The sequence below is a fragment of the Streptomyces sp. UNOB3_S3 genome (assembly GCF_020740895.1).
GTDB lineage: Bacteria > Actinomycetota > Actinomycetes > Streptomycetales > Streptomycetaceae > Streptomyces.
In genome coordinates, this window is the sequence record NZ_JAILXP010000008.1 from 1 (window position 1) to 44,070 (window position 44,070).

Annotated in this window: 33 protein-coding genes, 1 tRNA gene and 1 pseudogene; 26 read left to right on the top strand and 9 right to left on the bottom strand. The window is 71.1% G+C overall.

The window, feature by feature from the left end; all coding sequences use genetic code 11:
- On the top strand, positions 1-976 hold a 976-nt coding region (locus K6I33_RS01930; RefSeq protein WP_229347891.1), incomplete at its 5' end, for a glycosyltransferase family 4 protein.
- 83 nt (positions 977-1,059) lie between these two features.
- Positions 1,060-2,103 (top strand): serine hydrolase, encoded by a 1,044-nt coding sequence (locus K6I33_RS01935; protein WP_229347892.1) that lies wholly within the window; start codon positions 1,060-1,062, stop codon positions 2,101-2,103.
- 115 nt (positions 2,104-2,218) lie between these two features.
- Here K6I33_RS01935 and K6I33_RS01940 read toward each other — a convergent pair whose 3' ends face one another.
- The 3 genes from K6I33_RS01940 to K6I33_RS01945 form a co-directional block, all read right to left on the bottom strand.
- The gene (locus tag K6I33_RS01940) at positions 2,219-4,030 is read right to left on the bottom strand and encodes a carboxypeptidase-like regulatory domain-containing protein (RefSeq protein WP_229347893.1); all 1,812 of its coding nucleotides are present in this window, start codon (positions 4,028-4,030) and stop codon (positions 2,219-2,221) included.
- Positions 4,031-4,347: 317 nt separating this feature from the next.
- Positions 4,348-5,271: a hypothetical protein gene (locus K6I33_RS36525; RefSeq protein WP_374282972.1), complete on the bottom strand. Its 924-nt coding sequence runs from the start codon at positions 5,269-5,271 to the stop codon at positions 4,348-4,350.
- Positions 5,272-5,525: 254 nt separating this feature from the next.
- Positions 5,526-5,759: a helix-turn-helix domain-containing protein gene (locus K6I33_RS01945; RefSeq protein WP_229347894.1), complete on the bottom strand. Its 234-nt coding sequence runs from the start codon at positions 5,757-5,759 to the stop codon at positions 5,526-5,528.
- 94 nt (positions 5,760-5,853) lie between these two features.
- On the opposite strand from K6I33_RS01945, the gene K6I33_RS01950 reads away from it, so the two are divergent.
- The 10 genes and pseudogenes from K6I33_RS01950 to K6I33_RS01995 all read left to right on the top strand — a co-directional run bounded on the left by K6I33_RS01950 (position 5,854) and on the right by K6I33_RS01995 (position 14,806).
- Positions 5,854-7,629 carry a TniQ family protein gene (locus tag K6I33_RS01950; protein WP_229347895.1) on the top strand — a complete coding sequence of 592 codons (1,776 nt, stop codon included), beginning with the start codon at positions 5,854-5,856 and terminating at the stop codon, positions 7,627-7,629.
- Positions 7,626-8,393 carry a TnsA-like heteromeric transposase endonuclease subunit gene (locus K6I33_RS01955; protein WP_229347896.1) on the top strand — a complete coding sequence of 256 codons (768 nt, stop codon included), beginning with the start codon at positions 7,626-7,628 and terminating at the stop codon, positions 8,391-8,393. The genes K6I33_RS01950 and K6I33_RS01955 overlap by 4 nt, the downstream gene beginning before the upstream one ends.
- Entirely contained in the window at positions 8,390-10,486 is a 2,097-nt protein-coding gene (locus tag K6I33_RS01960) for a Mu transposase C-terminal domain-containing protein (protein WP_229347897.1), read from the top strand. The genes K6I33_RS01955 and K6I33_RS01960 overlap by 4 nt, the downstream gene beginning before the upstream one ends.
- A complete protein-coding gene (locus K6I33_RS01965) occupies positions 10,486-11,604 on the top strand; it encodes a TniB family NTP-binding protein (RefSeq protein ID WP_229347898.1) in 1,119 nt (372 codons plus the stop codon). The genes K6I33_RS01960 and K6I33_RS01965 overlap by 1 nt, the downstream gene beginning before the upstream one ends.
- Before the next feature lie 121 nt (positions 11,605-11,725).
- A pseudogene (locus tag K6I33_RS01970) lies at positions 11,726-12,025 on the top strand (pilus assembly protein CpaF); the annotation flags it as partial.
- Positions 12,022-12,951: a type II secretion system F family protein gene (locus K6I33_RS01975; protein ID WP_229347899.1), complete on the top strand. Its 930-nt coding sequence runs from the start codon at positions 12,022-12,024 to the stop codon at positions 12,949-12,951. The pseudogene K6I33_RS01970 and the gene K6I33_RS01975, both read left to right, overlap by 4 nt.
- Entirely contained in the window at positions 12,948-13,745 is a 798-nt protein-coding gene (locus K6I33_RS01980; RefSeq protein WP_229347900.1) for a type II secretion system F family protein, read from the top strand. The genes K6I33_RS01975 and K6I33_RS01980 overlap by 4 nt, the downstream gene beginning before the upstream one ends.
- Before the next feature lie 156 nt (positions 13,746-13,901).
- Positions 13,902-14,117 carry a DUF4244 domain-containing protein gene (locus tag K6I33_RS01985; RefSeq protein ID WP_229347901.1) on the top strand — a complete coding sequence of 72 codons (216 nt, stop codon included), beginning with the start codon at positions 13,902-13,904 and terminating at the stop codon, positions 14,115-14,117.
- On the top strand, positions 14,104-14,472 hold the full coding sequence (locus K6I33_RS01990) for a TadE family type IV pilus minor pilin (protein WP_229347902.1): 369 nt from the start codon (positions 14,104-14,106) through the stop codon (positions 14,470-14,472). Before K6I33_RS01985 ends, K6I33_RS01990 begins: the two co-directional genes overlap by 14 nt.
- Complete coding sequence (locus K6I33_RS01995) at positions 14,450-14,806, top strand: Rv3654c family TadE-like protein (protein WP_374282982.1); 357 nt, start codon at positions 14,450-14,452, stop codon at positions 14,804-14,806. The genes K6I33_RS01990 and K6I33_RS01995 overlap by 23 nt, the downstream gene beginning before the upstream one ends.
- Positions 14,807-14,922: 116 nt before the next feature.
- On the opposite strand, the gene K6I33_RS02000 is transcribed toward K6I33_RS01995, so the two are convergent.
- Positions 14,923-17,379, bottom strand: coding sequence for a DEAD/DEAH box helicase (locus tag K6I33_RS02000; protein WP_229347904.1), 2,457 nt, complete (start codon positions 17,377-17,379; stop codon positions 14,923-14,925).
- Positions 17,380-17,433: 54 nt separating this feature from the next.
- On the opposite strand from K6I33_RS02000, the gene bldG reads away from it, so the two are divergent.
- The 10 genes from bldG to K6I33_RS02050 all read left to right on the top strand — a co-directional run bounded on the left by bldG (position 17,434) and on the right by K6I33_RS02050 (position 34,027).
- Positions 17,434-17,775, top strand: coding sequence for an anti-sigma factor antagonist BldG (gene bldG / locus K6I33_RS02005; protein ID WP_030367299.1), 342 nt, complete (start codon positions 17,434-17,436; stop codon positions 17,773-17,775).
- 191 nt (positions 17,776-17,966) lie between these two features.
- A complete protein-coding gene (locus tag K6I33_RS02010) occupies positions 17,967-18,452 on the top strand; it encodes an ATP-binding protein (protein ID WP_229347905.1) in 486 nt (161 codons plus the stop codon).
- 465 nt (positions 18,453-18,917) lie between these two features.
- A complete protein-coding gene (locus K6I33_RS02015; RefSeq protein ID WP_229347906.1) occupies positions 18,918-21,308 on the top strand; it encodes a sodium-translocating pyrophosphatase in 2,391 nt (796 codons plus the stop codon).
- 198 nt (positions 21,309-21,506) lie between these two features.
- Entirely contained in the window at positions 21,507-22,088 is a 582-nt protein-coding gene (locus K6I33_RS02020) for a small secreted protein (RefSeq protein ID WP_229347907.1), read from the top strand.
- Positions 22,089-22,191: 103 nt separating this feature from the next.
- The gene (locus K6I33_RS02025) at positions 22,192-23,718 is read left to right on the top strand and encodes a methyltransferase (protein ID WP_229347908.1); all 1,527 of its coding nucleotides are present in this window, start codon (positions 22,192-22,194) and stop codon (positions 23,716-23,718) included.
- Positions 23,719-24,068: 350 nt separating this feature from the next.
- A complete protein-coding gene (gene topA / locus K6I33_RS02030; RefSeq protein WP_229347909.1) occupies positions 24,069-26,921 on the top strand; it encodes a type I DNA topoisomerase in 2,853 nt (950 codons plus the stop codon).
- Positions 26,922-27,091: 170 nt separating this feature from the next.
- Complete coding sequence (gene tmk / locus K6I33_RS02035; RefSeq protein ID WP_229347910.1) at positions 27,092-30,475, top strand: dTMP kinase; 3,384 nt, start codon at positions 27,092-27,094, stop codon at positions 30,473-30,475.
- Positions 30,476-30,649: 174 nt separating this feature from the next.
- Complete coding sequence (locus K6I33_RS02040) at positions 30,650-31,876, top strand: DNA polymerase III subunit delta' (protein WP_229347911.1); 1,227 nt, start codon at positions 30,650-30,652, stop codon at positions 31,874-31,876.
- A gap of 345 nt (positions 31,877-32,221) precedes the next feature.
- Positions 32,222-33,856, top strand: coding sequence for an alpha/beta hydrolase (locus tag K6I33_RS02045; RefSeq protein ID WP_229347912.1), 1,635 nt, complete (start codon positions 32,222-32,224; stop codon positions 33,854-33,856).
- A 97-nt stretch (positions 33,857-33,953) separates the two neighbouring features.
- Positions 33,954-34,027, top strand: a tRNA-Thr gene (locus K6I33_RS02050).
- 134 nt (positions 34,028-34,161) lie between these two features.
- Here K6I33_RS02050 and K6I33_RS02055 read toward each other — a convergent pair.
- Positions 34,162-35,337 carry an acyl-CoA dehydrogenase family protein gene (locus tag K6I33_RS02055; protein WP_229347913.1) on the bottom strand — a complete coding sequence of 392 codons (1,176 nt, stop codon included), beginning with the start codon at positions 35,335-35,337 and terminating at the stop codon, positions 34,162-34,164.
- Positions 35,338-35,599: 262 nt separating this feature from the next.
- Here K6I33_RS02055 and K6I33_RS02060 point away from each other — a divergent pair, with 262 nt between their 5' ends.
- Positions 35,600-36,490 carry an NAD(P)-dependent oxidoreductase gene (locus K6I33_RS02060; protein ID WP_229347914.1) on the top strand — a complete coding sequence of 297 codons (891 nt, stop codon included), beginning with the start codon at positions 35,600-35,602 and terminating at the stop codon, positions 36,488-36,490.
- Between the two features lie 191 nt (positions 36,491-36,681).
- Positions 36,682-37,260, top strand: a complete 579-nt coding sequence (locus K6I33_RS02065; RefSeq protein WP_229347915.1) for a maleylpyruvate isomerase N-terminal domain-containing protein — start codon at positions 36,682-36,684, stop codon at positions 37,258-37,260.
- Positions 37,261-37,364: 104 nt separating this feature from the next.
- Here K6I33_RS02065 and K6I33_RS02070 read toward each other — a convergent pair whose 3' ends face one another.
- Positions 37,365-38,207: an AfsR/SARP family transcriptional regulator gene (locus K6I33_RS02070; RefSeq protein ID WP_229347916.1), complete on the bottom strand. Its 843-nt coding sequence runs from the start codon at positions 38,205-38,207 to the stop codon at positions 37,365-37,367.
- A 270-nt stretch (positions 38,208-38,477) separates the two neighbouring features.
- A complete protein-coding gene (locus K6I33_RS02075; protein ID WP_229347920.1) occupies positions 38,478-40,022 on the bottom strand; it encodes an acyl-CoA carboxylase subunit beta in 1,545 nt (514 codons plus the stop codon).
- Between the two features lie 315 nt (positions 40,023-40,337).
- Here K6I33_RS02075 and K6I33_RS02080 point away from each other — a divergent pair, with 315 nt between their 5' ends.
- Complete coding sequence (locus K6I33_RS02080; protein ID WP_229347917.1) at positions 40,338-40,841, top strand: flavin reductase family protein; 504 nt, start codon at positions 40,338-40,340, stop codon at positions 40,839-40,841.
- A 26-nt stretch (positions 40,842-40,867) separates the two neighbouring features.
- On the opposite strand, the gene K6I33_RS02085 is transcribed toward K6I33_RS02080, so the two are convergent.
- Complete coding sequence (locus K6I33_RS02085; protein WP_229347918.1) at positions 40,868-42,097, bottom strand: transposase; 1,230 nt, start codon at positions 42,095-42,097, stop codon at positions 40,868-40,870.
- A 255-nt stretch (positions 42,098-42,352) separates the two neighbouring features.
- Positions 42,353-43,024 carry a ScbR family autoregulator-binding transcription factor gene (locus K6I33_RS02090; RefSeq protein WP_229347919.1) on the bottom strand — a complete coding sequence of 224 codons (672 nt, stop codon included), beginning with the start codon at positions 43,022-43,024 and terminating at the stop codon, positions 42,353-42,355.
- Between the two features lie 118 nt (positions 43,025-43,142).
- On the opposite strand from K6I33_RS02090, the gene K6I33_RS35915 reads away from it, so the two are divergent.
- The coding region (locus tag K6I33_RS35915) for a ScbA/BarX family gamma-butyrolactone biosynthesis protein (RefSeq protein ID WP_275126610.1) at positions 43,143-44,070 on the top strand (928 nt) is incomplete at its 3' end.

Consider the following 44,070-nt stretch of genomic DNA (forward strand, 5'->3'; position numbering starts at 1 on the left):
GGCCCCCCTCGGCCGCCGCCCCCGTCGGCCCACCGGCCTCGGCCTGCTGCCGGTCGTCGGCAAATGCCTGGACGGCCCCGCCTTCCACCGCTACGTCGCCGCCCTCCAGCGGGCCCTGACCGAAGCCATCGACCCGGACCAGGTCGGCGTCCTGCACCTCCAGCACCTTGCCTTCGGCGCCACCCCCGCACTCATCCGGGCCCTGCCCGAGCATCCGCGGATCGCCCTCGTTCACGGCACCGACCTGCTGTTCGCCGAAGCCCACCGCGACCAGCACCAGGTCCTGAGCGACACCGTCCGGTTCGCCGACGCCATCGTCGTGCCGACACCGGCCATGGCCGACCGGCTCCTGCGCATCGCGCCCACCGCCGACCGCACGAAGATCACCCACATCCCCTGGGGCATCCCCGACCGGCTCATCCACCGTCCGCCACGCAGATCGCCCCGGCCGGCCGGCGGCCCGTTCCGGCTGCTGTACGCCGGGCGGCTCACCCCGGAGAAGGGGGCGGAGAACCTGCTGCGGGCCCTGGCGGCCGTCACCGGCGTCGAGCTGAGCATCGCCGCCCCGCAGGACCAGTTCCACACCCTCACCCGCGCCATACGGCAGTCCGCAGTCAAGGTCCGCTACCTCGGCTGGCTCCGCCGCCCGCAGCTGTGGCGAGCCTTCGCCGACCACGACCTGCTCGTCATGCCCTCCACCACCCTCGAAGCCATGGGCCTGGTCGCCCTCGAAGCCCAAGCCTGCGGCCTTCCCGTGCTCTACCAACCCGTCCCCGGCCTGGTGGAGACGCTCGCCGCCTCCGGCACCAGCACCGACTTCACCCGCCCCGCAGCTCTCGCCCGCGACATCGACCGGCTCCGCACCGCCCCGGGGCTGCTGGCGGCCCTGCGGCAGGCCGGGCGGGCCAACGCGGCCCGCTACCCGCTCAGCGCCACCGCCAAGGCCCTGTCCGAACTCGGCCACCAGATCAGCTGACGCTCCCGCCATGTTCCCCAGCCGGGCCCGGCGACGTCACTACGCTGGCGAGCCGGGCCCGCACCGCGACATCGGAGATGTTCATGGAAGACAGCACCGACCGGATCAAGCAGCTCGTGGTGGACGGCGTCCGCGACCAGGTCTACCCCGGTGCGGTGTGGGCCATTGGCGACGCCGCAGGCATGAAGGCCGGAGGGACAGCCGGTGTCCTCGCCCCCGCCGACCCGGGCACCCCGATGCGGCCGGACACGGTCTTCGACGTCGCCAGCCTCACCAAGATCCTTGCCGTCTGGTCCACCATCGGCGCCCTCTGGGAAGACGGCGCTCTGCCCCTCGACGAGCCCCTTGAAGGCTTCTGGACCGAGGTTGCCGACCACCCGCTCAGCCAGGTCACCGCCCGGCAGTTGCTGACCCACACCGCCGGTGTCCCGCTGCGGGCCCAGCTGAAGAACCTCTACGGCACCGACCCCGTCGCCATCCGCGCGGGCGTTCTGCACGAGGCCCTGCACCGCACGCCCGGCGAAGCCGTCGAGTACACCGACCGGGCCGCCCTCATCCTCGGCTACCTCGCCGAACACCTCTCCGGTCAGGGGCTCGACCAGCTCGCCCACACTCGCATCTGGCAGCCGCTCGGCATGGCCAACACCCGCTTCGGCCCGCTCCCGGCCGACCTGGCTGCCCGCTGTGCCCCCACCGAGCTCGACGAGGACACCGGCCGCCACCTCAAGGGAGTTGCCCACGACTTCTCCGCCCGCCTCCTCGGCGGCGTCTGCGGCATCGCCGGCACCTTCTCCGTCCTTGACGACCTCACCCGCTTCCTGCGGTACATGCTCGACCCCGCAACCGCCCCGGCGGCGGCCGGCTTCGGCCCGAACTGGGTAGAGGAGTCCCTGAGCGTCCAGACCGGCACCCTGGAGCCCGTACGCGGCCTGTTCTGGCACCCCGCCCCCGGCACCGACCCCGCCGACCGCACCTACGTCCACTACGGCTTCACCGGCACCGGCATGTGGATCTCACCCAAACAGGGTGCCTGGGCGGCCTTGCTGACAAACAAGCTCTACTACACCCGCGACCGGCAGCCGCTCACTGAGCTCCGTAACGCGTTCCGCGAGTTGGTGTTCGCATAAGACAGGTTGTCGGAAAGTTGTTTGGGATCTGGCACGCATTCGCTGAATGCGTGCCAGATCCCAAACAACCTGTCGAAGACAACAGGTCATTTTGTCAATCAGTCATGCACGTCAGCTAGAACACATCTGAGGCAGAACCGGGCCTCAGAATGCCATCCGGGGCTGGCTGTCCTCCCAGCTGTAGGCGGCTGATGGTTACGGTTCCATCCGCCGCGATCGAGAAGTCGAAAACACGCCAGATGCGAGCACTTTGGTCGCCCAATGCGCCTGAGACGTAGAACTGCGCCCGCTGTTGGCCGTCGATAGATACCGTAACCCTGGCATCTGACTGGTCAAATGGCTTCTCGCCGCTGAAGTTGTGGACCCAGTAGTGGTAGTCACCTGGAACTGGCACGCTTTGGCCGGCAACTTGCCTTGGGCTAACCACGATGTGCTCGGGGCCTGCCCAATCGACGTCGTCACGGTCGAGGGCGACAAAATCGACTGGGGCTCGCTGTGAGTAGTAGCAGTGGAAAGGAGCGGATCCGGAGGGGTCGGGGCCCGACAAGTGGGAGTCGAGATCCCGCGGGACCGGGACGTTGCCCCCAGGCTGGGATGGGCCTGCTCCCCACGCCAAAGTGCAATCGATCACGTGCGGTACAGGTGATCCGTCAGGGTTTACGACCTGCGGCTGCAATTGAAAGTCGACAGTCACTGTTCCTGTCACTGGGAGCTCTCCTGTGGGTTTCACCGCAGAGCGGTAGCCCTCCTTGCTCGCCTTGAGGCTCTGTCGGCCCGTTAGGCAGACTCCGGTAATTGTGTAGTTGCCCGACTCGTCGGTTGTCGCGGTGAGGACGCCAGCTGGGGAGGTGTTCTGGACTGTTACTTTTGCCCCGGAGATCCTTGTGTTGTTGGTGGCGTCTGTGACGGTTCCGCTGATCGTCACGCATCGGCGCGAGACTACGATGAGGACGTTTCGTACGCCGACATCGGGGATTGGATCTGCCACCTGTTGTGGTGATGTGAAGTCTGTAGAAACGGTCGCTCGCACATGACGCACGCACTCGAACCGGAACACGCCGTCGATCGGATCGGTCGTCGTCACGATTCCGTCCCCGGTTTCCGGGTAAGTGAGGTTGACTTCAACCCCCGGCAGTGGCAGCTGACTGTTGCCGACGACCTCCACCACCTTCCCCTCAACGATGGTGCATACAAGTTGGACAGTACCTACGTCGATCCTGCCTTGTCCGGGCACATCGACCGCGATGTCCCTGCTGACGTAGGTGTCCGCCTCTACCTTGATGGAGAGCGGACCTGGTGGAATGCAATCGCGGGATTGCCCGTCTTCAAGCTTGAAGCGCCCGTTGGCGTCAGTTGTCGCAAGGAAAGGGTGACTGCGGACTGAGTCACCTTCCGATGTCACCCGCGCGCCCTCAACGGCAACACCTTGGCGCCCAACTACCGTTCCCGTGACTTGGGCACAGGACTGGCAGATAACCGTGGTGGGACGCAGGCCAAGACCAGGGCGGACTTCGGTGAACTCGGCAAGGAAGGATGTCTCGCCCTGAAATGGAATTGTGCCGTCCCCGCCGATGTATGCACCGTCCTCCGGACCTGTGACCCGGAACCAATATGGGCCTACACCGGTCCTAGACGGGTCGATCCGAATGGAGACCTCGTCTCCTTGCGAGATCGGGCCCCCGCCGGCCTTCTCGACGTAGAATTCCCACTCATTAGGGTCATCGCCGCTGTAGCCGGGGTAGCCTGACGGGAAGGCGGTGTAGGCCCAGACGAGCGTACCTGGCCCACCCATAACATACGTGACAAGTGTGGTCCCTCCTTGTGGATTGGGACGTACAAGTGTGCTGTGCTCTACGCGCATCAGATTGTTTGACGGTCCCCAGCCGGCGTCGCATGCCATCAGCGAGATCTTGTCTCCGCTCGTCATTGGCCACCTGGTTTGAGGGCGGACGAACAGGAATGTCCCCGCCCAGTCGGGAACCATGTTGCGGGTGGCTTCCAGGACGCCAGCGCCAAAACGAGCTTTAATGAGTCGTCCATCTCCCGTGCGAAGGCGCACTGCGTTCACGTCTACCGTGACCGGCTGACACCCTCCGTCGACGCACTCACACCACTGATTGCATGGCGGCCAGCACTCCATTGTCTCCCCTAGCGGGTAGCGACCGATCGGCGAATAGTGGGCTTCCCTCGCCCTGATCTAGATGTGAAAGGAAAGTTCCGCGAAGCCACGGCTCATAGGAAAGATCACGAATAGCGGCAGTGGAATAGTCGGAGATTTAGACCGTAAGCTAGGAGGTCGATGGTTTCTGACGAAGAGGTAGCGGCCGGAGCTCCTTCCATCGCTCCTCCTAGGCGAGTCCATCCCTGCCACGTGTTGCCGATGCGAGAATATTGCCAGACGGCGTTGTCCATGGAGAGTGCAAAGACATCGATGCGCCCCGATCCCCCGGAAGATGCGGCCGGGTCGCTGGCCAGGAGGCCTCCCAATTCTTGCCAGTCTCCCCAGGCTGAGCCATTCCATGTCCTGTGAAACAGCCGACTCAGTCGTCCACGAGCGAAGCAGTCAAGTCGACCTGGTTCGGGCGCCACTGCCGCTGGAGCTCCAACGAATGGGCCCCCGATATCACTCCACGTTCCCCAACTAGCAGTACTCCACATGCGGTGAGCCAGGCGATTTGCTGTGCTCTTGGCAAAGACATCGATTCGATCGACTCCCCATGAAACTGCGACAGGACTTGACGTAAGTGTTCCCCCCAAGTCCGTCCAGGAAGTCCACGACGAGCCGTTCCATGTCGCCTGCCAGAGGCGGTTGTCAGCACCCCGGGCGAAGCAGTCGACCAGGTTGGATCCCCGTGCTACCGCTGTCGGGGCTCCATCGATCTGACCGCCCAGATCCGTCCAGCCGCTCCAAGTAGCCCCATCCCAAAGGCGCCACAGCACGTGTGCTTCCCAGCTGCGAGCGAACACATGGAGGCGGTCTGCCCAGGAGCAACATCCAACCCCTGGGGCTGTAGTTGGGCCGTCCAGAGACCTCCATGGCCCCCATCGATCCACGTCAAGGCCTGTTGCTGGGGCGGATACTGGACCAGCCGCAAGGATTGGCTTCGCCGCTCGGCCGGCGATCTCAGTGGGCTGGGAGAATCCTTGCTGGCTGTCCTTGCTATCCATGGCGGGGCGAGACCTTAGCGGCGCCTGGAATCCCAGCCGCAGCAAGCGTGGTGCGCCTCATGGTGTGCCCCGGTATGCCGCATGCAATGCGCCCTCCATGCTGTGGCGCTACGTTCTTGGCCGAGTTCAAGAATTGCTACAGCTGCCCGCTCCGGCTAGAGGCGCACGGCAGCGCGCGGGACAGCGGGCGAAGCGCGCAGATGGCGCCAACCGGCATGACTTCCCTGGCGCCGGTTTGCGAAGGCGTCCCCTGGTCAGTCGTCTGTGAAGAGCTGGTGGACTGCGACTCCCAGCACATGGGCCAACGGCTGGAGCCGGTCCACCGAGATGCTGTGGCGGCCTGCCTCGACCCCGGCGTAGAACGAACGGTTCAGCCCCGCCCGCTCGGCAGTAGCGCTCTGCGACAGCCCTGCTCGTTCGCGCAGGCTCCGCAGGCGCCGCGCGAAGACAGCCCGGCTGGCCGGGCCGCTCGTGCCGTTCTCATCCACAACCAGAAACGTAGCGCCCCTCCTCGATCTGTATGATATTTCATACAGATCGAGGAGGTGGGCCGTGAGAGCAAGGTCATCTGGATACGTTTGCATGGTCCCGTCGTCCCTCTCGTCGAAGCGGCTCCTGCCGGTCCCCGGCTTCCGCCGACTGCCGGCCGTCCCCGTTCCCGCCGACGGCGAGTCGTTCGCATCGTGGGTTGACCGGGTGGGCGTCCTGTTGGGCATCAGCCCGGGTCAGGCTGCGCGTGTCCTCGGGCTGGAATGCCGTGCATCAGCACCGTCCACCCGGCCGACCTACTTCGGTGTCGTCCTGACCCCACGGAGTCGGCGCGGTCTCACGGAGGCCACTGGGATCCCGATGCGCCTCCTCCGCGCGATGCAGCTGGCCAGGTACGACGGCACGGTCCTCAGCCTGGCTGGGCTGGATCTCAACGACGAGACGACGCTGACGCCCGTGGCGGCCCGGGAATGGATGATGGTCGCCACAAGCCGGGCCTGCCCGCACTGCCTCGCAGAAAGCGCTGTGTGGCCGTTGTGGTGGCGACTGGGCGTCGCGGCGGTATGCCCTGTGCACCGGTGCCTCCTGATCGACGAATGCCCCGCGTGCGGGGTGCGGCTGCGACGCGGCAGCGGCGGCCTCCGTCCGCGGGGCCTGCCAACCCGCCCCCCTTTCCCGGAGCCGGGCACCTGCGGCACCCGCCTGCCGGGACGCGAAGGGCTGTGCCCGCAGGTGCTGGCTGAGATCCCCGCCGTCGCGGTCCCGCAGTCCCTGGCGGAACTTCAGAGAAAGGTGCTTGCCGTCGCCGAAGGCGGTACGGCCTGGGTGGCGGGTGAACGGGCCGCCGGCTCTGACTGGTTCACCGCTCTTCGGTTCTTGACTGCGCTGGCTCGGATAGCGGTCGAGGACAACGACCTTCGCGACATCCCCTGCTTGCTGAGCGAAGCTTTCGAGGACGACGTGCGTCGGCGGCGAGCGCATCGTCAGGGCGGAGGCGCCACCCGCCTTGGCGCGATGCCTGCGAACGCCGCTGTCGCTGCCGCCTTCCTGTCTCTCTCCGCCCCCATCCTGGACGCGCCGACGACGGAGGACGCGCGGTCCCGGCTGACGCCGTGGGCGGAACGCTTGGCCACCGTGCGCCGCAAGAGCGGTGGCACGGACCCGCTGCGGTCCACTCCCCGCCCTGCCTTCCTGGGCCAGCTGCTGACCTCCGTAAGCCCGCGTCCCTCGCGCGTGGCCGGAGCCATCCCCCGTGGCGTGCGGCACCGACTCGGAGCTCAGCACATACCGCACCTCGCCGACGTCGACGACTACCGCAGTGTCATCGCCATCCACCTGCCCGGCACCGCCGATGTGTCGGGACGGCGGCTGACCTCGCTCGCCCTTGCCCGCCTGGGCGGGACGGCGAGCTGGGCGGAGGCCGCCGCCGCACTGGGCATGGACCCGGTCAAGGCCGGACGTGCTGCGAACACCCTTGTCCAGCGCATCACGGACCCCGACGCCTTCTGGGCAGCTGTGACCTGCGTCGCGGACCGGATGCACGAGCGCGGACTGGTCAACTATGCCGACCGTCGGGAAGCTTTCGCCGTCCTGCGCGAAGTTCCACACCACGTACTGTTTCCGGTCTTCCGTCCCCTTGGGTGGGACGTGACCTGGCAGCGGCTACGACACGCTGCCGCCTGGGTCTGGCAGCACTTTACCGGTGGTGATGTCCACGACGCCCCCGCCTACGAGCACCCCTGGGACGGCACAAGCCGGGAGTCGGTCCGGGAGGGATGGCGACGCTTCCGTGACCGCCTCCCAGTCGAGGCCGCCGACGCGCTGGCCGCCTGGGGTGCTGCCCGGCTCGCCGAGAAAGGAACCGAATGAACCCTCCCAGAACACGCACCCTGCGCCCCATCCGCCTCGCCATGGAGCGGGAAGTCCTTCACTACCTCGACGCAGACGGCACCGAGCGCCTCATCGGGACTGACAAAGCAGCGGACGTCATGTTCGAGGATGCGCTGCCTGCCCGAACGATCCCCTCGTATGCCGGGCAGCGGCACACTCCGGGCCGGTACTGGTCCGCGACCACGGACCGAATGATCGAATACGAAAGCTACTTGGAGCTTCAGCGCATGAAGCTCCTGGACTACGACACCGACGTGACCGCCTTCGCTGCCCAGCCCTTCATGATCGAGGGCCGTGATGCCCAGGGCGGATGGAAGCACACGCCGGACCTGTTCGCACGACGCCGGGATGGCTCAGCCCTTCTGGTGGATGTCAAACCCCGCGCATTCGTGGATCGTCCGGCAGTTCTCCGGCAGAGCCGTCGCACGGCGGAGATGTGCGCACGGATCGGCTGGGACTACCAACTGGTAAGCGAACCTGACTCGCTGATGTGGGCAACGGTGTCGTGGCTCGCCGGATACCGCCGGCCGCTGCACGCGGGTCACGGCCTCGCCGATCGTCTCCTGCTGCTGGCCTGCAAGCCTGTCCCCATCGGCGAACTGATCAGCTTCCAGCCTGCACCTGAGCTGGCCCGGCCCATGGTGTTTCACCTGATGTGGCACCACCAGTTGAACTTCGACCAGTCCCTGCCGCTGCGAGACCACACCCGGGTGTGGTCTGCCGATGCCCCGAGGAATGCATGACCAGCCACCGCCTCGCTGTCACCGAGTGGATCGAATTCGAGGACGAGCGGCACCAGGTAGCCGGGCTCGACGGCGCCACTGTCCGGCTCCGCTCGGAGACCGGCCGCGTTCAGACCATCATGATCTCGGCCGTCCTCACCGACCCGACCTTCCGGGCCTCCGTAGAGCCGCCGCCAGGCTCGCTGGAAGAAGACGGGAGTGGCCTGGACCCCGCCGGGGTCCTCGCCTCTGTAGACAAGGCGGTCCGGGACGACGCCTTGGCACTGGAAGCACACCTGATGGAAGCGACCACGGGCTATCGCTCCGGAGACCTCCTCAACCCAGCACCGGGCGAACCGCGCCCGCAATACGACCCGGTACTTCCCCAGACCCAGCGCATCATCGCCAAGGCAGAAGAGCTGGGCATGTCGAAGCGCCGTATCCACCAACTGCGCGAACAGTACCGGGAACAGGGCCTGTGGGGGCTTGTGGACAAACGCAAGACCCGCATCAGCAACCCCCTCAAGAACATCGACCCGCGCATCATCCAGGCCATCCGCGAGCAGGCCCTCGCACAGCAGAACGCTAGCTCAACCACCATCGGCAACCTCTTCTACCGCCGAACCCAGAACCGACTCGATGACCAGTACGGCCCCGGCGCCGTCCCCCTGCCGAGCCGGGACCGGTTCAGGCGCGCAGTGGCCCTGATCCTCGACCAGAGCCCGTCCGCCCCCGCCTACCAGCGAGCCTCCGCCGGAAATCAGCCCGACCGGCCCTTCGGCAATGTCATCGCCACCCGCCCCGGCGAAGTGGTCATGCTCGACAGCACCCCGCTCGACGTCATGGCCTACGACCCGGCGACCTCAGCCACCATGCGGGTCGAACTCACCGTCGCACTCGACGTCGCCACCCGCTCGATCCTGGCCTGGCGACTCACCCCCGAAGGCACCAAGGCCATCGACATCGGCCTGCTGCTGGCCGACGTGATGACCCCCGAGATCATGCGGCCAGCCTGGGCGGACGCCCTTCGCTACCAGATGCTCCGCGTCCCCTACGAGCGCCTGCTCAGCGTGGACGAGCGGCTGGCCGAGGCCGCCGCCCGGCCCGTGATCTACCCGGAGACACTGCTCTACGACCACGGCAAGCCCTACAAGTCCGACGTTGTGCACCGTGCCTGCATGCGGTGGAAGATCGACCTTCAAGACGCGCGGAAACTCAAACCTACCGACAAACCGCACGTCGAGCGGCTCTTCAAGACCATCCGCGAACAGTTCTCCGAGCACGTCGCCGGGTACAAGGGCTTCAATGTCGCCCACCGAGGCCGCACCGTCGAAGAGCAGGCACGCTGGACCATCGACGAGCTCACCGAGTTCTTCGCCGAGTACGTCGTTGCCGTCTACCAACGTAAGCATCACCGCGGCCTGATCCTCCACGGCTTCCCAGACATGCGAATCTCGCCCAACGAGGCATACACCATGGCCCTGGGAACTGCCGGCTACGTCGTCTGCCCGACCGACCCGGACATGTACTTCGAACTGCTGCCGATCGCCGACCGCGTCATCCACCCCTACGGCATCGAGCTCAGCCACCTCACCTACAACGCCGACATCCTGTACCGCTACCGCAAGGCAAAGTCCCCTTACCCGAGCAGCCTCTGGCCCATCCGATACGACCCCAGGAACCTGCTGCACGCCTACTTTCTCGACCCTGTGGATGGGCGCTGGCACACCCTGCGCTGGACCCATGCCCTGGGCGAGCACCAGCCGTTCACCGACATCACCTTGCGTGAAGCGAAGCAACTGGTGGCCACACGCGGCCAGGTCCCCGAAGACCAGGAAGCCGTGGCCGCCGCCCTCGCCGATTTGCAGAACCGCACAGACGCCCCCGAGACCTGGACGCGCACCGACCGCAAGCGGCTGTTCCGGGACGAACACCGAGGGGCAGCGCAAAGCCGCGACATGCAACGCGGCACCCTTCCCGTCGACGAGCACCCGCCCCTGGTGGCCGTGCCGGATACCGAAGAGGAAGACGACTTCGTCGCATTCGACGACGTCGATCTCAGCCAGCTCAAGCCGGCAGAGATATGGACCCCCCACGCAGGCCAGGAGGGCTGATGTACAACTCGTTCTCGCACCCCGGCCTCGCGGAGCCCCGCACCAAGGAGGAATGGCGGATCTACCTGAACAACCGGCCTCCAGAGCGGCCCCGGATGCCGTCCTACGATGCGTACATAAAGCTGTCCGTCGACGAGAGAGACGACCTTAACGACGCGCGTGCGGACTACCACAGCGCGCTTGCGATCGTCCGGACACCGCAGATGCGGCGTATCCATCACCTCATCGAGCGTCGCATGCGGATGAATGCCCGTCAGACAGCGGGCGCCCGGCGCGGCATCATCGTGGACGGACCACCAACCGTCGGAAAGTCCACACTCGTCAAGATGTACGCGGCCGACTACGAGCACAAGCTTCGCCGCCGATTCCCCGAAAAGTTCGCCGACGGATACGAACTGGACGGCGTGTTTGTGGACTACACCCCCGTGGTGTACGTCAGCATCCCAGCCCAGGCCACCCCCAAGGACCTGTCGATCCTCTTCGCCGACTACCTCGGCTTGCCGGACAAGTCCGGCACAAAGCAGAAGATCACCAAGCATGTACTCGCGACCATGCAAGCGGTCGGCGTGGAACTAGTGATCATCGACGATGTCCACTTCCTCGATCTGTCGCTGAAGGAAGGCAGGGTCGTCAACGATCACCTGAAGTACATCTCCAATCACACAGCCGCCACCTTCGTCTACACCGGTGTGGAACTCAAGAAGTCCGGCCTCATCCTCGAAGGCCAGACCAGCACCCGCGCTTCACAGACGGCAGGCCGGAACAACCTCTGCGAGGTGAAGAACTTCGGGTTCCGGACAGCCGAGGAGAAGCGCGAGTGGGCCGAGGTCGTCGTAGCACTGGAAAACACCCTGGAGCTGTACCGGCACAAGCCCGGCCAACTAGTCAAACTGTCGCCGTACCTTCATGACCGGACGGGTGGAAGCATCTGCGGCCTTTCCGACCTCCTGCGCGAGTCTGCCGTCGAAGCCGTGATGAGCGGCGAGGAAGCGATCACTCGACGGCTTATGGACACCATCGAGATCAGCGAGTACGCCGAAGCCGCATACCGTGAAGTCAAACGGCGTCAGCGGACCAGCAGCGGTACCGCACGGCCGGCGGTGGCAGCGGCCGGGTAAGACAGCTGCCCTGCGCAGTGCAACGTTGCCTGCGCAGGATGCCCGATCAAGCTGAGCAATAGAGATTGCACCTCGCAGGTCAGGGCCTTGGGAGGTGCAATCTTCAGAACCGTCCAACAGCACGGTGCACGCCAACGCCGCCGCGGACGTCCCGGCCCGGCTGGAGGCGCTGGGCTCGACGGCGGGTCTCGACCGGGCGGCGCTGCACAGCCAGCTCGCGGCCGCTCTGTCGGTCGTGATCCATATGGTGCGCGACCACGGCGGCCGCAGAAGGGTCGCGGAAGTCCATGTGCTCGACCGGGATTCCGCCGGTCTGGTGACGACCGTACCGGCGGCGGTATGGGGCGAGGGCGGCTTTGAACGGGCGCGGGGCTGGGACCGGCTGGCCGGGCTGTGCGGGCGCGCCGGGGGTGCGCCATGACCGGGTGGCCGTCCGGGGCACAGGTTTCCTCCGGGTACGCCGTGTTGCTGGTCTTCGTCCTGTCGCTCTGTGCCCTGGCCGCGGTGCGGGCACGGCCGGGGCCGGGCGTACGACGGGCACGGCTGCTGCTGGCCGGCGCCGGGAAGGCCGGAGGTGGCCCTGGTCCGGCCGTGCCGGGCCGGATCGGTGAGTGGGCCGAGCGCCTGCGGCGGGTGGCACGGGAGCGGCGTGAGTTGCTCTGTCTGCCCGCGGGCTGCGCGGTGGCGGCACTGGGGAAGTCGGTGCTTCCGCTGATCGTGGGAGCGCTGGCCGTGCCGCTCGTACGGCGGTGGCTGGCGGCGTGGGCGCGGCAGCGCGAGCGGGAACGCCGGGAATCCGCAGTGATCGACATGTGCGGCACCGTCGCGGGCGAGCTCAGGGCGGGGCGCCAGCCCGGTGCGGCGGTGGCCGGGCTGATGGACGCGGGGCTGGGCCCGGGGTGGCCCGCCGTGCCGGCGGCGGCGAGGTTCGGCGGGGACGTGCCGGACGCGCTGCGCAAGGCGGGGCGACGGCCCGGGGCCGAGGGGCTCCAGGGGGTGGCCGCCTGCTGGCGGGTCGCGGTCGACGGCGGGGCCGGTCTGGCCACGGGCCTGGAGCGGGTCGCGGCGGCTCTGGGCGCCGAACGGGACCAGCGGGAGGACTTGCGGGCCCAGTTGGCGGGCACCCGGTCGACGGCCGTGATGCTGGCGCTGCTCCCCGTCCTCGCGCTGCTGATGGGTGCCGCGCTGGGGGCCGAGCCGCTGCGGGTGCTGCTGCACACCCCGACCGGGCTCGGGTGCCTGGTGCTCGGCGGGCTGCTGGAGTGCGCGGGGATCGCGTGGACCCGGCGGATCGTCCGGGTCGCCGAAGGGCCGGGGAAGACGGACGGGAAGGAGCGGGAGAAGTGAACGGGGGTGTTGTCCACAGCCTGTGGGCGGTGGTGCTGGCCGCGATCGCGACGGTGTGCGTGGCGGCGCTGGGGAGCGGCGCGCGCGGAAGACGCTCGGCGCGCGGACGGCTGGTGTCCCTGCTCGGGAGCCATGGTCCGGCGGAAGGCGAGGGCCGGGCGCGAGGGCGGCCGCGGCGCGCGGTGAGCGGCATGGACTGGCGGGTGGTCGTGGCGGTGGGGATCGCCGGGCTCGTTCTCGTCTGGCTGGTCGCGGGTGTCACCGGATGCGTGGCGGGAGCCGCCGCGGCCTGCGGCGTCTGGCGATGGCGGCGGAAGGCCGAGGGCACCGCGGGAGAGGTACGGGCCGAGGAAGTGGGGCGCCAGTTGCCCCTGGCGGCCGATCTCCTGGCCGCCTGTCTGGCCGCCGGCGCCGGGCCCAGGGAGGCCGCCGAGGCGGTCGGGGGCTCGTTGGGCGGCCCGGTCGGGTCCCGGCTGGCCCAAGCGGCGGCGGAGGTACGGCTCGGCGGTGACCCGGGCACCGCCTGGGGGCGGCTGGGAAGCCTGCCCGGGGCCGCCCCGCTGGCCGGCTGCCTGGAACGGGCCCAGGCCACCGGAGTCCCGGCGGTGGAGCCCATGGCGCGGCTGGCGGCACGGCTGCGCGCGGCCCAGGGGAGAACGGCGGCGATGAGGGCCCGCCGGGCGGGAGTTCAGGCGACGGCACCACTGGGGCTCTGCTTCCTGCCCGCGTTCCTGACGGTCGGGGTGGTGCCGGTGGTGGTCGGACTGGCCGAGGGGCTCATGCGTGGGAGCTGAACGCGGCCTGGCGTATGAGTGGACAAGGCGATTGGGCGAACAAGGCAATCGCCTGAGCGAAAGGAAAGTGACGGTGCGCCGGATGGGACCGCGCGCCGCTCACATCACGCATCACAAGACACCAAGACACGCAGCACAAGAGATGGGGGATCGGTCATGACAGTGGCGGCGAAGAAGGTCACGTCGTGGTGGACGGCACGCCGGGCCCGGGTGAGGGCCGACGGCGAGGCCGGAATGACGACGGCGGAGTACGCGGTGGGCACGCTCGCGGCGTGCGCGCTGGCGGCTGTTCTGTACAAGGTGGTCACGAGCGGGCCCGTCAGCTCGGCCCTTCAGCAACTGATCGTGAAGGCGCTCCATGCGACCTTCTGACGGGGCGTCCGGAGCGCGGTCCGACGGTGGCTATGTGACGGCCGAGGCCGCCGTGGCGCTGCCGGTGCTGATGTTCTTCGCCCTGGCCCTGCTCTGGGGGCTGATGGCCGCGTCCGCGCAGATCCAGTGCGTGGACGCGGCCCGGGCGGGGGCGCGGGCCGCGGCCCGGCAGGACCCGCCTCCGGCGGCTGTCGCCGCGGCCCGGTCCGCCGCTCCGCGCGGGGCCCGGATCGGGCTGACGCGGGAGGGCGATCTCGTCCGGGTGCGGGTCGAGGCCCGGGCCGCCGGGCCGGGGCCGCTGGCGGTACGGCTGAGCGGGGAGGCGGTGGCTCTTGCGGAGGAGACGGTGGGATGACGGAGGTCTGGCCTCGGTGTGGGTGGCGGCCGTCGCGATGGCGTCCTGCGTGGTCTTCGCGGCACTGTTGGCCATGGGGCAAGTGGTGACGGGCCGTCACCGGGCGGGCGGTGCGGCGGATCTGGCGGCGCTCGCCGCCGCCGACCACGCCCTCCAAGGGGAGGCCGTGGCCTGCGGCCTCGCCCGGAAGGTCGCCTCGGCCCAGGGCGCGAGGGTGGTGCGCTGCGGGGTGAAGGGCGAGTTCGCGGAAGTGGCGGCGGAGGCGCGGGCCGGGCCGTACGTGCTGCGGGTCCGGGCCCGTGCGGGGCCGCCGGAGGCGGCGTACGCCCCGTGAGCCCCGTGATGCCTCGCCGCGCGTAGGCGCGTAGGCGCGTGGCCCGGCCCGCTCCGTCTCCCGGTCGGCGCCGTCGCTCGGTCCGTTCCGTCGCTCGGTTCGTTCCGGTGCGGTGGTCAGTCCGGATCCACCTGGTCCTTCGGGGCTTCGGAGAGGAGGCGGGTGAGGAGGCGGATGGCGGCCTTCTTGTCCAGGGGGTCGTTGCCGTTGCCGCATTTGGGGGACTGGATGCAGGAAGGGCAGCCGGTGGCGCACTCGCAGGCCGCGATCGCCTCGCGGGTGGCGCCGAGCCAGCGGGCGGCGGTGTGGAAGGCGCGCTCGGCGAAGCCGGCGCCGCCGGGGTGGCCGTCGTAGACGAAGACGGTCGGCAGGAGGGTGTCGGGGTGGAGGGGGACGGAGACGCCCCCGATGTCCCAGCGGTCGCACGTGGCGAAGAGGGGGAGCATGCCGATGGAAGCGTGTTCGGCGGCGTGGAGGGCGCCGCCGAGGGCCTCGGGGGAGATCCGGGCGTCGTCGAGCTGGTCCTCGGTGACGGTCCACCACACGGCGCGGGTGCGCAGGGTGCGGGGCGGCAGGTCCAGTTTGGTCTCGCCCATGACCTCGCCGGTGATGAGTCTGCGGCGGAGGAAGGAGACGACCTGGTTGGTGACCTCGACGGAGCCGAAGCACAGCCGTGCGTCCCCCCAGGGGACCTCGGTGGTGGTCTCCAGGATGGAGACGGCCGTGGTGTCGCGGGCCGTCGTGGAGTAGGGCGGGTCGGCCTGTTCCACCAGGGCGACGGAGTCCTCCAGGTCGAGGTGGCGCACGAGGTAGCTGCGGCCCTGGTGGAGGTGGACGGCGCCCTCGTGGACGGTGGTGTGGGCGGCGGACCGGTCCACGGTGCCCAGCAGCCGTCCCGTGCCCTCCTCGACGACCTGGACGGGGCGGCCGCCCCCGCCCCGGATGTCGGTGAGGTCGGCGGCGCGCTCGCGGCGGGTCCAGTGCCAGGCGGTGCCCCGGTGGCGGAGCAGTTTGCGGGCCTCCAGCTGGGAGATCACGGCCATGGCCTCGGGTCCGAAGAGCGACAGGTCGGACTCGGTCAGGGGCAGCTCCTCGGCGGCCGCGCACAGGTGGGGCGCGAGGACGTAGGGGTTGTCCGGGTCGAGGACGGTGGACTCCACGGGCTGCTGGAAGAGGGCCTCGGGGTGGTGGACGAGGTAGGTGTCCAGCGGGTCGTCGCGGGCGATCAGGACGGCGAGCGCGCCCCGGCCGGTGCGGCCCGCGCGGCCGGCCTGCTGCCACAGGGAGGCGCGGGTGCCGGGGTAGCCGGAGAGGAGGACGGCGTCGAGGCCGGCGACGTCGACGCCCAGTTCCAGGGCCGAGGTGGCGGCGAGGCCCAGCAGCTCGCCGGTGTGGAGGGAGCGCTCGAGGGCGCGGCGCTCCTCGGGGAGGTAGCCGCCGCGGTAGGCGGCGACGCGGGAAGGGAGGGAACGGTCCACGGCGGCGAGCCGCTCCTGGGCGATGAGGGCGACCAGCTCGGCGCCGCGCCGGGAGCGGACGAAGGCGACGGTGCGCACGCCCTGGACGGCGAGGTCGGTGAGGAGGTCGGCGGTCTCGGCGGTGGCGGTACGGCGGACGGGGGCGCCCCGCTCGCCGTGGAGCTCGGTGAGCGGGGGCTCCCAGAGGGCGAAGACCAGTTCGCCGCGCGGGGAGGCGTCCTCGGTGACCTCCGCGACGGGAAGGCCGGTGAGCCGGCTCGCGGCGGTGCCGGGCTCGGAGGCCGTGGCGGAGGCGAGGAGGAAGACGGGGTCGGAGCCGTAGCGGGCGCACAGGCGGCGCAGCCGGCGGAGCACCTGGGCGACGTGGGAGCCGAAGACGCCCCGGTAGGCGTGGCACTCGTCGATGACGACATAGCGCAGGGCGCGCAGGAAGGAGGCCCATCGGGGGTGGGCGGGCAGGATCGAGCGGTGGAGCATGTCCGGGTTGGTCAGCGCGTAATTGGCGTACTGGCGCACCCACTCGCGTTCCTCGAAGGGGGTGTCCCCGTCGTAGACGGCGGGCCGGACGCCCTTGCCGAGGGGGCCGGCGAGGGCGCGTACGGCGCGGCGCTGGTCGGCGGCGAGGGCCTTGGTGGGGGCGAGGTAGAGGGCGGTCGCGCCTCGCCCGTTGGGGGCCTCGGAGCCGTCTAGCAGGGCGCTGAGGACGGGGGCGAGGTAGGCGAGGGACTTGCCGGAGGCGGTGCCGGTGGCCATCACGGCCGACTCGCCGTGCAGCGCGTGCTCGGCGACACGCGCCTGATGGGCCCAGGGCCGTTCGATTCCGGCGGCCCGGATGGCGTCGATCACTTCCGGCCGGATCTTCTCGGGCCAGGGGGCATGACGTCCGGGACGAGGGGGCAAGTGCTCCGTATGAGTGATGCGTGCGGCCCGGCCCGGCCCGGCGGCGAGTCGGTCGAGGACTGTCCGGGGAGCGGGGTGCACGCCCGCCTCCGGCGGGAGTTGATCGTTGGCCATCGACACCGAGTGTGTCACCGGCTTGACGGACAATGGCGCCAAGGCGTCGTGCGCGCCTGCCGGTAAGTGATTGAATGCCATCGCGGCTGCCGATCCATGGGGGGCGACCGCTCGATGCAAGGTGCTGGAGGATCCGTGGACCTGTCCCTGTCGACCGAGACCGTAGGCGACCGTACGGTTGTCCGGGTCGGTGGCGAGATTGATGTGTACACCGCGCCCAAGCTGCGTGAGCAGCTGGTCGAGCTTGTCAACGACGGCAGCTATCACCTCGTCGTGGACATGGAGGGCGTCGACTTCCTCGACTCCACCGGGCTCGGCGTCCTGGTCGGCGGGCTGAAGCGTGTGCGTGCCCATGAGGGTTCGCTGCGGCTGGTCTGCAACCAGGAGCGCATCCTGAAGATTTTCCGTATCACCGGCCTGACCAAGGTGTTCCCGATCCACACCTCGGTCGAGGACGCGGTGCAGGCGACCGACTGACGGCCGGGTGGCGGTCGGCCGGCGCCGGTTGGCGGCCGTCCGCCCGACGCACGTCCGCGGTGCCGCACGCGTACAGCCGCACAGCCACATAGCCGCGCCGGGGGTGACGGGCTCACGGGTCCGGCCCCTCCGCGAGTTCGCCCTGTGTTCCGGCAGGGGGGACGAGGGCACGTACCACCGAGGGGGATGGCATGGCCACCGTCGAACTGCTCTTCAGCGCCCTTCCCGAGCACGTCCGCACGGCCAGGCTCGTGGCGGCCGCGGTGGCGCGCCGGGCGGGGGTCGACGAGGCCGTGCTGGACGAGGTCCGGCTCGCGGTCGGCGAGGCGTGCTCACGTGCCGTGAGCCTCCACCGGAGCCATGAGATCGCCGGCCCGGTGAAGGTGGTGCTGACGGAGGACGAGAAGAAGTTCTCCATCGAGGTCGCCGACGACGCCCCTCACCCGGGTGTCATGGCCGCGACGGCCGCCGCGTCCGCTTCCGCCGCCCCCGGCGGTTCCCCGGTGTCCTCCGCTTCCGCCCCCGTGGCGCCGGACGACAGCGGCGCCGACAGCGAGGACGACATGGGGCTCGCCGTGATCAGCGGCCTGGTCGACGATGTCGAGGTGACGGCGAGCGAGACGGGCGGCCTGATCCGGATGAGCTGGCCGACGACCCCGTCGTCCGCGGCGCAGTAGCCCGTCCCCCCGTCAGCCCGTATTCCCTGTCGGCCCGTATCCTCCGCCGGCGTGTATCCCCCGTCGCCGTAGCCCGGTGGCCGCTTTTCGCTGTACCAGGGCCTTTCAGCCTGCCGTAACCGTGCGCCGGTGGGCGTCGGTATGTGTCGGCGTGCGTCGGTGCGCGTCGGCGGCGTGCCGCCTCCGGCCTTTCTGCTGGTCTTCCTGCGGCTTTGTCGCGACCTCACGTCGTGCCGGTTCTTCACCGGCCGGTCAATACTCCGGGCGATCCTCCAGGGATCAATTCTTGATCTTCACCATTCCGCCCCGTGGGCGACCTTCGCATGAAGTCTCATTCCGTTTGCCGCGCTCTGTTTTGATCTCGCCATGCTCCCTACAATCCGTCCATCTTGAGCTCAGGACTCCTGAGCGCGGCGGCTGTACGCCCGGCCGCGCGCCCATGTGCCAAACGTCTAAGGAGGACGAATGGCGGGGCCTCTCACCCCTGAACAGGTGGACTTCACTCAACGACTCGCGGTCGAGCTCACCGACGGCAACCGCACCCTCGTCACAGTGATCGCGGCGGTGGCGACCGCGGCGCTCGTGGTGGCCGTGGTGCTGGTGCGTCAGGTGCTGGCGGCCGGTGAGGGAACCGACGGCATGAAGAGAATCGCCGCGGCGGTGCAGGAGGGCGCGAACGCCTATCTCGCCCGGCAGTTGCGCACCCTCGGCGTCTTCGCCGTGATCGTGTTCTTTCTGCTGATGCTGCTGCCGGCCGACAACTGGTCGCAGCGCATGGGCCGTTCGCTCTTCTTCCTGGTCGGTGCCGTGTTCTCGGCGGCCACCGGCTATATCGGCATGTGGCTCGCCGTGCGCAGCAATGTGCGGGTGGCGGCCGCCGCGCGGGAGGCGACCCCGGCCAAGGGGGAGCCGGAGAAGGATCTGACGGCCGTCGCCCACAAGGCGATGAAGATCGCTTTCCGTACGGGCGGCGTCGTCGGCATGTTCACGGTCGGCCTCGGCCTGCTGGGCGCGTCCTGCGTGGTGCTGGTCTACGCGGCCGACGCGCCCAAGGTGCTGGAGGGCTTCGGCTTCGGCGCGGCGCTGCTGGCCATGTTCATGAGGGTCGGCGGCGGCATCTTCACCAAGGCCGCCGACGTGGGCGCCGACCTGGTCGGCAAGGTCGAGCAGGGCATCCCCGAGGACGATCCCCGCAACGCGGCCACCATCGCCGACAACGTGGGCGACAACGTCGGCGACTGCGCGGGCATGGCGGCCGACCTCTTCGAGTCGTACGCCGTGACGCTCGTCGCCGCGCTGATCCTCGGCAAGGCCGCCTTCGGCGACTCGGGCCTGGCCTTCCCGCTGCTCGTGCCCGCCATCGGTGTGGTCACCGCGATGATCGGCATCTTCGCGGTGGCGCCGCGCCGCAGCGACCGGAGCGGGATGACCGCGATCAACCGGGGCTTCTTCATCTCGGCCGTCATCTCGCTGGTGCTGGTGGCGGTGGCGGTGTTCGCCTATCTGCCGTCCAGCTACGCGGACTTGAAGGGCGTCGGCGACGCCGCCGTCCGGGGGCACGGCGGCGACCCGCGTGTCCTCGCCCTGGTGGCTGTGGCCATCGGTATCGTCCTCGCGGCCCTGATCCAGCAGCTCACGGGCTACTTCACGGAGACCACCCGGCGCCCCGTGCGGGACATCGGCAAGACGTCCCTGACCGGCCCGGCGACCGTCGTCCTCGCGGGGATCTCCGTCGGCCTGGAGTCCGCGGTCTACTCGGCCGTGCTGATCGCGCTCGGGGTGTACGGGGCGTTCCTGCTCGGCGGCACCTCGATCATGCTGGCGCTGTTCGCGGTGGCCCTCGCGGGCACCGGGCTGCTCACGACCGTCGGCGTCATCGTGGCGATGGACACCTTCGGGCCGGTCTCCGACAACGCGCAGGGCATCGCCGAGATGTCGGGTGACGTCGAGGGCGCGGGCGCGCGGGTGCTCACCGAGCTGGACGCCGTGGGCAACACCACCAAGGCGATCACCAAGGGCATCGCCATCGCCACGGCCGTCCTCGCGGCGTCCGCGCTGTTCGGCTCGTACCGCGACGCGATCGCGACGGCGGTGACGGACGTGCACGCCAAGGCGGGGGAGATGGGGCTGAGCCTGGACATCTCGCAGCCCAACAACCTGGTCGGGCTGGTCCTCGGCGCGGCCGTCGTCTTCCTCTTCTCGGGGCTCGCCATCAACGCGGTGTCGCGGTCGGCGGGCGCGGTGGTCTACGAGGTGCGGCGGCAGTTCCGCGAGCACCCCGGGATCATGGACTACACCGAGAAGCCGGAGTACGGGCGCGTGGTGGACATCTGCACCAAGGACGCGCTGCGCGAGCTGGCCACCCCCGGTCTGCTCGCGGTCATGGCCCCCATCGCCGTCGGCTTCTCCCTGGGTGTCGGGGCGCTCGGCTCGTACCTGGCCGGGGCCATCGGCACCGGGACCCTGATGGCCGTCTTCCTCGCCAACTCCGGTGGCGCCTGGGACAACGCCAAGAAGCTCGTGGAGGACGGGCACCACGGCGGCAAGGGCAGCGAGGCGCACGCGGCGACGGTCATCGGCGACACGGTCGGCGACCCGTTCAAGGACACCGCCGGTCCCGCGATCAACCCGCTGCTGAAGGTGATGAACCTGGTGGCGCTGCTCATCGCGCCGGCGGTGGTGAAGTTCAGTTACGGGGCCGACGCCAACAAGGGGCTGAGAATCGCCGTGGCGGTGCTGGCCGTTGTCGTCATCGTCGGCGCGGTCTATCTCTCCAAGCGGCGCGGCGTCGCCGTGGACGGGGGCGACGGAGCGGAGCGGGCGGTGTCGCCGGTGGACCCGGCGGTGGTGTCCTGACGTCGTCTCAGCCGGTGCGGTTTTCCGGACGGAGATGAGCGGAGCACACCGTCCGCACCCTCGCCGAGGTGCGGCGAACGCCACGCCAAGCTTGGTGCAAATGGCTTTAAAAGGGTGCATACGGTGTGCTTGGCTCGCGGCCCTTCCCGCGCGGACGTGTAAGTTCCCGGGCCGAGAGCCATCGAAGGGACCAATCCGGTGAACAAGAAGCTTGTGGCTGCGCTGTCCGGCGGGGCGGCACTCCTCCTGGCGTTGACGGGCTGTGGCGGTGGCGACGACGGCGCCAACAAGAAGAAGCTGGACGACTGGGCCAAGAGTGTCTGCGACCAGATGCAGCCTCAGGTGAAGAAGATCACCGATTCCAACGCGGCCATCGCGTCCCTCCAGAACGAGGAGGACTCGAAGAAGATCCAGCAGACCGACTCGGCCGCCTTCCAGGCCAACGCCGATGCGTACAAGGCGCTCGCGACCTCCGTCCAGAACGCGGGAGCGCCGCCGGTCAAGGACGGCGAGAGCAGCCAGAAGAACGCCGTCAAGGCGCTCAACGACCTCTCCGGGGCATACGCCGAGCTGAAGAAGCGGGTGGACGCGCTGGACACGGGCGACAAGGGCAAGTTCGGCGACGGCCTCAAGAGCATCGCCGGGGACATCGCCAAGCTCAGCGGCCGGAGCGACGACGCGCTCAAGAAGCTCCAGTCCGGCGACGTCGGCAAGGCGATGGCGAAGACGCCGGGCTGCCAGAAGCCGGCGGGCGCCCCGACGCAGAGCAAGAAGGCGTGACCGGCAAGGCATAGCCCGGCGAAGGGCACAGTCGGCCCCGGCGCGCCCCGCACGGCGCGCCGGGCCTTCGTCGTTCCCCGGCGCCGCCCCCGACAATGGTCCCGTGAGTACGCCCCGCCTTCCCGACGCCGATCCCGCGCGCACCGCACGTCTGCGCGAGTCCCTGCTGGCCGCCGCCTTCACGGCCGACGGCCTCCTCGACCTGCTCGGTGCCCCCGCCTACGCCGCCCTCGCCCGCAGCGAGACCGTCCCCGCCCTGCGCGCCACGCGCGGCGACGGCCCGCTGGAGACGCTGACCCGGCTCTTCCTGCTCCAGCGCCCCGTCGCGTACGACCGCGTCGCCGCCGCGCTGCCCGTGGCCGACTGCCTCGCCGACGGCTGGCTCGTCCGGGACGGCGACGAGGTACGGGCCACCGTCGACGTCCGCCCGTACGGCGGGCCCGAGGGCCAGGACTGGTGGATCGTCTCCGACCTCGGCTGCGCCGTCGGCGGCGCCGGCGGGATCGCCGGGGGCGGCGGCCCGGCCGGGGTGGACCGCTCGGAGCTCGTCCTCGGTGTGGGCGGCGCCTCCACCACGCTCGCCGGGATCACGGTCCGCACGCCCGTGGGGAGCGCCCTCGACCTCGGCACCGGCTCCGGTATCCAGGCGCTGCACGCGGCCCAGCACGCGACCAGGGTCACGGCCACGGACCTCAACCCGCGCGCGCTCCACATCGCGCGGCTCACCCTCGCGCTCTCCGGTGCTCCGGAGGCCGATCTGCGCCAGGGCTCGCTCTTCGAGCCGGTCGCGGGGGAGACGTTCGACCTGATCGTCTCCAACCCGCCCTTCGTGATCTCGCCCGGCGCCCGGCTGACCTACCGCGACGGCGGCATGGGCGGCGACGACCTGTGCCGCACGCTGGTCCAGCACTCGGCCGACCGGCTCAACGACGGGGGCTACTGCCAGCTGCTCGCCAACTGGCAGCACGTCGAGGGCGAGGACTGGCGCGAGCGGCTGTCCTCCTGGGTGCCGCGCGGCTGCGACGCGTGGATCGTCCAGCGCGAGGTCCAGGACGTCGCCCAGTACGCCGAGCTGTGGCTGCGTGACGCCGGTGACCACCGCACCGCGCCCGAGGAGTACGCGGCCCGCTACGACGCCTGGCTGGCGGAGTTCGAGGCCCGGAAGACCAAGGGCATCGGTTTTGGCTGGATTACGTTGCGCAAAACGGGCGCCGACCGCCCGTCGGTGGTCGTGGAGGAGTGGCCCCACCCGGTCGAGCAGCCGCTCGGCCCGGCCGTAACGGCTCATTTCGAGCGACAGGACTTCCTCCGGACGCATGACGACGCGGCGCTGCTCGCCGCCCGTTTCACGCTGGCCGACGAGGTCGTCCAGGAGCAGGTCGGGCTGCCGGGCGCCGAGGACCCCGAGCACGTCGTGCTGCGGCAGAACCGGGGCATGCGCCGGGCCACCAAGGTGGACACGGTCGGGGCGGGCTTCGCCGGCGTCTGCGACGGGACGCTCCCGGCGGGCCGGATCCTCGACGCCATCGCCCAGCTCGTCGGGGAGGACGCGGTGCAGCTCCGCGACCGTACGCCGGACGCCATCCGCACCCTCGTCGAGCAGGGCTTTCTCTTGCCGGCCGACGACTGAGGGCGCGCCTTCGGCCCCGTCGGCCGCACGGGGGACCGCCCCGGGAAGCCGTCGCCCGACTCCTGGGAAGGGCGGACGGAGGGGTCGTGTTCGCGTCATGTTTCCGCCGCCCGTCCCGTCCACCGGACAGGGGCGGTGCGGCGGGCGGCGGCCGTGGGGCCGATGGGGCCTTCCTGACAGTGGTGTGACGGTCCGGGCGGCAGACAGGACGCTTGTCGGGTTACCGTTCGAGTGGCGTTGCGGGCTTTTTCCGTTTGACACGGGGGCGGGATGTACCGTCACACTCCGCAGCGTCACCGCAACGCCCACACCGAAACGCCAACCGAGTGTCGACCGGAAGAAGAGCGAAGTTGTCCCCGACCAGCGAGACCGCACAGGGCGGCCGCCGACTCGTCATCGTCGAGTCGCCTGCCAAGGCGAAGACGATCAAGGGCTACCTCGGCCCCGGATACGTCGTCGAGGCGAGCGTCGGGCACATCCGTGACCTCCCGAACGGGGCCGCCGAGGTCCCGGCGAAGTACAAGGGTGAGCCCTGGGCCCGGCTCGGCGTCAACGTGGACAAGGACTTCCAGCCGATCTACGTCGTCAACGCCGACAAGAAGGATCAGGTCAAGAAGCTCAAGGGGCTGCTGGCCGAGTCCGACGAGCTCTTCCTCGCCACCGATGAGGACCGCGAGGGCGAGGCCATCGCCTGGCACCTCCAGGAGGTCCTCAAGCCCAAGGTCCCGGTCCGCCGGATGGTCTTCCACGAGATCACCAAGGACGCCATCCAGGCCGCCGTCGCCAACCCGCGCGAGCTGAACAAGAAGCTCGTCGACGCCCAGGAGACCCGCCGCATCCTCGACCGCCTCTACGGCTACGAGGTCTCGCCGGTCCTCTGGAAGAAGGTCATGCCGCGGCTGTCCGCCGGCCGGGTGCAGTCCGTGGCCACACGGCTGGTCGTCGAGCGGGAGCGGGAGCGCATCGCCTTCCGGTCCGCCGAGTACTGGGACCTCACCGGCACCTTCGGCACTGGTCGCCCCGGTGACAACAGCGACCCCTCGACCCTGATCGCGCGGCTGGCCTCGGTCGACGGCCGCCGTGTCGCCCAGGGCCGTGACTTCGGCGCGAACGGGCAGCTCAAGGACACCGCCCAGGTCCTCCACCTGGACGAGGCGACCGCCCGCGGGCTGGCCGCCGCCCTCGCCGGCACCGCCTTCTCGGTGCGCTCGGTCGAGTCCAAGCCGTACCGCCGCTCCCCGTACGCGCCGTTCCGCACCACCACGCTCCAGCAGGAGGCCTCGCGCAAGCTGGGCTTCGGTGCCAAGGCGACCATGCAGGTGGCCCAGAAGCTGTACGAGAACGGCTTCATCACCTATATGCGTACGGACTCCACCACGCTCTCGGACACGGCGATCACCGCCGCCCGGGCGCAGGTCACCCAGCTCTACGGTGCCGACTACCTGCCGGAGAAGCCGCGCACGTACGCCGGGAAGGTCAAGAACGCCCAGGAGGCGCACGAGGCGATCCGTCCTTCGGGTGATCGTTTCCGCACCCCCGCCGAGACGGGTCTGACCGGCGACCAGTTCCGGCTCTACGAGCTGATCTGGAAGCGGACCGTCGCCTCCCAGATGAAGGACGCGACCGGCAACTCCGTCACCGTGAAGATCGGCGGCCGGGCGAGCGACGGCCGGGACGCCGAGTTCAGCGCGTCCGGCAAGACCATCACCTTCCACGGCTTCATGAAGGCCTACGTCGAGGGTGCCGACGACCCGAACGCCGAGCTCGACGACCGCGAGCGCCGGCTGCCGCAGGTCGCCGAGGGCGACGCGCTGTCGGCCGAGGAGATCACCGCCGACGGCCACGCCACCAAGCCCCCGGCCCGCTACACCGAGGCCTCGCTGGTCAAGGAGCTGGAGGAGCGGGAGATCGGCCGCCCGTCGACCTACGCGTCGATCATCGGCACGATCCTCGACCGCGGCTACGTCTTCAAGAAGGGCACGGCGCTCGTGCCGTCCTTCCTGAGCTTCGCCGTCGTCAACCTGCTGGAGAAGCACTTCGGCCGGCTCGTCGACTACGACTTCACCGCCTCCATGGAGGAGGACCTCGACCGCATCGCCCGCGGTGAGGCCCAGGCCGTGCCGTGGCTGCGCCGGTTCTACTTCGGCGAGGGTCCTGAGGGCGGCGCCGCCGACGCCGGCAACGGCGACGGCGACCATCTCGGCGGTCTGAAGGAGCTCGTCACCGACCTGGGCGCGATCGACGCCCGCGAGGTGTCCTCCTTCCCCGTCGGCAGCGGCATCGTGCTGCGCGTGGGCCGATACGGCCCGTACGTGGAGCGTGGCGAGAAGGACGCCGAGGGCCACCAGCGTGCCGACGTCCCGGCCGACCTGGCCCCGGACGAGCTGACGGTGGAGTACGCGGAGGAGCTGCTCGCCAAGCCGAGCGGCGACTTCGAGCTGGGCGCCGACCCGGGCACCGGCCACCAGATCGTCGCCCGCGACGGCCGCTACGGCCCGTACGTCACCGAGGTGCTCCCCGAGGGCACCCCGAAGACCGGGAAGAACGCCGTCAAGCCGCGTACCGCGTCGCTGTTCAAGTCGATGTCCCTCGACACGGTGACGCTGGACGACGCGCTCAGGCTGATGTCGCTCCCGCGCGTCGTGGGCACGGACGCCGAGGGCGTGGAGATCACCGCGCAGAACGGCCGCTACGGCCCGTACCTGAAGAAGGGCACGGACTCGCGCTCGCTGGAGACCGAGGACCAGATCTTCGGCATCACGCTGGACGAGGCCCTGGCGATCTACGCGCAGCCCAAGCAGCGCGGCCGCGCCGCGGCCAAGCCGCCGCTGAAGGAGCTGGGCACCGACCCGGTCAGCGAGCGCCCGGTCGTGGTCAAGGACGGCCGCTTCGGCCCGTACGTCACCGACGGCGAGACCAACGCGACGCTGCGCCGTGACGACGACGTCGAGACGATCACGCCGGAGCGCGGCTACGAGCTGCTCGCGGAGAAGCGCGCCAAGGGGCCGGCCAAGAAGACGGCGAAGAAGGCGCCCGCGAAGAAGGCCGCCGCCACCGCCAAGAAGGCCCCGGCGAAGAAGACCGCGGCCAAGAAGACGGCGGCCGCCAAGAAGACCACGGCGACGAAGAAGACCGCCGCGGCGAAGAAGACGACGGCCAAGAAGACCGCGGCCACGGCGGCCGCGGCGGCCGACGCCGAGTAGGCCGGACGGGCACTGAGCAGGCCGGACGGGCCGCTTCCGACGGGGGTGACGGGTCGCCTCCTACGGGGGCGGCCCGGTCCGTACCAGCCCCCGGGGGGATCCGGACGTAAGTTCGTATATACGTTCGTATTGACAGTCGGCATCCGGACAACTCCGGATAGGCTGGCAGGATGACGCGAGCCGAGCAGCCACCTGTGGAGAGCCCCGTATCCGGAGCACTGGCCGCGGACTCCCGCGAGCGTGCCGTACGGGCCCTGCTGCGCTTCCGTCCGCTGCGGCGGCTGTGGAGCGCCCAGTCCGCCGGGGCCGTCGGCGACGGCCTCGCCGTCTTCGTCCTCATGCTGCTGGCCCTTCAGGCCGCGGTCGAGGGGGGCTCCTTCGGCGGTGGCTACCGCGGCGCCGCCCTCGCGATCGCCGCCGTGACCGGCGCGCGGCTGCTGGGCACCCTGCTCCTCGGCGCGGTCCTGCTCGACCCGCTGTCCTCGCTCTTCGCCCCGGCCGGCCGGCTCGACCGCCGCTGGACGATGATCGGCGCGGACGGACTGCGGTTCGCGCTGCTGGCCGTCGCGCCCCTGTGGGCCGACTGGACCGGGAGCCAGGCCGTCGTCTGGCTGCTGGTCACGGCCTTCCTCGTCGGCGGCGCCGAACGCGTCTGGACGGTCGCCAAGGACGGCGCCGTCCCCGCCCTGCTGCCCGCCCCGCCGCCCGAGGGCGACGCGGTGCGCCCGCTGCCGGACCACCAGGAGGCGCTGCGACGGCTGTCGCTGCGCACGACCTACCTCGCGCTGCCCGCCGCGGCGGTCGCGCTCCTCGTCATCACCCTGATCGGCAATCTGCTCGGCTCGGGCATCGACTGGTTCCACCTCCACCAGGCGGCCCTCGGCTCGTTCCTCGCGGCCGGGCTCTTCGCGACGTCCGGCGCGGTGCTCCACCAGCTGACGCTGCCCTCCCTGCCCGAGGGCGTGAAGGCCCCCCGCGCGCGCTCTCCGCTGGAGGGCCTGCGCCGTCCCAAGACCGCCCACGGCGCCGCCGACAAGGGGCGCACGGGCGCGATCCCGGTGCTCGTCCTGTCCTGCGCGGCCATCGCGGGCGCGGTCGCCGCGGCCGTCGGCGTCGCCGTGCTCCAGGCGGCGGACCTCGGCGGCGGCCCCGTCGGCTTCGCCCTGCTGGCCCTCGCACTCACCGGCGGCCCGGTCCTGGGCATCCGCGGCGCCCGGAAGGTGCTGCCCGGCTTCTCCCGCCGCCGGCTGCTCGCGCTGGCGCTCGCCCTGACGGGCGCCGCGCTGCTCGCCGCCGGGCTGGTGCCCGACGCGACGACCGTGCTGCTGCTCGTCCTGCTGGCGGGCTGCTCCGCCGGCGTCGTCGCCAACACCGGACACTCCCTCCTCGACCAAGAGACCGAGGAGGCCCACCGGGCCCGCGCCACCGAGCACCTCCACGCGGTCGTCCGCCTCACCGTCGCGCTGGGCGCGGTCGTGGCGCCCGTCCTCGCCGCGGTCATCGGGCCGCACCGGCTCGTGTCCGGCTCCTTCGTCTTCGCGCACGGCGGGGCGGCGTTCACGCTGATGCTCGTCGGCGCGCTGCTGCTGCCCGTGGGCGCGCTCGTGCTGGGCCGCACCGACGACCGCCACGGGGTGCCCTTCCACCGCGACCTGCTGGACGTGGTGCGCGGCGGCGACCCCGCCGAGGGCACGGCCCCCGCCGGCTTCTTCATCGCCTTCGAGGGCGGCGACGGCGCCGGGAAGTCCACCCAGGTGCGGGCGATCGCCGAGTGGATCCGCGCCAAGGGCCACGAGGTCGTCGTCACCCGCGAGCCGGGCGCCACGCCCATCGGCAAGCGGCTGCGCGCCATCCTGCTGGACGTCGCGTCGGCCGGCCTCTCCGACCGCGCCGAGGCGCTGCTCTACGCGGCCGACCGCGCCGAGCACGTCGCCTCCGTCGTACGGCCCGCCCTGGAGCGCGGCGCGGTCGTCATCACCGACCGCTACATCGACTCGTCCGTCGCCTACCAGGGCGCCGGGCGCGACCTCTCGCCGACCGAGATCGCCCGGATCTCGCGCTGGGCCACGGACGGGCTCGTCCCGAACATGACGGTGCTGCTCGACGTCTCGCCCGAGACCGCGCGCGAACGCTTCACGGAGGCGCCGGACCGGCTGGAGTCCGAGCCGGTGGAGTTCCACCAGCGCGTCCGGACCGGGTTCCTGACGCTCGCCGCCGCCGACCCGGCGCGGTACCTCGTGGTGGACGCCGGGCAGGAGCCCGAGGCCATCACCGGGGTCGTCCGCCACCGGCTCGACCAGATGCTGCCGCTGTCCGCCGCCGAGATCGAGGCCCGCGAGGCCGCGCGCGCGGCCGCCGTGGAGGCGGCGCGCCAGGCGGCCGAGGAGGAGGCCCGCCGCAAGGCGGAGCGGGAGGCCGCGAAGGCCGCCGCCCGCGAGGCGGAGGAGGAGCGCCGCCGGGCCGAGGAGGCCCGCCGGAAGGCGGAGGAGAAGGCGGAGGAGGAGCGCCGCCGGGCGGAAGAGGCGCGGCTGGAGCGCGAGCGGCAGGAGCGGTTGCGCGCCGAGGAGGAGCGCGCCCGGCGTGAGGCCGAGGAGGCCGCGCGCCGCGAGGAGGAGCGCCGCGCCCGGGAGGCCGAGGAGGAGCGCCGGCGCGAGGCGGAGGAGCGCGCCCGCCGTGAGGCGGAGGAGCGCGCCCGCGCCGCCGAGCAGGAGCGGCTGCGCGAACAGGCCGCCGAGGAGGCCCGGCTGCGCGCCGAGGCCGAGGAACGGCGCCTGGAGGAGCAGCGCAAGGCGGAGGAGGCCCTGCTGAAGGCCGAGCGGGCCCGGCTGGCGGCGGAGGCCGCGACGTCGGGCGCGGCTGCGGCTGCGGCTGCGACCCGTGAGGCAGCCGGTGTCGCCGACGCCGCGGACGACGCGCCCACCGTGCCGCAGCCCACGCTGCGGAAGCCGGAGGCGGGCGACGAGGGCGCGGGTACGGGCGCGGGTGCCCGTTCCGGCAGCGGCGATCGTGGTTCCGCACGGCCGCCGGTCGTGGGGACCGCTGCCTTCCGCAAGGACGCCAAGGACGCCAAGGACGCCAAGGACGCCGGCGACGCGCCGACCGTCGAGACGCCCCGGCCCCCGGCCGGTTCCGAGGACCGGACGGCCGTGCTGCCGCCCGTCGTGGCGCCGATGACGCCGACCCAGCGCGTCACCTGGGGCGTCGAGCCGAAGGACGCCCCCCGTGGGCAGGGCTCGGAGTCGGAGGAGACGGCCGTGCTGCCGAAGCCGCCGGTAGCGCCGTCGGCGCGGCCCGAGCGGCCCGAGCGGCCGGAGGACCCGGTGGACCGGGTGCCCGACTGGCTCTTCCGCAAGGACGACGACGCCGCCCCGGAGGCCGAGCGCACGCGCGAGCTGCCGCAGGTCGACGCGGAGGCCGAGGGCGCCGACGGGCCCGCCCACCCCAGGCTGAAGGCGCGGCGCCGTCGCCCCGAGTGGGCGGGCGACGCCCCGACGCTGGCGGACGACCTGCTCGGCAAGCGGGACGCCGACGGCGACGAGGGCGAGCGGCGCTAGGCGCCGCTGGAAGTGCGGCGACGGGGCGTCGGCCGGCTGCGGCGCCGTCGTGGCCGGTCGCGCCCACGCGGCGGTAGCCGCATGTCGACACTGCCCCGCGCCCCTTCGGGGCCCGGGTGTCAGTGCCGTGGCCCACAATGGGAAGCCGCAGGACCGACGGCGCGGAGGACAGCCATGGCGGTGTGGGACGACCTGGTCGGCCAGGACCGGGTGATCGAGCAGCTCGCCGCTGCCGCGCGGGACGCGGACGCGCTGGTCACGCCCGCCGGCACGGAGCCCTCGGCGGCGCCGTCGGAGGCGCCGGGCGCCTCCCGGATGACGCACGCGTGGCTGTTCACGGGCCCGCCCGGCTCCGGCCGGGCCACCGCCGCCCGCGCCTTCGCCGCCGCGCTCCAGTGCCGCAGCCCCGACCGCGCGACGGGCGGCGCCCCCGGCTGCGGATTCTGCGAGGGCTGCCACACCACCCTCGTCGGGACGCACGCGGACGTGGAGATCGTCCGTACGGACCTGCTGTCCATCGGCGTCAAGGAGACCCGTGACCTGGTCCGCCGGGCCCAGCTGTCGCCCGCCGGCGGCCGCTGGCAGGTGATCGTCCTGGAGGACGCGGACCGCCTCACCGAAGGCGCGGGCAATGTGCTGCTCAAGGCCGTGGAGGAGCCCGCCCCCCGGACGGTCTGGCTGCTGTGCGCGCCCTCCCTGGAGGACGTGCTGCCGACGATCCGCTCCCGCTGCCGGTCCCTGACGCTGCGCACGCCCCCCACGGCGGCGGTGGCCGACATCCTCGTGCGCCGGGACGGCATCGAGCCGGAGCTCGCGGTCCGCTCGGCCCGCGCCACCCAGGGGCACATCGGCCGGGCCCGCCGCCTCGCCATGGACGAGCGCGCCCGGGCCCGCCGCGCGGCCGTGCTGAAGATGCCGCTGCGCGTGGCCGACATGGGCGGCTGCCTCAAGGCGGCCCAGGAGCTGATCGACGCCGCCGCCGAGGACGCCAAGCAGGTCGCCGAGGAGGTCGACACCAAGGAGACCGAGGAGCTGCGGGCGGCGCTCGGCGCGGCGGCGGGCACGGGCGGCCGGCTGCCGCGCGGCACCGCCGGTGCCATGAAGGAGCTCCAGGACCGCCAGAAGCGCCGCGCGACGCGCACCCAGCGCGACAGCCTCGACCTGGCCCTGACCGATCTGACCGGCTTCTACCGCGACGTGCTCGCGATACAGCTCGGCTCGCGCGTCGAGCTCGCCAACGACGACGCGCGGGACGCCCTGGAGCGCGTCGCGCGCGGCTCCGGGCCGGAGGCGACGCTGCGCCGCATCGAGGCGATCACGGCCTGCCGGCAGGCGCTCGACCGCAATGTGGCGCCGCTGCTGGCCGTCGAGGCCATGGCGGTGGCGTTGCGCGCGGGCTGACCGCCGGGCCGACCGGGCGGGCCGACCGGCGTCCGGATGCCGTACGGGTGCCGTACGGGCGCCGTCCGTCCGGGTGACGGAGGCCCCGTCCGGGGGACGGGGGGAACAGGTGAGCCGGTCGGGGGAGGGTGAGTAGTACGAGGAACGGCGGGCACACCGCAGGTTGGGTGATTCCTCACTCGTATGAGGACTAGTGGGCCGTAAGGCTGGCCAAGTCGGGTATCCGTCCGGATACGCTCCGTATGCCCGCGTGGTCCTGTGCATGTCGCATGTCCGTATGTCCGACGGATGTCCGGATGCCGGATGCCCCACGGCCACCTGTCTCCCACCCCGAGGGGCCAGCCGATGGACACCAGTCGCCTGTTCCGCACCTCCGGCACGCTCGCCGCGACCGCGGCCCTGCTGATCTCCGCCGCCGTCTCGGGGGCCGCGGCGCCGGGCACGGCGGCGGCCAGATCGCGGGAAACGGCCGACCCCGGCTCCTTCGCCTCCCTCCTCCCGTCCGGGGCGGCCGACGAACAGGCGGCGCTCCCGGAGCTGGCCCCGCTGCCCACCGCCCTGCCGCGCGCCCTCCGGCCGTACTACGACCAGCGGCTCGCCTGGCACTCCTGCGGAGGCAAGCGCGCGGACTTCGAGTGCGCCACGCTGCGCGCCCCCCTCGACTACGAGGCCCCCCGCTCCCACGACGACGTGCGGCTCGCCGTCTCCCGGAAGAAGGCCACGGGCCCCGGCAAGCGCCTCGGCGCCCTGATGGTCAACCCCGGCGGCCCGGGCGGCTCGGCGATCGGCTTCCTCCAGGAGTACGCGGCCTCCGGCTACCCGTCCGCGGTCCGCGCGCAGTACGACATGGTCGCGATGGACCCGCGCGGCGTCGCCGCGAGCCAGCCCGTCACCTGCCTCTCCGACAAGGAGATGGACGCCTACGCCCAGGTCGACACCACCCCGGACGACGCCGCCGAGGTCCGCGAACTGGTGGGGGCGTTCCAGAAGTTCGCCCAGAGCTGCGCCGCCCGCTCCGGCAAGCTGCTGGGCCATGTCTCGACCGTCGAGGCGGCCCGCGACATGGACGTCCTCCGCGCCGTCCTCGGCGACGACAAGCTGCACTACGTCGGCGCCTCGTACGGCACCTTCCTCGGCGCCACCTACGCGGGGCTCTTCCCCTCCCGCGTCGGCCGGCTCGTCCTCGACGGCGCCATGGACCCCGGCCTCGACGCCCGGCGGATCAACCGCGACCAGACGGCGGGCTTCCAGACCGCCCTGGCGTCCTTCGCGGCGGACTGCGCCCAGCACGAGGACTGCCCGCTGGAGGGCGGCCGTCCCGATGTCGCGGGCGTCCGCCTCAAGCAGTTCTTCGAACGGCTCGACCAGCACCCGCTGGCCACCGGCACCCCCCGCCGGCTCACCGAGAGCCTGGCCACCACGGGTGTGATCTCCGCCATGTACGACGAGACCACCTGGCCCGTCCTCCGCAAGGCCCTGCACAACGCCCAGACCGGCGACGGCGCTCTGCTGCTGCGCCTCTCGGACCTCTACTACGAGCGCGACCAGCGCGGGCACTACACCAATCTGATGCCCGCCAACAACGCGGTGAACTGCCTCGACCTCCCGCCCGCCTTCCGTGGCCCGGCCTCCGTCCGCCGCGCCCTCCCGGACTTCGAGAAGGCCTCCCCGGCCCTCGGCTCCAGCTTCGCCTGGTCCGCCCTGAGCTGCGCTTATTGGCCCGTCAAGGCCACCGGCGGCCCCCACCGCATCCCGGCCCGGGGCGCCGCCCCCATCCTCGTCGTCGGCACCACCCGCGACCCGGCGACGCCCTACCCCTGGGCCCGCGCCCTCGCCTCCCAGCTCTCCTCCGGCCGTTTGCTCACCTACGACGGCGACGGCCACACCGCCTACACCCGGGGCAGCCGCTGCGTGGACGGCGCGATCAACGACTACCTCCTCACGGGCACCCCGCCCCCCGCCTCCCGCAAGTGCTCCTGACCTGCGGGATCCCCCTGCGGACGGCTGTGTACGGAGCACCCTTGGAAACTGTGTAGACTTAGGCGCGCTGCACACGCCACTCTTGGTTACGCAGCTTGCCGCCTTAGCTCAGTTGGCCAGAGCAACGCACTCGTAATGCGTAGGTCTCGGGTTCGAATCCCGAAGGCGGCTCCGCCAAAGCCCGGCCCGGACTTCGTCCGAGCCGGGCTTTTTCGTACCCGGACTGCCTGGACAAGACGAAGCCCGGGCCGGGGTTCTGCCCGGGCCGGGCTTCGTCTTGTGCCGGGAGGGGGCCCGGGGGTGGGTCAGAGGATGTCGGTGCCCGGGTCGAGGCCCAGGAGGACTCGGCCCTGGACCTCCATGTTCACGTTGACCTGGGCCAGGGCGTGGAGGGTGAAGCCCAGGATGTCGCGGTGGAAGCGCTGGAAGGGGACGTCGCGCTTGATGACCGAGGCGCCGCTCGCGGTCTGGAGGAGCTCGACGGCCTCCTTGGCGAGCTGGCCCGCGAAGGCGGTGCGGCCGCGGACGATGGCGCGCTCCTCCAGGGTCGGGTCCTCGCCCGCGTCGGCGCGGCGCTGGAGGAGGTCCAGCCACTTCGCCGAGAGGGCCTCCGCCGCGTCGATCTTGTTGGCGGCGGTGGCCACCTGGATCTGGGTGAGCGGGTGCTGCTTCTGGTCGGTCCAGGAGGTGTAGGTGATGCCGCGGCCCGGCAGGCGGTCGAGGAAGAGCTCGTAGGCGCCGCGGGCCACGCCGACCGCCATCAGGGCGTAGGCGGACATGATGAACGGGACGACGCCGTACTCGCGGCCCTTCGCGGTGCTGTTCCAGCGGCCGGGGACGCCGGTGCTCATGATCTCGCCGTAGGAGGCCACGCGGTGGGCCGGGACGAAGACGTCCTTCGCCGTGGTGGTGGCGCTGCCGGTGCCGCTGCCCGAGGTGACGTCCCAGTCCTCGGTGATGGACAGCTCGGACATCGGCACGAGGGCGAGGAACTCCTCGGTGGTGCCGTCGGGGTGCTCCAGCATGGCGGCGAGGCCGTCCCAGTCGGCGCCGTGGCAGCCGGTGTTGTAGTTCCAGCGGCCGCTGAGGAGGTAGCCGCCCTCGGTGGGGACGAGGGTGCCGGTGGGGGCGAAGCCGATGGAGACGCGGACCGAGCCGTTGGCGAAGACCTCCTCCTGCGCCTCGTCGGGGTAGAAGGCGGCCATGCGGGCGCCGGTGAGCCAGACGGTCATGGCCCAGCCCGTGGACGGACAGGCCCGGGCGATCTCGGAGACGATCGCGCCCTGGTCGGCGATGTCCAGGTCGAGGCCGCCGAAGCGGGCCGGCACGGCCATGCGGAAGACGCCGGCCTTCTCCAGGAGCTCGAGGTTCTGCTCGGGTACCCGGCGCTTCTCCTCGGCCTCCAGGCCGTTCGCCCGGATCGCGGGGCGCGCCTCCTCCATCGCGGCGAGCAGGGCGGTGAATTCCGAATTCGTGGCCATGAACGTTCCTCCGGCAATTGGTGTTTCCTCGTGTCGAGGTTTGCAGGAGTCCGGCCATTTGCCGTCCACCCGGTTCAAGCGGAAGGTCATTCGCCGGTAATTGCACGCCGGTGAACGCCCGTTGATCGGTGGTGTGCGAGGGTGGGCCCGCAGCGGCGCTTACCTGATGGTAAGTACCCACTTTCAAGTAGGTACTTCCCTGGTGGGAGCCGGTGAGTGAATCTGAGTGGGCAATACATTTCGTCCTTGGATAGGAGCTGTGATGGCGGGCAACGACCACGCACCGGTGACGGTCATCGGCCTGGGTCTGATGGGGCAGGCGCTGGCCGGGGCCTTCCTGAAGGCCGGGCACCCGACGACCGTGTGGAACCGCTCCGCGGACAAGGCCCAGGAGCTGGTGGGCCAGGGCGCCGTGCTCGCGGCCACCCCGGCCGAGGCCGTGGCCGCCTCCGAGCTGATCGTCGTGTGCGTCTCGGACTACGACGTGATGCACTCGGTCCTCGACCCGCTGGGCTCCGCGCTCTCCGGGAAGATCGTGGCCAACCTGACCTCCGGCTCCTCGGAGCAGGCGCGGGAGAAGGCCGGCTGGGCGGCCGGTCACGGCGCGCAGTACCTGGACGGCGCGATCATGACCGTGCCGGCCCTCATCGGCACCCCCGAGACCGTGCTGTTCTACAGCGGCCCGGCCGACGCCTTCGCCGCCCACGAGGCGACCCTCAAGGTCCTCGGCGGCAACACCACCCACCTGGGCGCCGACCACGCGCTGGCCGCCCTCTACGACGTGTCGCTGCTCGGCGTCATGTGGGGCACCCTCAACAGCTTCCTCCACGGTGTCGCCCTGCTGGGCACCGCCGGGGTGAAGGCGACCGAGTTCCTGCCCTGGGCGACCGCGTGGGTCGACGTGGTGAAGAACTTCGCCACCGACTACGCGAACCAGATCGACGCGGCCGACGGCGCGTTCCCCGCGAACGACGCCACCATGGAGGTCCACGCCGGTGCCCTGGAGCACCTGCTGCACGAGAGCGAGGCGCAGGGGATCAACCCCGAACTCCCCGCCTTCGTCAAGGGCCTGATGGACCGTACGATCGCAGCCGGTCACGGCAAGAACAGCTACGCCAGCATGGTCAAGGTCTTCCAGCAGCCCAAGGCGTAGCACCGCAGAGCCCCCGGGGGTGTCACCCCCGTCCCCCCGGTGAAGGGCCCGGATCCGCGTGCGCGGTCCGGGCCCCTTCGGGCATGCCCCGCGCCCGCCGGAATCCGGTCCTGGTATTTCTGGGTATTCCGGTGGATCAGGGGTGTAAGGGAAACATCAAACCGACCGTCCCGTATGCCATGATCGGTGCCATGACTCTTTCCTGGTACGAACTCGTCACCGCCGCCACCGATTCCGCCACCGCGCTTCTGGAGAAGTCCGAGGGCGACTGGTCCCGCCCCGCGGGAACCCTGGAATGGAGCTGTCAGCAGACGGCCTCCCACCTTTCCCAGGCGGTCACCGGATACGCGGGCCTGCTGATAGCCCAGCCGAAGGACCGCTACATCACGCTCATGACCCACATCGACGCCGGGGCGTCGGCCGCCGCGAAGGCGGAGGGCATCCGGATCGCGGGCCGGCTGCTGGCCGGTGTCGTGCGCGAGGCCTCGCCCGAGGCCCGGGCCTGGCACCCGTGGGGCACCAGTGACGTGGCGGGCTTCTCCGCCATGGCCGTCGCCGAACTCCTCCTCCACAGCCGCGACATCGCCCTCACCTTCGGGCTGGACTGGGAGCCCTCGGACGAGCTCTGCGCCCCCGTGCTGGAGCGCATCTTCCCGGGCGCGCCCACGGGCCACGGTGCCGCCGAGACGCTGCTGTGGAGCACGGGCCGTGGTGATCTGCCCGGCCTCGCCCGTCCGGCCGAGTGGCGCTGGTACGGCGACGTCCGCTGAGGCACTGGCACTCCGTGAACGGCAGTCCGTGAACGCCGGTGGTGCCCGGGTGGAGGAGATCCGCCCGGGCACCACCTTCACGGCCCGCCGGGCGGCAGTCCGCGTCAGCCCGTCATGGAGGTCATCCACAGTGGCGTCACGGCCCGGGCGTCGCGCGGCGCCGTGACCCGGCTGAGCGAGGTCACCTCGGACGGCTCCGGGTTGAGCACCTCGCGCTGGAGCCGCTGGAGTTCGGGCGAGGGCTCGAGGCCCAGCTCGTCGTTGAGGATGCGGTAGAGGTTCTGGTACGCCTGGAGCGCCTCCGCCCGGCGGCCCGAGCCGTGGAGGGCGGAGATCAGCTGGCCGTGGAACCACTCGTTGAGGGGGTAGGCGTGCACCAGCAGGCGGAGCTCGGGGATCGACTCGCGCTGCCGGCCGAGCCGGGTCTGGCCCTCTATGCGCAGCTCCAGCGCCCGGATGCGCAGCTCGTCGAGGTGGGCGATGGAGCCCGCGAGCAGGTCGCCGGAGGGGATGCTGGAGAGCACCGGGCCGCGCCACAGCCCCAGCGCCTGGTTGAGGTGATGGACGGCCGACTCGGGGTCGCCGTCCTGGAGTTCGGAGTGTCCCCGGGCGATCAGCTGCTCGAAGACCTTGATGTCGACCTCGGTGTCGTCGACCTGGATGACATAGCCCGGCGCGCGCGTCGCGAGGAGGGTCCGGCCGGCGGCGGCCAGTTCCTCGCCGACGAACATCCGCCGGGCGTGGTAGATGTACGTCTGAAGTGTCGTCAGGGCGCTGCGTGGCGGCTTCTGGCCCCAGAGCTCCTGGATCAGCGAGTCCGCCGTGACGATCTCGTTGGGCCGGGTCAGGAGAAGTGCCAGTGCCTGACAGACCTTCGGGGTGCTCGGTACGTAGGTCCGGCCGTCGTCCGCGACGATCTCGAACGGCCCGATGAGGTTGAACCTCACTGCGCACACTCCTGTTCCCGGCGCGACCGATGAACCCTGCGCCGATCACCTGAAAGGGTGATTCTGACAGTAGGCATGCCAGGTACGGATTCCTACCGAAGGGACCCAAGAGTGTCATGTTACCTAACGGTAGGTATTTTAATAAGGGGCTACTTTGATGGGACTACGTCCGTTGTGCCCATCGGCTGATCCACTGCCCGGCCGCCCCTGTACCCGCGGTACGTACCGCTCATGGGCGGTACGTACCCCGAGACACCGTCAATCCCCCGGCTACTGCGGCTGGTTGCCGTGCTTGCGGGCGGGCAGTGCGGCGTGCTTGTTGCGCAGCATGGTGAGCGCCTCGATGAGCGTGGCGCGGGTGAGCGCCGGGTCGATGACGTCGTCGACGAGGCCGCGCTCGGCCGCGTAGTAAGGGTGCATCAGTTCGTCGCGGTACTCGGCGATCCGGGCCTGCCGGGTGGCCTCCGGGTCGTCGGAGGCGGCGATCTCGCGGCGGAAGACGACGTTGGCGGCGCCCTCCGCGCCCATCACGGCGATCTCGTTGATGGGCCAGGCCAGGGCGAGATCGGTGCCGATGGAGCGGGAGTCCATGACGATGTAGGCGCCGCCGTAGGCCTTGCGCAGCACCAGGGAGATACGGGGCACGGTCGCGTTGCAGTAGGCGTAGAGCAGCTTGGCGCCGTGCCGGATGACGCCGCCGTGCTCCTGGTCGACGCCGGGCAGGAAGCCGGGCACGTCGACGAGGGACACCAGCGGGATGTTGAAGGCGTCGCACATCTGGACGAAGCGCGCGGCCTTCTCGGAGGACTCGATGTCCAGCACGCCCGCCAGCCGCTGCGGCTGGTTGGCGACGATGCCGGTGACCTGGCCGCCCAGCCGGGTCAGGGCACAGATGATGTTGGGCGCCCAGCGCTCGTGGACCTCGAAGTACTCGCCGTCGTCGACGATCTCCTCGATGACCGCCCGCATGTCGTACGCCTGGTTGGGGTCGGCCGGGACGAGGTCGAGGAGGGCGTCGTTGCGCCGGTCGACCGGGTCGTGCACCGGCTCCACGGGCGGCAGTTCACGGTTGTTGGAGGGGAGCAGCGACAGCAGGTGGCGCACGTCCTCCAGGGCGGACTCCTCGTCGTCGTAGGCGTTGTGCGCCACTCCGGAGGTCTCGGCGTGGACGTCCGCGCCGCCCAGCCCGTCCTGGGTGATCTTCTCGCCGGTGACCGCCTGGACGACGTCCGGGCCGGTGATGAACATCTGCGAGGTGCCGCGCACCATGAAGACGAAGTCGGTGAGCGCGGGGGAGTAGGCCGCGCCGCCCGCGCAGGGGCCCATGATGACGCTGATCTGCGGCAGCACACCGGAGTTGCGGACGTTGCGCTGGAAGATGCCGCCGTAGCCGGCCAGCGCGGTGACGCCCTCCTGGATACGGGCGCCGGCGCCGTCGCACAGGCCCACGATGGGCGCGCCCGCCGTCTCGGCCAGGTCCATCAGCTTGTGGATCTTCTGGGCGTGGGCCTCGCCGAGGGCGCCGCCGAAGATCCGGAAGTCATGGGCGTAGGCGAAGACCGTACGGCCCTCGACCTTGCCCCAGCCGGTGATGACGCCGTCGGTGTAGGGCTTCCGGTCCTCCAGGCCGAAGCCGGTGGCGCGGTGCCGGCGGAAGGCCTCGGTCTCGGTGAACGTGTCCTTGTCGAAGAGGAGTTCGAGACGCTCGCGGGCGGTGAGCTTGCCCTTGGCCTTCTGGGCCTCGGTGGCCCTGGCGCTCGGTCCTTCGAGGACCCGCGTCCGGAGGTCCGCCAGCTCCGCGACGCGTCCGGTCATGTCTGCGGGGGCGGCGGGGGGCGCGGCGGCCGCCTCCGGGGACGGCCGGTCGCCGACGTTCAGCGGTTTGTCCTCGACGATGCTCACGGGTGCCTCTCTCCGGTTCGGGAAACGCGCGGCCGCGCCCCGGCCGCTGCCGGGGCGCCCGGCGGTCCCAGCCTGACGCCCGGCGCTTGAGGCCAGCTCGAACGGTCCTGGACCCGGAGGCGTGACGGCGGGACTCCACCGGGCCTCGATCCGGTCTCGAGCCCCACGAGCCCCGGCGACAGGGCGCCCCTCGACCCCCGCTCTAGGGGTTCCGCACAGGCTTGGGACGTGCTCACAGAGACGATCTCCCCCGACCTGTTCCGTGCCGCGCTCTCCCGCTGGGCCAGCGGTGTCACCGTGGTGACCACCACCGATGCCGACGGCCGGAACCATGGGTTCACCGCCAGCGCGTTCTCCTCGGTCTCGCTGGACCCCGCGCTCGTCCTGGTGTGCCTGGACAACCGGGCCAACTGCTTCGAGGCCTTCGACAAGTCGGAGGGCTTCGTCATCCACCTGCTCGCCCAGGGGCAGGAGGGCCTGGCGGGCAAGTTCGCCAGCAAGGGCGCCGACAAGTTCGCGGGGACGGACGTGCGGCTCTCCGAGCGCGGGCTGCCGCTGCTGCCCGGCGCGCTGGCCCGGCTGGAGTGCCGGACCGAGCGCCGGATCCCCGGCGGCGACCACCTGATCCTCATCGGCGAGGTGCACCACGCCGACCAGGGCGACGGCGAGCCGCTCGTGTACTACCAGCGCGGCTTCCACGAGCTGATCCCCGCCGGGGCGACGCTCGCCTGACGAGGATCCTTCGTACGGCCCGTCGTTCAGGCGGCCGTCCCGGCCGAGTCGGACGGGACGGCCGCCGTCGCGCGCGTGGCCGGGAACGCCTCGGTGCCCGCCATGACCACGGCGAGATGGGCGGCCGACGCGAGCGTCACATGCCGGTGCCAGCCCTGGAACGAGCGGCCCACGAAGTCCCGCATGCCCACCTGGTCGGCGATGCGCCGGGCGTCGCGGTCGGCGACGGCGGTCAGCCGGGTCAGCCGCAGCAGCGCCCCGATCGGCAGGTCGACGGCGTCGGTGAGCCACAGCCGGGGCTGCCGGCGCTCGCCGCCGGCCCATTCGCCGATCAGCCGCATGGGCCGCCAGGGGCTGCCGTCCGGGCGCCCGGCGCGGTCGCGCAGGGGGCGGGGGAGCAGCACGGGGACGGTGGTGGCCACGGTGTCGCGGCGGTCGTCGCGGGTGAGGGTCCACTCGGTCGGCCGGCGCAGCCGCTTCACGGCCTCCAGCAGCTGTCCCGCGGTCGTCGTCCGCTCGCTGTAGCCCTGGAGGGCGGAGCCGTCGGCCCGCAGCCGGGTGGCCGCGTCGACGCGCATCAGCAGCGGGGCGCCCAGCGACTCCAGCCGGCGGGCGCACTCGGCGGCGTCCAGCCCGTCGACGTTCACCACGACGGGCACCCGCCCCGACGACTCGCCGCCGGCCCGGGGCGCCAGCTGGCTGACACAGTCCTCGGGGGTGGCGGTGCGCACGGTGGCGGGAATGCCGGCGCCCCGGCGCCGTTCGGCGTCGGCCAGCCAGCTCTCGGTCAGCAGCAGCCGCCAGTCGACGGGCACGGCGTGGGCGCCGGAGACCATCCACGCCCCGTACGCCTGCTGGCTGTTGACCGTCTGGCCCAGGTCGGGCAGGAAGCGCGGCTCGACCCCCACCGAGTGGACGCCCGCCTTGGGGATCACCGTGGGGCGCACGACCCAGGCCTGCGGCTCCAGGAGTTGCTCGGTGTGGCGCGCCAGGGCCTGGCGCACCGGCCGCCACTCCCAGGACGAGTCGCTGATGAAGTGGTGGACGCTCTGCCGGGCGGTGGCCCCGCCGATCTGCGCCGCGATGTTCCGCAGCGTCTTGCGCCCCTCGGCGGCCAGCAGGCCGCGTACGTACTGTTCGGCCCGAAGGCGCTGGTCGCTCCGCTGGAGCGAGGCGAAGAGCGTGGTGCGCAGCTCCGCCAGTACCTGTTCCGGTGCCCGGTCGCCCAGGACTGGACGGCTCGAGTCCGTTCCCATCATTCCCCCCACTGCGATGGCCGGACGGCCGACCCCCGAAGCATGTTGATCCGCTGTGCGTGTTGGTTATGCGTAACGGGCCTGGTACGAGCAGGCAGATATCACCCCAGACCGGGACTGGTCACCCCTCGGGCTGACTACTGTAAATAAACCATACGAACGGTTTCACCGGGTGAAGGTTTGGCCAATGGTCAGGGTCCGTTCGGCCCGCCCCCCTGGCGAGCCGGTGCGAGCCCCGTCCGTCGGCCGCCGGGCTCAGACGCCGGCGGTGTCGCCCTCGCCGCCCTCGCCGGAGCGGGCCGCCTCGAACAGGCGCAGCGGGCGGTCCGGCGCGACGTCGAGCCGGGCCAGGACGGCCGGAACGGCGATGTTCGGCAGCAGCATCTGGTACATCAGGGAGATCTCGTGCACCAGGGCGTCGCCGCGCTGGTGGGGGACCTCCTCGGCGATCAGCTGGACGCCGGTCCAGGCGCCCACGAGGAAGCGCGAGGTCTCGTACGGGTCGACATGGGCCAGCAGCTCGCCCCGGGCCTTGGCGTCGGCCAGCAGATCGGCGCCCACGGTGATCCACTCCGGCCACTTGGTGCCGAACAGCTTCCGCGCCCGCTGGTCGACCGACAGCCGCAGCGAGGCCCGCAGCAGGGGCTCCCTCGGCATGCGGTGGGCGAGCAGCAGCGAGGTGTCGGCCAGCTCCTGGAGCTTGAACTGCTGCGGCAGCACGCCTTCCGTGGTCACCGCCGTGTCCAGGACGCCGCGGGCCAGATCCTCCTTGGAACTGAAATGGAAGTAGAGGGCTCCCCTGGTCACATCGGCCCGGGCCAGGATCTGGGAAATGGTGGCCGCTTCATAGCCGCACTCGTCGAAGACGATTCCGGCGGCTTCCAGAATCACCTGACGGGTCCGCTTCGCGCGCTCCTGCTGTGCCACGGAAACCCCCTCCTTCTGTTCGGCTACCCCAGGGTTGATTTGTACCAATGGGTAGGTATCCTCGGCGGCGAGTGCCCACCCAGGCTCAATCCCACGCATCGGCGACCCAGGGGGGATCATGTCCGCAACGGTGCAGCAATCCTGCACGCTGGAGCCCGGAATTCCGAAATCGGCCGGGGCTTCGGAGGCGGCAACCGTACCGTCCCCCCGGTCTTCGGCCGAACAAGTCGCGGAACCGCGCGGCGAACCAGCCGCGGGGCCGGTTCCCCGACCCGGGCGCAAGAGAATCGCCAAGGAACTGGTCCACCTCCACGACGAGGCCTCCGTCCTCGTGGTGGACTGGGTGCGCCGGGGCCCCTCGGAATTCACGCTCACGGTGGAGTGGCCCGCCTCGGCGGCCGGCGACCGGCCCGATCCGGAACTGGCCGCGCATACCCTCCGGCAGTGCGGACTCGCTATTTCGCACGCCGAGTTCGGTGTTCCGCTCGACCATCAGTCGCTCTTGCGGAAGCTGGACTTCAGCATTGCGCCGGCGGCGCGACCGGAAGGAAATGATCCACTACTTCTCAGCGTCGATCTGCGGTGTTCACCGGAGAATGCCCGCGATGCCCGGGGCCATGGTTGCGAGGCCATGGATTTCACGGTCCGCGCCGGTGCCCGGACGATCATCCGCGCCCGGTCGCTCGCCACGTGGATTTCCCCGGGCGTCTACCGCCGGCTGCGCGGCGCCCACCTCTCGCCGCGCTGGGGCGACTGGGAGATACCCCCGCCGGTGGCGCCCTCGGCCGTCGGCCGCGCCCGGGACGGCGAGGTCGTCCTGGCGGCCGGCGACGCCCCGGGCCGCTGGCGGCTGCGCAATGACCCGGCCAACAAGGAGATGTTCGACCACCCCGTCGACCATGTGCCCGGGCTGGCCCTCTTCACCGCCGCGTGCCAGGCGGCCCGGGCCGCCCGGACGGCGGCCTCGGCCGGGGACCTCCCGCCGGGCACGGTCGAGGTGACGATGGCCTACAGCCGGTACGTCGAATTCGACGCGCCCTGCTTCC

Excerpts from the sequence above, each read along its gene's own strand:
- K6I33_RS02045 (WP_229347912.1), top strand. The coding sequence starts at position 32,222 with ATGGACACCAGTCGCCTGTTCCGCACCTCCGGCACGCTCGCCGCGACC.
- K6I33_RS01950 (WP_229347895.1), top strand. The coding sequence starts at position 5,854 with ATGGTCCCGTCGTCCCTCTCGTCGAAGCGGCTCCTGCCGGTCCCCGGC.
- K6I33_RS36525 (WP_374282972.1), bottom strand. The coding sequence starts at position 5,271 with ATGGATAGCAAGGACAGCCAGCAAGGATTCTCCCAGCCCACTGAGATC.
- tmk (WP_229347910.1), top strand. The coding sequence starts at position 27,092 with ATGACGCGAGCCGAGCAGCCACCTGTGGAGAGCCCCGTATCCGGAGCA.
- K6I33_RS01985 (WP_229347901.1), top strand. The coding sequence starts at position 13,902 with ATGACAGTGGCGGCGAAGAAGGTCACGTCGTGGTGGACGGCACGCCGG.
- K6I33_RS01990 (WP_229347902.1), top strand. The coding sequence starts at position 14,104 with ATGCGACCTTCTGACGGGGCGTCCGGAGCGCGGTCCGACGGTGGCTAT.
- K6I33_RS02060 (WP_229347914.1), top strand. The coding sequence starts at position 35,600 with ATGGCGGGCAACGACCACGCACCGGTGACGGTCATCGGCCTGGGTCTG.
- K6I33_RS02040 (WP_229347911.1), top strand. The coding sequence starts at position 30,650 with ATGGCGGTGTGGGACGACCTGGTCGGCCAGGACCGGGTGATCGAGCAG.
- K6I33_RS01960 (WP_229347897.1), top strand. The coding sequence starts at position 8,390 with ATGACCAGCCACCGCCTCGCTGTCACCGAGTGGATCGAATTCGAGGAC.
- K6I33_RS02015 (WP_229347906.1), top strand. The coding sequence starts at position 18,918 with ATGGCGGGGCCTCTCACCCCTGAACAGGTGGACTTCACTCAACGACTC.
- K6I33_RS01940 (WP_229347893.1), bottom strand. The coding sequence starts at position 4,030 with ATGACGAGCGGAGACAAGATCTCGCTGATGGCATGCGACGCCGGCTGG.
- K6I33_RS01965 (WP_229347898.1), top strand. The coding sequence starts at position 10,486 with ATGTACAACTCGTTCTCGCACCCCGGCCTCGCGGAGCCCCGCACCAAG.
- K6I33_RS02000 (WP_229347904.1), bottom strand. The coding sequence starts at position 17,379 with ATGGCATTCAATCACTTACCGGCAGGCGCGCACGACGCCTTGGCGCCA.
- K6I33_RS01935 (WP_229347892.1), top strand. The coding sequence starts at position 1,060 with ATGGAAGACAGCACCGACCGGATCAAGCAGCTCGTGGTGGACGGCGTC.
- K6I33_RS01955 (WP_229347896.1), top strand. The coding sequence starts at position 7,626 with ATGAACCCTCCCAGAACACGCACCCTGCGCCCCATCCGCCTCGCCATG.
- K6I33_RS01975 (WP_229347899.1), top strand. The coding sequence starts at position 12,022 with ATGACCGGGTGGCCGTCCGGGGCACAGGTTTCCTCCGGGTACGCCGTG.
- K6I33_RS02055 (WP_229347913.1), bottom strand. The coding sequence starts at position 35,337 with ATGGCCACGAATTCGGAATTCACCGCCCTGCTCGCCGCGATGGAGGAG.
- K6I33_RS02010 (WP_229347905.1), top strand. The coding sequence starts at position 17,967 with ATGGCCACCGTCGAACTGCTCTTCAGCGCCCTTCCCGAGCACGTCCGC.
- K6I33_RS02065 (WP_229347915.1), top strand. The coding sequence starts at position 36,682 with ATGACTCTTTCCTGGTACGAACTCGTCACCGCCGCCACCGATTCCGCC.
- K6I33_RS02085 (WP_229347918.1), bottom strand. The coding sequence starts at position 42,097 with ATGGGAACGGACTCGAGCCGTCCAGTCCTGGGCGACCGGGCACCGGAA.
- K6I33_RS02075 (WP_229347920.1), bottom strand. The coding sequence starts at position 40,022 with ATGACCGGACGCGTCGCGGAGCTGGCGGACCTCCGGACGCGGGTCCTC.